The sequence below is a fragment of the Vibrio sp. 2-1-2a genome (assembly GCF_032648565.1).
Lineage (GTDB): Bacteria > Pseudomonadota > Gammaproteobacteria > Enterobacterales > Vibrionaceae > Vibrio > Vibrio diabolicus.
The window spans coordinates 1-57,671 of sequence record NZ_WBOH01000012.1 but is presented as its reverse complement, the minus strand read 5'-3'; the positions used below and the strand labels follow the sequence as shown (position 1 = coordinate 57,671).

The 57,671-nt window shown below is 45.3% G+C and carries 54 protein-coding genes and 1 tRNA gene (1 of these 55 running past the window's edge); 28 read left to right on the top strand and 27 right to left on the bottom strand.

Annotated features, from left to right (window positions below; all coding sequences use genetic code 11):
• The 3 genes in view from F7Y48_RS21170 to tldD are tightly spaced (at most 33 nt apart) and all read left to right on the top strand, a layout consistent with a single transcriptional unit that may run on beyond the window.
• Positions 1 to 2,245: the 3' portion of a YhdP family protein gene (locus F7Y48_RS21170; protein WP_316685362.1), read on the top strand. The gene continues 1,637 nt to the left of window position 1, outside the view; the window shows 2,245 of its 3,882 coding nt (coding positions 1,638-3,882); its start codon lies beyond the left edge, outside the window; the stop codon is at positions 2,243 to 2,245.
• 33 nt (positions 2,246 to 2,278) lie between these two features.
• Complete coding sequence (locus F7Y48_RS21165) at positions 2,279 to 3,100, top strand: carbon-nitrogen hydrolase family protein (RefSeq protein WP_104969835.1); 822 nt, start codon at positions 2,279 to 2,281, stop codon at positions 3,098 to 3,100.
• Positions 3,101 to 3,111: 11 nt separating this feature from the next.
• Entirely contained in the window at positions 3,112 to 4,557 is a 1,446-nt protein-coding gene (tldD, locus tag F7Y48_RS21160) for a metalloprotease TldD (protein ID WP_047009150.1), read from the top strand.
• 67 nt (positions 4,558 to 4,624) lie between these two features.
• Here the strand turns inward: tldD and F7Y48_RS21155 are convergent, their stop codons facing one another.
• Positions 4,625 to 6,001: a PhoH family protein gene (locus F7Y48_RS21155; protein WP_258508275.1), complete on the bottom strand. Its 1,377-nt coding sequence runs from the start codon at positions 5,999 to 6,001 to the stop codon at positions 4,625 to 4,627.
• Between the two features lie 560 nt (positions 6,002 to 6,561).
• Between F7Y48_RS21155 and rapA the strand changes: the two genes are divergently transcribed.
• Positions 6,562 to 9,471 carry an RNA polymerase-associated protein RapA gene (gene rapA / locus F7Y48_RS21150; RefSeq protein ID WP_301948682.1) on the top strand — a complete coding sequence of 970 codons (2,910 nt, stop codon included), beginning with the start codon at positions 6,562 to 6,564 and terminating at the stop codon, positions 9,469 to 9,471.
• Positions 9,472 to 9,579: 108 nt separating this feature from the next.
• Here rapA and F7Y48_RS21145 read toward each other — a convergent pair whose 3' ends face one another.
• Positions 9,580 to 10,845 carry a divalent metal cation transporter gene (locus F7Y48_RS21145; RefSeq protein ID WP_316685361.1) on the bottom strand — a complete coding sequence of 422 codons (1,266 nt, stop codon included), beginning with the start codon at positions 10,843 to 10,845 and terminating at the stop codon, positions 9,580 to 9,582.
• A 342-nt stretch (positions 10,846 to 11,187) separates the two neighbouring features.
• Between F7Y48_RS21145 and F7Y48_RS21140 the strand changes: the two genes are divergently transcribed.
• Complete coding sequence (locus F7Y48_RS21140) at positions 11,188 to 11,940, top strand: pseudouridine synthase (protein ID WP_104969831.1); 753 nt, start codon at positions 11,188 to 11,190, stop codon at positions 11,938 to 11,940.
• Positions 11,941 to 12,033: 93 nt separating this feature from the next.
• Positions 12,034 to 12,996 carry a D-2-hydroxyacid dehydrogenase gene (locus F7Y48_RS21135; RefSeq protein WP_134648105.1) on the top strand — a complete coding sequence of 321 codons (963 nt, stop codon included), beginning with the start codon at positions 12,034 to 12,036 and terminating at the stop codon, positions 12,994 to 12,996.
• Between the two features lie 87 nt (positions 12,997 to 13,083).
• On the opposite strand, the gene yjgA is transcribed toward F7Y48_RS21135, so the two are convergent.
• A complete protein-coding gene (gene yjgA, locus F7Y48_RS21130; protein ID WP_005396253.1) occupies positions 13,084 to 13,611 on the bottom strand; it encodes a ribosome biogenesis factor YjgA in 528 nt (175 codons plus the stop codon).
• Positions 13,612 to 13,721: 110 nt separating this feature from the next.
• On the opposite strand from yjgA, the gene pmbA reads away from it, so the two are divergent.
• Entirely contained in the window at positions 13,722 to 15,065 is a 1,344-nt protein-coding gene (gene pmbA / locus F7Y48_RS21125; RefSeq protein ID WP_316685359.1) for a metalloprotease PmbA, read from the top strand.
• A 61-nt stretch (positions 15,066 to 15,126) separates the two neighbouring features.
• Here the strand turns inward: pmbA and mgtE are convergent, their stop codons facing one another.
• The 11 genes from mgtE to F7Y48_RS21070 form a co-directional block, all read right to left on the bottom strand.
• Complete coding sequence (gene mgtE, locus F7Y48_RS21120; RefSeq protein ID WP_006742352.1) at positions 15,127 to 16,485, bottom strand: magnesium transporter; 1,359 nt, start codon at positions 16,483 to 16,485, stop codon at positions 15,127 to 15,129.
• A 148-nt stretch (positions 16,486 to 16,633) separates the two neighbouring features.
• Positions 16,634 to 16,909 (bottom strand): HPr family phosphocarrier protein, encoded by a 276-nt coding sequence (locus F7Y48_RS21115; protein WP_005396244.1) that lies wholly within the window; start codon positions 16,907 to 16,909, stop codon positions 16,634 to 16,636.
• Positions 16,910 to 16,911: 2 nt separating this feature from the next.
• A complete protein-coding gene (gene rapZ, locus F7Y48_RS21110) occupies positions 16,912 to 17,775 on the bottom strand; it encodes an RNase adapter RapZ (RefSeq protein ID WP_109170274.1) in 864 nt (287 codons plus the stop codon).
• Positions 17,776 to 17,789: 14 nt separating this feature from the next.
• Positions 17,790 to 18,236, bottom strand: coding sequence for a PTS IIA-like nitrogen regulatory protein PtsN (ptsN, locus tag F7Y48_RS21105; RefSeq protein ID WP_005381116.1), 447 nt, complete (start codon positions 18,234 to 18,236; stop codon positions 17,790 to 17,792).
• A gap of 2 nt (positions 18,237 to 18,238) precedes the next feature.
• Positions 18,239 to 18,526, bottom strand: a complete 288-nt coding sequence (hpf, locus tag F7Y48_RS21100) for a ribosome hibernation promoting factor (protein ID WP_316685358.1) — start codon at positions 18,524 to 18,526, stop codon at positions 18,239 to 18,241.
• 24 nt (positions 18,527 to 18,550) lie between these two features.
• On the bottom strand, positions 18,551 to 20,020 hold the full coding sequence (locus tag F7Y48_RS21095) for an RNA polymerase factor sigma-54 (RefSeq protein WP_316685357.1): 1,470 nt from the start codon (positions 20,018 to 20,020) through the stop codon (positions 18,551 to 18,553).
• A gap of 50 nt (positions 20,021 to 20,070) precedes the next feature.
• Entirely contained in the window at positions 20,071 to 20,796 is a 726-nt protein-coding gene (gene lptB, locus F7Y48_RS21090; protein WP_005396240.1) for an LPS export ABC transporter ATP-binding protein, read from the bottom strand.
• A 1-nt stretch (position 20,797) separates the two neighbouring features.
• Complete coding sequence (gene lptA / locus F7Y48_RS21085) at positions 20,798 to 21,292, bottom strand: lipopolysaccharide transport periplasmic protein LptA (protein ID WP_005396239.1); 495 nt, start codon at positions 21,290 to 21,292, stop codon at positions 20,798 to 20,800.
• Positions 21,273 to 21,836, bottom strand: a complete 564-nt coding sequence (lptC, locus tag F7Y48_RS21080; protein ID WP_005396238.1) for an LPS export ABC transporter periplasmic protein LptC — start codon at positions 21,834 to 21,836, stop codon at positions 21,273 to 21,275. Before lptC ends, lptA begins: the two co-directional genes overlap by 20 nt.
• A gap of 86 nt (positions 21,837 to 21,922) precedes the next feature.
• Complete coding sequence (gene kdsD, locus F7Y48_RS21075) at positions 21,923 to 22,894, bottom strand: arabinose-5-phosphate isomerase KdsD (protein WP_316685356.1); 972 nt, start codon at positions 22,892 to 22,894, stop codon at positions 21,923 to 21,925.
• 29 nt (positions 22,895 to 22,923) lie between these two features.
• Positions 22,924 to 23,889 carry a calcium/sodium antiporter gene (locus tag F7Y48_RS21070; protein WP_258586168.1) on the bottom strand — a complete coding sequence of 322 codons (966 nt, stop codon included), beginning with the start codon at positions 23,887 to 23,889 and terminating at the stop codon, positions 22,924 to 22,926.
• A gap of 374 nt (positions 23,890 to 24,263) precedes the next feature.
• Here F7Y48_RS21070 and mlaF point away from each other — a divergent pair, with 374 nt between their 5' ends.
• From mlaF to F7Y48_RS21030, 8 genes are all read left to right on the top strand, one after another.
• Positions 24,264 to 25,067 (top strand): phospholipid ABC transporter ATP-binding protein MlaF, encoded by an 804-nt coding sequence (gene mlaF / locus F7Y48_RS21065; RefSeq protein ID WP_005396235.1) that lies wholly within the window; start codon positions 24,264 to 24,266, stop codon positions 25,065 to 25,067.
• The gene (gene mlaE / locus F7Y48_RS21060) at positions 25,057 to 25,848 is read left to right on the top strand and encodes a lipid asymmetry maintenance ABC transporter permease subunit MlaE (RefSeq protein WP_005396234.1); all 792 of its coding nucleotides are present in this window, start codon (positions 25,057 to 25,059) and stop codon (positions 25,846 to 25,848) included. Before mlaF ends, mlaE begins: the two co-directional genes overlap by 11 nt.
• A 2-nt stretch (positions 25,849 to 25,850) precedes the next feature.
• A complete protein-coding gene (gene mlaD, locus F7Y48_RS21055; protein ID WP_316685355.1) occupies positions 25,851 to 26,339 on the top strand; it encodes an outer membrane lipid asymmetry maintenance protein MlaD in 489 nt (162 codons plus the stop codon).
• 2 nt (positions 26,340 to 26,341) lie between these two features.
• Complete coding sequence (mlaC, locus tag F7Y48_RS21050) at positions 26,342 to 26,980, top strand: phospholipid-binding protein MlaC (protein ID WP_046873609.1); 639 nt, start codon at positions 26,342 to 26,344, stop codon at positions 26,978 to 26,980.
• The gene (locus F7Y48_RS21045; protein ID WP_316685354.1) at positions 26,980 to 27,300 is read left to right on the top strand and encodes a lipid asymmetry maintenance protein MlaB; all 321 of its coding nucleotides are present in this window, start codon (positions 26,980 to 26,982) and stop codon (positions 27,298 to 27,300) included. The genes mlaC and F7Y48_RS21045 overlap by 1 nt, the downstream gene beginning before the upstream one ends.
• Before the next feature lie 3 nt (positions 27,301 to 27,303).
• Positions 27,304 to 27,558 (top strand): BolA family iron metabolism protein IbaG, encoded by a 255-nt coding sequence (ibaG, locus tag F7Y48_RS21040; protein WP_005396230.1) that lies wholly within the window; start codon positions 27,304 to 27,306, stop codon positions 27,556 to 27,558.
• Between the two features lie 9 nt (positions 27,559 to 27,567).
• Entirely contained in the window at positions 27,568 to 28,833 is a 1,266-nt protein-coding gene (gene murA, locus F7Y48_RS21035; RefSeq protein ID WP_316685353.1) for a UDP-N-acetylglucosamine 1-carboxyvinyltransferase, read from the top strand.
• A gap of 146 nt (positions 28,834 to 28,979) precedes the next feature.
• Entirely contained in the window at positions 28,980 to 29,705 is a 726-nt protein-coding gene (locus F7Y48_RS21030) for a 1-acylglycerol-3-phosphate O-acyltransferase (RefSeq protein ID WP_005381088.1), read from the top strand.
• Positions 29,706 to 29,790: 85 nt separating this feature from the next.
• On the opposite strand, the gene F7Y48_RS21025 is transcribed toward F7Y48_RS21030, so the two are convergent.
• From F7Y48_RS21025 to arcA, 5 genes are all read right to left on the bottom strand, one after another.
• On the bottom strand, positions 29,791 to 30,180 hold the full coding sequence (locus F7Y48_RS21025; protein ID WP_005381087.1) for a RidA family protein: 390 nt from the start codon (positions 30,178 to 30,180) through the stop codon (positions 29,791 to 29,793).
• 128 nt (positions 30,181 to 30,308) lie between these two features.
• Positions 30,309 to 30,770, bottom strand: coding sequence for an aspartate carbamoyltransferase regulatory subunit (pyrI, locus tag F7Y48_RS21020; RefSeq protein WP_005381086.1), 462 nt, complete (start codon positions 30,768 to 30,770; stop codon positions 30,309 to 30,311).
• 15 nt (positions 30,771 to 30,785) lie between these two features.
• The gene (gene pyrB / locus F7Y48_RS21015; RefSeq protein WP_316685367.1) at positions 30,786 to 31,715 is read right to left on the bottom strand and encodes an aspartate carbamoyltransferase; all 930 of its coding nucleotides are present in this window, start codon (positions 31,713 to 31,715) and stop codon (positions 30,786 to 30,788) included.
• A 281-nt stretch (positions 31,716 to 31,996) separates the two neighbouring features.
• Positions 31,997 to 33,001 (bottom strand): ornithine carbamoyltransferase, encoded by a 1,005-nt coding sequence (locus tag F7Y48_RS21010; protein ID WP_012841385.1) that lies wholly within the window; start codon positions 32,999 to 33,001, stop codon positions 31,997 to 31,999.
• 156 nt (positions 33,002 to 33,157) lie between these two features.
• Positions 33,158 to 34,378 (bottom strand): arginine deiminase, encoded by a 1,221-nt coding sequence (arcA, locus tag F7Y48_RS21005; protein ID WP_316685352.1) that lies wholly within the window; start codon positions 34,376 to 34,378, stop codon positions 33,158 to 33,160.
• Between the two features lie 583 nt (positions 34,379 to 34,961).
• Between arcA and rraB the strand changes: the two genes are divergently transcribed.
• Both rraB and F7Y48_RS20995 read left to right on the top strand, forming a co-directional pair.
• Entirely contained in the window at positions 34,962 to 35,375 is a 414-nt protein-coding gene (rraB, locus tag F7Y48_RS21000; RefSeq protein ID WP_005381081.1) for a ribonuclease E inhibitor RraB, read from the top strand.
• A gap of 166 nt (positions 35,376 to 35,541) precedes the next feature.
• The gene (locus F7Y48_RS20995; RefSeq protein WP_104974782.1) at positions 35,542 to 36,342 is read left to right on the top strand and encodes a glycosyl hydrolase 2 galactose-binding domain-containing protein; all 801 of its coding nucleotides are present in this window, start codon (positions 35,542 to 35,544) and stop codon (positions 36,340 to 36,342) included.
• A 19-nt stretch (positions 36,343 to 36,361) separates the two neighbouring features.
• On the opposite strand, the gene F7Y48_RS20990 is transcribed toward F7Y48_RS20995, so the two are convergent.
• The 5 genes from F7Y48_RS20990 to pepA all read right to left on the bottom strand — a co-directional run bounded on the left by F7Y48_RS20990 (position 36,362) and on the right by pepA (position 43,018).
• Positions 36,362 to 37,267, bottom strand: a complete 906-nt coding sequence (locus tag F7Y48_RS20990; RefSeq protein WP_316685351.1) for a bifunctional helix-turn-helix transcriptional regulator/GNAT family N-acetyltransferase — start codon at positions 37,265 to 37,267, stop codon at positions 36,362 to 36,364.
• Positions 37,268 to 37,382: 115 nt separating this feature from the next.
• Positions 37,383 to 37,787, bottom strand: coding sequence for a DUF2061 domain-containing protein (locus tag F7Y48_RS20985; RefSeq protein WP_005397464.1), 405 nt, complete (start codon positions 37,785 to 37,787; stop codon positions 37,383 to 37,385).
• A gap of 202 nt (positions 37,788 to 37,989) precedes the next feature.
• Positions 37,990 to 40,848: a valine--tRNA ligase gene (locus F7Y48_RS20980; RefSeq protein ID WP_109170275.1), complete on the bottom strand. Its 2,859-nt coding sequence runs from the start codon at positions 40,846 to 40,848 to the stop codon at positions 37,990 to 37,992.
• Positions 40,849 to 40,944: 96 nt separating this feature from the next.
• A complete protein-coding gene (locus tag F7Y48_RS20975; protein ID WP_258508299.1) occupies positions 40,945 to 41,394 on the bottom strand; it encodes a DNA polymerase III subunit chi in 450 nt (149 codons plus the stop codon).
• A gap of 115 nt (positions 41,395 to 41,509) precedes the next feature.
• Positions 41,510 to 43,018, bottom strand: a complete 1,509-nt coding sequence (pepA, locus tag F7Y48_RS20970) for a leucyl aminopeptidase (protein WP_005397459.1) — start codon at positions 43,016 to 43,018, stop codon at positions 41,510 to 41,512.
• Positions 43,019 to 43,218: 200 nt separating this feature from the next.
• On the opposite strand from pepA, the gene lptF reads away from it, so the two are divergent.
• Both lptF and lptG read left to right on the top strand, forming a co-directional pair.
• Positions 43,219 to 44,319, top strand: coding sequence for an LPS export ABC transporter permease LptF (lptF, locus tag F7Y48_RS20965; protein WP_006742363.1), 1,101 nt, complete (start codon positions 43,219 to 43,221; stop codon positions 44,317 to 44,319).
• A 3-nt stretch (positions 44,320 to 44,322) separates the two neighbouring features.
• Entirely contained in the window at positions 44,323 to 45,393 is a 1,071-nt protein-coding gene (gene lptG, locus F7Y48_RS20960; protein WP_046873614.1) for an LPS export ABC transporter permease LptG, read from the top strand.
• An 87-nt stretch (positions 45,394 to 45,480) separates the two neighbouring features.
• Here the strand turns inward: lptG and F7Y48_RS20955 are convergent, their stop codons facing one another.
• Entirely contained in the window at positions 45,481 to 45,960 is a 480-nt protein-coding gene (locus tag F7Y48_RS20955) for an RDD family protein (RefSeq protein WP_005397453.1), read from the bottom strand.
• 184 nt (positions 45,961 to 46,144) lie between these two features.
• Positions 46,145 to 47,413: a DUF2254 domain-containing protein gene (locus F7Y48_RS20950; protein ID WP_316685350.1), complete on the bottom strand. Its 1,269-nt coding sequence runs from the start codon at positions 47,411 to 47,413 to the stop codon at positions 46,145 to 46,147.
• A 227-nt stretch (positions 47,414 to 47,640) separates the two neighbouring features.
• On the opposite strand from F7Y48_RS20950, the gene F7Y48_RS20945 reads away from it, so the two are divergent.
• Complete coding sequence (locus F7Y48_RS20945; RefSeq protein ID WP_104969819.1) at positions 47,641 to 48,306, top strand: SDR family NAD(P)-dependent oxidoreductase; 666 nt, start codon at positions 47,641 to 47,643, stop codon at positions 48,304 to 48,306.
• 190 nt (positions 48,307 to 48,496) lie between these two features.
• Positions 48,497 to 48,581: transfer RNA gene (locus tag F7Y48_RS20940), tRNA-Leu, on the top strand.
• Between the two features lie 329 nt (positions 48,582 to 48,910).
• Here F7Y48_RS20940 and F7Y48_RS20935 read toward each other — a convergent pair.
• Positions 48,911 to 50,194, bottom strand: a complete 1,284-nt coding sequence (locus F7Y48_RS20935; RefSeq protein ID WP_046873617.1) for a carbohydrate-binding protein — start codon at positions 50,192 to 50,194, stop codon at positions 48,911 to 48,913.
• 247 nt (positions 50,195 to 50,441) lie between these two features.
• Between F7Y48_RS20935 and F7Y48_RS20930 the strand changes: the two genes are divergently transcribed.
• The 7 genes from F7Y48_RS20930 to F7Y48_RS20900 all read left to right on the top strand — a co-directional run bounded on the left by F7Y48_RS20930 (position 50,442) and on the right by F7Y48_RS20900 (position 57,126).
• On the top strand, positions 50,442 to 50,747 hold the full coding sequence (locus F7Y48_RS20930; protein ID WP_025767645.1) for a PTS sugar transporter subunit IIB: 306 nt from the start codon (positions 50,442 to 50,444) through the stop codon (positions 50,745 to 50,747).
• Between the two features lie 89 nt (positions 50,748 to 50,836).
• Positions 50,837 to 52,171, top strand: a complete 1,335-nt coding sequence (locus F7Y48_RS20925; RefSeq protein ID WP_005397441.1) for a PTS sugar transporter subunit IIC — start codon at positions 50,837 to 50,839, stop codon at positions 52,169 to 52,171.
• Between the two features lie 50 nt (positions 52,172 to 52,221).
• Positions 52,222 to 52,533: a PTS lactose/cellobiose transporter subunit IIA gene (locus F7Y48_RS20920; protein ID WP_031780628.1), complete on the top strand. Its 312-nt coding sequence runs from the start codon at positions 52,222 to 52,224 to the stop codon at positions 52,531 to 52,533.
• A gap of 10 nt (positions 52,534 to 52,543) precedes the next feature.
• On the top strand, positions 52,544 to 53,866 hold the full coding sequence (locus tag F7Y48_RS20915; protein ID WP_316685349.1) for a 6-phospho-beta-glucosidase: 1,323 nt from the start codon (positions 52,544 to 52,546) through the stop codon (positions 53,864 to 53,866).
• 18 nt (positions 53,867 to 53,884) lie between these two features.
• Positions 53,885 to 54,640 (top strand): chitin disaccharide deacetylase, encoded by a 756-nt coding sequence (gene chbG / locus F7Y48_RS20910; RefSeq protein ID WP_006742368.1) that lies wholly within the window; start codon positions 53,885 to 53,887, stop codon positions 54,638 to 54,640.
• Between the two features lie 105 nt (positions 54,641 to 54,745).
• Positions 54,746 to 55,744, top strand: coding sequence for a LacI family DNA-binding transcriptional regulator (locus F7Y48_RS20905; protein WP_006742369.1), 999 nt, complete (start codon positions 54,746 to 54,748; stop codon positions 55,742 to 55,744).
• Between the two features lie 128 nt (positions 55,745 to 55,872).
• Positions 55,873 to 57,126, top strand: coding sequence for an HD-GYP domain-containing protein (locus tag F7Y48_RS20900; protein ID WP_316685348.1), 1,254 nt, complete (start codon positions 55,873 to 55,875; stop codon positions 57,124 to 57,126).
• The last annotated feature ends 545 nt before the right edge of the window (positions 57,127 to 57,671 follow it).

Below are 57,671 nucleotides of genomic sequence, written 5' to 3'. Positions count from 1 at the left end.
CGAGTTAGGGGATTTTCCTTACAAAGATCATAATGGCATGTTTCAGGCGTGGGTCGGTTTAAAAGACGCGAAATTTAGCTTTGATACGGCGTGGCCAACCATCACGGATCTGCAGCTGGACTTGCTGTTTGAAAATGATGCCATGTATTTGGATTCAAAGTCCGCTACGCTAAATGGTGTTCATGCCAAGCGTATTACTGGGCGAATCCCTGAGTTGGCGGAAGGTGGACACATTGAGATTGAAGCCAAAGCGAGCGCGCCGGGCAATGAAGTTCGTGACTACATGATGGCGACGCCATTGGTGGACTCGGTCGGGGCAGCGTTGACGGCGCTGCAAGTGAGTGGTCCGGTTTACTCTGAGTTCCAGCTCAACATTCCGTTTGATTTTGAAAAAGAGTCCCGTGCTTGGGGTTATGCCGATTTAACAGAAAACCGTGTCGATATTGAAGCGCCGCCAATGACGCTGGAGAAAGCCACAGGGCGTATCCACTTCGATAATGATGTGGTCACCACATCGGGTTTGTCTGCAGAGTTGCTTACCCAGCCTATCTCCCTCGATTTTCGTGGTGAGATTGCGGAACAGGGCTACAATGTGACGATTAACACATTAGGGGATTGGGACGTTGAGCCTCTCAAACCTTATGTTGGTGAGCGTTGGTTAAAGCTTGTTTCTGGGCATGCGCCGTGGCAAATGGACATTGACTTACAACTTAATGATGTAGGCTTCACCTATCAACTTGATGTGTTGGCGCAGCTAAATCGTTTAGCGAGTCAATATCCCTATCCGCTAGCGAAACAAGTTGGCGAGTCCGGGCAAGCAAAACTACAGGCATCCGGCAACCAAGAAAGCATTTCAGCAAGACTACAGATCCCAAATGCTAAGTATCAAACCGAGATAGATATAACTGGCGATGTACCTGTTCTGACGGCGACTCATTTAATGGTCGGCAAAGGTGGTTTCAGGATCAGCCCTATTGTCGGACACGATGCATCAGTGCGTGTCGCTGAGCTTAATTTAGACCAGTGGGCAGAGCTGGTTCAGGGCTCAGAAAGTAAGCCGTCATCGTCTGTTCTGGCAAGCATGAAGACGCCGAGTATTCCATTGCCGACACGGATTGATGTTGAAACGCCAAACTTGCAGCTTGGTGGGATTGAGTTTCATGATGTGGACTTCTCCGCAAACAAAAAGAATTTGAGTTGGCAACTCGATGTGGACAGTCAAGAGGTTAAAGGTAAGGCTAACTATCTGAAACCTTATGACTTATCGGTCTCTTTAGAGCACTTGCACCTGTATATTCCAGGGTTTGAAGAGATGACCAAAGAGCGTAGCTCGCTCTTTGCCAGTGAAGATCAAAACGCACCTTTGATTACCAATTTTGACCGCCAGTTTCACGCTGAGATGCCAAACTTAACTTTGAACATCGATGATTTCTGGTTGCAAGGTTACAAAGTGGGGAAGGTGAGTGTTGATTTGCAGCGTCGCGAGAACCGTTTGGAGTGGAAAAATATCACCTTTAGCAGCGGCAAAAACCGCATTGATATGAGCGGTTGGTGGGATCTGACAAAAGAGAGTAGCCATTCCAACTTAACCATGAAAATGAAAGGTGATAACAACACTGATCTTATGGAGCGCTTTGGTATCACATCAGGTATTCAGCAGGCACCATTTGAGATCAACGCCAATATGGAATGGGACGGCGCGCCTTGGTCGATGAAGACACAAACCTTGCAAGGGAATGTCTCAACGGAATTTGGTAAAGGCGTGATCAGTGAAGTCAGTGGTGCGGCACGCTTGTTAGGCTTGTTCAGCTTGGATTCTATCATCCGTAAGATGCAGCTCGACTTTACCGACGTATTCGACAAAGGCATGGCGTTTAACTCGATCACAGGCACGGGCAAAATCCAAGATGGCGTGTTTATCACCAACGATATCGTGATGGATGCCTTAGCAGGAGAAATGCAGATCCGCGGCATCGCCAATATGAACAGCAGAATGGTCGATGCGGAAGTGAAGTTCACCCCAGACATCACATCAGGCCTACCAATGCTGACCGCGTTTGCAGTAGCGCCACAAACCGCGTTGTATGTTTTAGCCATCTCAACAGTGATTTCTCCGGTGGTTGAGGTCTTCACTCAAGTCAATTATGAAGTGAAAGGCCCACTAGACTCACCAACGGTAAAAGAAATTTCTCGAAGTAAAGGTGAATACAAACTACCAGAAAAGCTGCGTGAACAGGCCAAATAACTCACCGACTAAAATGGAATAGGCAGGAAACACATGGAACGTGTTGGCATTATTCAAATGACATCGGGTCCAGATATCACTGCGAATCTGGACTTTATTGAAAAACAGTGTGCTTTGGCGAGTAAGCAAGGTGCCAAGCTTGTCCTTACCCCTGAAAATACGGTGCTGTTTGCCAACCGCGAAGCGTACCATCAGCATGCAGAGCCACTTGGGAGTGGCATGATACAACAGCGGCTCTCTGAAATCGCAAGAAAGAACCAGTTAACACTGATTGTCGGAAGCATGCCCATTCAAACCGCAAAAGGTGTCACGACCACAACACTTGTATTGCCGCCGCACGGTAAATGCATTGCTCACTATGACAAACTGCATATGTTTGATGTCGACGTAGCCGATGGTTATGGTAGTTATCGTGAGTCGGATACGTTTATGGCGGGTAATCAAATTGTAGTGGCGGAAACCGATATCGGCAGCGTTGGATTGAGCATCTGTTACGATCTTCGTTTCCCTGAGCTTTATAAAGTATTACGCCAAGAAGGCGCGGATATCATTGTGGTGCCTGCTGCGTTTACCGCTGTGACGGGGCAAGCTCACTGGGAAGTATTATTGCGAGCTAGAGCGATTGAGACACAATGTTGGATTTTGGCAAGCGGACAAACTGGAACGCATCCATGTGGACGAAAAACATGGGGACACTCGATGGTCGTTGACCCTTGGGGACGTATCCATAAGCAGCTTCAGGATGAAGTAGGCTTGTTAGTGACAGAGATAGATTTGTCACAAAGCCAACAAGTAAGGCAGAATATGCCGCTGACTCAACACAGTCGCTTTCAAAATGAATTGAGACGGAAATAAAAGAGCTAACTATGAGCACAAACCAAATAGAACAGGCACTCCTTGCCCCAAATGGTCTGACAGAACAAGACATTGCTGACACGCTTGCCAGCATTGCGACGCGCCAGATCGATTATGCGGACATTTACTTTCAGTCCAGCTGGCATGAGTCTCTGGTTCTAGAAGACAGCATCATCAAAGATGGCTCTTTTAACATTGATTGTGGTGTTGGTGTCCGTGCGGTAACTGGTGAAAAAACCGGCTTTGCCTACTCTGATCAAATCCAGCCTGAAGGCCTGAAGCAGAGTGCAATGGCGGCGCGCGGTATTGCTCAGCAAGGGCAAAATGGCAAAGTTCATGCGTTTAAACGTACGGAGAACCAAGCGTACTACGCGGCTGTGAATCCACTAGCTGAATGGGAAAAGCAGCAAAAAACAGAATTACTTAAGTCTCTAGATGCTTACATCCGCACTAAAGAACCATTGATTAAAGAAGTCTCGATCAGCATCAGCGGTGTGCATGAGCAGATGCTTGTTGCGGCAACAGACGGTACTTATGCAGGCGATATTCGTCCTTTGGTGCGTTTGTCTATTAGTGTGCTTGCACAAAAAGGTGAACGACGTGAACGAGGTAGCGCTGGTGGCGGTGGCCGTTTTGGTTACGATTTCTTTTTAACGGAAAGCAATGGTGTGAAACAAGCTTTCCATTATGCAGACGAAGCGATTCGCATGGCGTTGGTTAACCTTGAAGCAGAAGCCGCGCCAGCAGGCATGATGCCAGTGGTATTGGGCTCAGGTTGGCCAGGCGTATTGCTACATGAGGCGGTAGGTCATGGCTTAGAAGGTGACTTTAACCGTAAGGAATCTTCGGTTTTCTCTGGCAAAATGGGTCAACAAGTGACGTCTTCACTGTGTACCATTGTTGATGACGGTACATTAAAAGACCTTCGTGGTTCACTGAATGTGGATGATGAAGGGGTGAATGGCCAGTACAACACGCTCATCGAAAATGGCGTGCTGAAAGGTTACATGCAAGACAAGCTAAACGCGCGGTTAATGGGTGTGAACCCAACAGGTAACGGTCGTCGTGAGTCGTATGCACATTTGCCGATGCCGCGTATGACCAACACCTACATGCTTCCAGGTGAACATACGCCAGAAGAAATCATCTCGACGGTAGAGAAAGGGTTGTATGCGCCAAACTTTGGTGGCGGTCAGGTGGACATTACTTCGGGTAAGTTTGTGTTCTCCGCATCGGAAGCGTACTTAATTGAAAACGGCAAAATTACGCGCCCTGTTAAAGGTGCGACGTTGATTGGCTCTGGTATTGAAGCTATGCAGCAAGTGTCGATGGTTGGTAACGACTTAAGTATCGACAAGGGCGTTGGCGTATGTGGTAAAGCTGGTCAAAGTGTGCCAGTTGGCGTTGGTCAGCCGACCTTGAAATTGGATTCACTGACGGTGGGTGGTACTGAGTAACCGCATCTAACCGACTTAAAAAGAGCGCTCATTAGAGCGCTCTTTTGTTTTTGTGAGTCGATGTCGACTACAGGTTCTCTTCGGCAAACTCTGCCAAGCGGCTACGAACCACGCCGTTAAGGTGAATATTCGCGCTGCCTTCAAAGTTCTTGAAGCGTTCAACCATGTAGGTCAAACCAGAGGTCACTGGGGTGAGGTAATGGGAGTCAATCTGCGCCAAGTTACCGGAGCAGACGATTTTGGTTCCTTCGCCGCAGCGGGTGATGATGGTTTTGATTTGTGAAGCGGTGAGGTTTTGACACTCATCAAGCAGCACAAACGCATTTTGAATCGAACGGCCACGCATAAAGTTGATCGATTTAAACTGAATATTAGCTTTATCGCAGATGTACTTCAGTGAGCCTTCAGTGCAGTGATCGTGTTTATGTAGCGCTTCCAAGGTATCGGTCACCGCCGCTAACCACGGCATCATCTTCTCCTCTTCTGAGCCGGGTAGGAAGCCGATGGATTCACCGATATCTGGCGTGTTACGCGTCACGATAATTTTATCGAACATGCCTTTTTCAATGGTTTGCTCCAGTGCTGCTGCCATGGCTAATAGCGTTTTACCACTACCTGCTGCACCAGTTAAAATCACTAGGTCAATATCCGGGTCAAGTAAGGCATCCAACGCCATTCCTTGGTAGATGTTTTTTGGTGTGATGTCCCAAGCCTTACGGTGCATCATGCGTTCTCGGCTCAGGTCGAGTAGCGTTAATTTGTCTTCATTGATGGTTTCCACGCGGCCAGCAAAGTCGCTGTCTTCATCAATCACATATTGGTTAATAAAGGTTGGTTCAAAAGGTTCACGACTGAGTTTGTGATAGGTTTTTCCGCCCAGTGCATAACTTTCTACTTCCTCAATATCACTCCAGAAGTTCCCCTCACGTAATTGAAAACCTTTGGTGAGGTATTGAATGTCGTCAATCAGTTGATCGGTTCGGTAGTCTTCAACAAAACGTACGCCAGCGCCTTTGGCGCGCAGACGCATGTTAATGTCTTTCGTGATCAGTACCACTTCACGTGGTGCTCGTTTGTTTTGCAGATAAAGCACCGCATTGAGTATGCGGTTGTCACCGGCTTTGTCGGCGAAGGCTTTGACGGTTTCCTGCAGTTCAAAATCCGCCAAAATGGAAATGGTGCCTTGGTCGGGGCTGTCTTTAGAAACAGGAATACCTTCAGAAATTTCATCGGGCGTTGCTTCTTTAAACAAATCTTCCAAAGCGCGAATAGCCACGCGAGCGTCTCTTGCGACATCGCGTTTGCTGTCTTTGATTCGGTCGAGTTCTTCCAACACGGTCATGGGGATAACGACATCGTGTTCTTGGAAAGAGAAGATGGCAAAGGGTTCATGAAGAAGAATGTTGGTATCAAGTACAAACAGTTTCCGATCGGTATCGCCCATAGCGTCTCCTTGCCGTAATACGGCTCTGCATGCGAGTGGTTAGGTCGTTCTCAAATAGGTGTGAAGCGGCCTAACTCTGATTGCTTGCAATAGAGGTTGTCGGGCTGATGTCGGTTAGTGTGCAACCGAGTAGCAAGACAACTTACTGCAAACCCGTGTTGATCCTAATCGTGTACTAACGCGCTTAAATCATATGCAATGGTTTTAAACGCCCCTCACTAGAAGTATACGTAATATTTACGTTCTACAACTTAATAATTGGCATGAGTATTTTACAATTTGATTGCATTTATAGTTTGGGAAAAAAAGTTTCCGCTTGATGCGGTTTCGGCGTGACCTAAATCACAGCTTCAAGTAAGATTAGCGACCTTTTTCTGCGTATAGGCTACGTCCGATTTATCATGTTGAGCTGGCTTAAAAATACTCAGTTCATACTGGAATGACGAATGCTATCGGCATAGCAGAAGCCAGAATCAGATCTAAACTATTATCCATGCCTACGGGCATGAGTAGACCAACAAGAAACACGAATCAAGAACTAATAACGAGGTAGTCAATTCATGACATTTGCTTTGGGGCAGCGCTGGATTAGCGATACGGAAAGCGATTTAGGTTTAGGTACCGTTGTAGCAATGGATGCTCGTACTGTGACATTGATGTTTGCAGCGTCAGAGGAAAACCGAGTTTACGCACGTAACGATGCACCTGTTACCCGAGTCACCTTTAACGTTGGTGATGTCATCGACTGCCAAGAAGGTTGGTCTCTAAAAGTTGAAGAAGTACTGGAAGATGAAGGTCTATACACCTATTTCGGTACTCGTGAAGACACGCAAGAAACTGCCGTTGTTCTGCGTGAGATTTTTCTGAGCAACCAAATTCGTTTTAATAAACCTCAAGATAAGTTGTACGCCGGTCAAATCGACCGCATGGACAACTTTGTTCTGCGTTACCGTGCGCTAACCAACCAGTTTGAGCAGCATAAGAGCCCAATGCGTGGCCTATGTGGTATGCGTGCAGGTTTGATCCCTCATCAGCTTTACATCGCGCACGAAGTTGGCCGTCGCCACGCGCCACGCGTATTACTGGCGGATGAAGTTGGTTTGGGTAAAACCATCGAAGCGGGCATGATCATCCACCAGCAAGTGCTGTCTGGCCGTGCAGAACGTATTTTGATTGTGGTACCTGAAACACTGCAACATCAATGGCTGGTTGAGATGATGCGTCGTTTCAACCTGCATTTCTCTATCTTTGACGAAGAGCGTTGTATCGAAGCATTCGCGGATGCAGAAAACCCATTTGATACCCAGCAATACGTGCTGTGTTCTTTGGACTTCCTACGCAAGAGCCGCAAGCGTTTTGAACAAGCACTGGAAGGCGAGTGGGACCTACTGGTTGTCGATGAAGCGCATCACCTTGAGTGGAGCCAAGATAAACCGAGCCGTGAATACCAAGTAGTGGAAGGCTTGGCTGAACGCACTCCGGGCGTACTGCTACTGACGGCAACGCCAGAACAGCTTGGTCGTGAAAGCCACTTTGCTCGTCTGCGTTTGCTGGATCCTGACCGTTTCTACGATTATGAAGCGTTTGTCGAGGAAGAAGAGCAATACGCACCTGTAGCGGATGCGATTACTTCACTTTTCTCTGGTGAAAAACTGCCTGATGAAGCGAAAAACCAGATTACTGAGTTGTTGTCTGAACAAGACGTAGAACCACTTTTCCGCATTATCGAAAGTGAAGCGGACGAAGAAGCGAAAGCGTCAGCGCGCCAAGAGTTGATCGACAACTTGATGGATCGTCACGGTACGGGACGAGTTCTGTTCCGTAACACACGTGCGGCTATCAAAGGGTTCCCTGCGCGTAACGTGCACCTGATGCCAATGGATATTCCACCGCAATACACCACGTCAATGCGTGTTGCTGGGATGATCGGCGGTAAGATGAGTTCGGAAGCACGTGCGATGAAGAACCTTTACCCGGAAGAAATTTTCCAAGAATTTGAAGGCGATGACGCAAGCTGGTGGCAGTTTGACTCGCGCGTGAATTGGTTACTTGAAAAGGTAAAGGAGAAGCGCAGCGAGAAAATTCTGGTGATTGCCTCTCGTGCAAGTACGGCTCTGCAATTGGAGCAAGCGCTGCGTGAGCGTGAAGGCATTCGTGCGACCGTCTTCCATGAAGGTATGTCGATCCTTGAGCGTGACAAAGCAGCCGCTTACTTTGCGCAAGAAGAAGGTGGTGCACAGGTTCTTATCTGTAGTGAAATCGGCTCTGAAGGCCGTAACTTCCAGTTTGCCAACCAATTAGTCATGTTTGACTTGCCGTTCAACCCTGACTTGCTTGAGCAACGTATTGGTCGTTTGGACCGTATCGGTCAAAATCGCGACATCGACATTCATGTTCCTTACCTGAAAGGTACCTCGCAAGCCATTCTTGCTCGCTGGTTTGATGAAGGTTTAAACGCTTTTGCAGAAACTTGCCCAACAGGCCGTGCCGTTTACGATAAGTACTCTGATGATCTGATTGAAATCCTTGCTTCTGGTGACACCAGCACGCTAGATGAGATCATTGAAGCGTCAGCAAAAATGAATAAAGAGCTGAAATCCCAATTGGAGCAAGGCCGTGATCGCCTATTAGAAATGCATTCAAATGGTGGAGAAAAAGCACAACAAATCGTTGAGAAAATTGAATCAACCGACGGTGATACCAATTTGGTCACCTTCGCACTTTCTCTTTTTGATACGATTGGCTTGAACCAAGACGACAAAGGTGAAAACGCACTGATTGTGACCCCATCTGAGCACATGATGGTACCAAGCTACCCAGGCCTGCCATACGAAGGGGCGACGATCACGTTTGATCGTGATACGGCTTTATCTCGTGAAGATATGCACTTTATCAGTTGGGAGCACCCAATGATCCAGGGTGGTATCGATCTTCTGATGAGTGAAGGGGTGGGGACGTCTGCGGTATCTCTACTGAAAAACAAAGCGTTACCAGTTGGGACCATTCTTCTTGAGTTGATTTACGCGGTAGATGCGCAAGCGCCAAAACGCAGTGGTATCGCGCGCTTCTTACCGAAAACGCCAATCCGTTTGATGATGGACTCGCGTGGTAATGATTTGTCTGCTCAAGTGGAATTTGAAAGCTTTAACCGCCAGCTCAGCCCTGTAAACCGTCACTTAGGTAGCAAGTTGGTCACGTCGGTACAGAAAGACGTACACCGCTTAATTGAAGCGGGGGATAGTCTTATCGAAGCGAAGGTTGAGGAAGTACGCAAGCAAGCTCATCAAGATATGCAGCATAGCTTGAATGCAGACCTTGAGCGTTTGCAAGCACTGAAAGCGGTAAACCCAAATATTCGTGATGAAGAAATTGAAGCCATTGATGCACAAATTAGGGAGCTCACTGGTTACATCAACCAAGCTCAAGTGCAGCTCGATTCGCTACGTTTGATTGTGGTGAGCCACAACTAAGTAAGCATTTATTGTTCATTAAAAAAGGTCTTCAGTTGAAGACCTTTTTCTTTATTTGCGGTTTAGTTTCTTTATGCAGAATGCATTACTCACTCATAGCTAACTCATTTACATCAACCATTTCCACCAGATAAATACAGCCAAGAAGCCAAACAAGTAAATCAGGCCTGCAATCGACAACCACTTCAATTTAGGTCCAACAGCCAAAGGTTCAGGTAACTCGGTTTTGCTCACTAATGTGTAATTTAGCAGAGCAAAGAATGGCGTGGTCATAAAGGCGAGGATCATCGCAAAGTTCAGCATAGGCAATAACGCAGAAGCCCAGAAAACCACAATACCTAATGCAAGTAAGGCGACCACCAGCATGATCGCTGACGTGGCTTTAGGGTTAGTGTCTGGTTGTGAGCGCAGTAGACGTTGAGAGTCAGAAATAACGCGTGAGTAGCCATCAATAACGGTAATCGTGCTGCCAAAGATACAGAAAAACGCAATTACCGCGATTAAGTAACGAGACCATTCGCCAATTGTTGCCGCATATAAGCCAACCAATTGGTGGGAGAAGCCAACGCCTGAGCTTTCAAGTGCAACGCCAGAGCCATAGAGCATCAAAGAACCTAACGATACAAAGATAATGGCAAGAAAAGCCGTGCCAATGTAACCGACATTAAAGTCAAATAGAGCAGAGCGATACGTTACTTCTTGCTGGCTTGATTGGCGTTTTAACCACGCAGAGGTCAAGCAGGAGATCTCTATCGGTGCTGGCATCCAGCCCATTGTTACGACGATAAAGCCAATTGCCGCAATCGACCAAGGTGACGGTTGCTCGAAGTTGGCCACTTGCTCAACAGGGTTACCAAAGGCGATAGAAACGGCAAGTAAAGTCGCGATGGTTAACACCGACATGATCACCTTAGATAGCGTATCGAGCGCTTTGTAATGGCCAGCAAATAATATGATCAGGCAGGTGACAATCACAATGATACTGAGTGATGCCATTGATAGTGAAAACGGAATGAAGTAGCCCAGCAAGCTAGCACTAAACATCAACAAAGCGGCGGTATTGATTACGGCTGAGACCACGCTCAGAAATAGAAATAGCCATAGATAAGGCCGACCTAATTTCGCGTAGCCCTCAACCAAGGTGAGCCCTGTCCCCATGGTGTACTGTACGCCCGCTCGGAAAAAAGGGTATTTAAACAGGTTTACGAGCAGAATCAGCGCCGCCAGTTGCCAGCCATAAATCGCACCAGCTTTGGTTGATGCGACGAGGTGAGAGCCACCGACCGCAGCAGATGCCATTAATATGCCGGGGCCTAGCGAACGAAAAAATAAGGAAAGTTTGGATTGGGGTTTATCTATAACGGCGGAGTCCATTGCTTATTGTCCTTTTTATCTTATGTATCTTTCTAAAGAGATACATACCGCAGTACATGACAAGCTGAGCGCTCGCCCTATACTGCGCAACGGTAATGTCTTTTAAATGCTGTGTTTTGATGTATTTATTTTAAGTATTCTTTGCGAATATCATGCTGTGTGCATCTAGCACTCTATTCAGTTATGCGTCTTGTTGTCAAACTAAATTTACAACGTGCTATTTTTAGTTTTTATGCTAAAGGATTGACTTTGTTTTATTGGTTTGAACTTTTCTTCATAACCCTGCATTTGGGTACTATTTAGTTATATAATCGCGGCGTTTTTATTTTGTAGAGATCTCCCATGGCAATGCTTGAATATACCCCTCCCACCGACCCTTGGGTCGATATCGTTTTTGAGGATGACGACATTCTGGCAGTGAATAAGCCATCTGGGTTACTCTCTGTTCCTGGTCGACTTGCAGAGCATTACGACAGCATGTGGAGCCGCCTCAAGGAAGTGCATCCAGAAATCCAAGTAGTGCATCGCTTGGATATGTCGACATCAGGGTTGATGCTGCTGGCGAAAAACAAACCTTCGGAGCGAGCATTAAAAAAGCAGTTCCAATATCGTCTCACCCACAAGGTGTATTACGCACGTGTTTGGGGGCATGTTGAACCGCAAGAAGGGAATATTGATCTTCCATTAATTTGTGATTGGCCAAATCGTCCGCGACAAAAAGTATGCTTCGACGACGGCAAGCCATCTCAAACTTTATTCCAAGTGGTGAAGCGTGAAGTGCACCCTGATGGCACCCATACGACCGTTGTGCGACTACTGCCCATTACTGGTCGATCGCATCAGTTACGCGTGCATTTGATGGCGATTGGTCATGCGATTGTGGGTGATGAGTTTTATGCAAGCGAAGAGGCGTATCAGTTTTCAGAACGTTTAGAGTTGCACGCTGCGGAGCTAAGTTTTTATCATCCAGCTACGGATCAGCTGAGCAGTATTTTTGTACCCTGTGACTTTTATCCTGAAGCCGAGGCGGCGATCTTTAACTATTTTTCGCCAGAACGTACATTGCCTGATTATAAAACGTTGCCACACCCTTAATGCCAACCGCAGTCAACAACGGTTCTTTCTAGTTCGCTATTTCGTTACTGTGGTTGATGTATCCTGTCTTTCAGCCGTGAACAAGGAGTTGTTATGTCTTTGCCGACCATCGTATTTTTGGACCGTGCGACCATCCCAGAACATATTGAGATCCCACGACCTAGCTTTCAGCACTACTGGCGTGAGTACGACTTAACCGCGCCAGAGCAGGTAATAGAAAGGTTAGCAGGTGCAGATATCGTGATTAGCAATAAAGTCCTGCTTGACCAAAATATATTAGAGCAACTACCACAATTGCGGATGATCGCGGTTGCCGCGACTGGTTTTAACAACGTCGATGTGGACTACTGTGCTAAGCATGATATTGCGGCTGCCAATGTACGTGGTTACGCGACGCGTTCGGTACCTGAGCACGTGATTGCGATGCTGTTTGCTTTACGCCGAAATTTATTTGGTTATCATCAAGATATTGCCGCTGGCGAATGGCAGCGTAATAAGCAGTTTTGCTTTTTTACGCACCCAATCGGGGATATAGGTGGTAGCACGCTAGGTGTTATTGGCAGCGGCGCTTTAGGGCAAGCGACAGCACAGTTAGCTGATGCGCTAGGCATGCAGGTGATCTTTGCTGAGCGTAAAGGTGCATCAGAATGCCGACCTGGTTATGTGCCGTTTGAGGAAGTATTGAAACGCTCTGATGCGTTGACTTTGCACTGTCCGCTCAACGAGCATACTCAGAATTTAATTGGTCAAGCAGAGTTGCAACAAATGAAGTCCAACGCCATTCTAATTAATACGGGGCGTGGAGGCTTGGTGAATGAGCAAGCGCTGGTGGATGCCCTAAAGCAGGGAGAAATCGCTGCGGCTGGCTTTGATGTCTTTACCCAAGAACCAGCTGATGAGAGCAATCCGCTGATTGCCAATATGGGTTTACCTAATTTGTTACTGACACCGCATGTTGCATGGGGCAGCGACTCATCGATTCAACGTTTAGTGGAAATCTTGATCGAGAACATTAACGCTTTCGAGCGCGGAGAGCGTATTAATCGCTTGGTGTAACACTGACATTTAAGTAAAAGATAAAAAAGCAGACATCATGTCTGCTTTTTTCGTTAATTGAATGCTCGTTGGCATCGAACCGTCGAATTAAAACTCTTCTTCGTTCAGACCTTTTAGGATCTGGAAGATTTCGCGGTACGCTTTTGCTGGTTTCCCAGCCTTTTTCTCTTTCGCTGCTTGGCGAGCCAATTGGCGTAGACGCTGACGATCCGCTTCTGGGTACATTTCCATTACGTCATCAATGGCTTTGTCGCCTTCTTCCACCACGCGATCACGCAGAGCTTCAAGCTTGTGGAATACCGCCGTTAATTGAGAGTGCTTGTTACGAATCTTATCCAACGCCGCTTGGATTGGCTCTGGATCTTCATAACGCATCAACTTACCAATACGTTGTAATTGGCGACGACGTGCTTCGTTTTTAAAGCGTTGTGCGTCTGCAATTGCTTCTCGCAGGTCTTCGCTCAATGGAAACTTTTCGAGAACTGCAGGTTTGAGGCCGACAAGCTCCTCACCTAGCTTTTGCAGTTCTTCCATGTCTCGCTTCATCTCGGATTTGCTTACCCAGATGATCTCTTCTTCTGGTTCCCATGGCGCTTTTTGATTCTTACGTGCCATTTCAGTTGCCTGTGTTTTGATTAATATTATGACTATTTTAACAAGAATCGTGGGGAGAAAGCGAAATTCTTGTTATCCTATTGTTCATCAAAGACAAGATGTGAAAGACAATGGATATTAAACAGCAGGTTGCTGAGCAACGTACCGAGCTAGAGCAAGCCGTCGCAAGAGCCTTAAAACTTGCATCGGCAAAATCTGACGCCGCCGAAGTCGCAATTACCAAAAGCACTGGTTTAAGTGTATCTACTCGCATGGGCGAGGTAGAAAATGTCGAGTTCAACAGCGATGGTGCGCTGGGCATTACCGTTTACCGAGGTCAACGTAAAGGCAGTGCTTCCACGTCTGATTTAAGTGAAGCTGCTATCGAGCAAACCGTTATTGCGGCGCTGGATATTGCGCATTACACATCTGAAGATCCATTTGCAGGGCCCGCAGCCAAAGAATACATGGTGCAAGAGATCCCCGAGCTTGATCTTCTCCACCCAGACGCCCCTGATCCCGATTATGCTGCCGATGTGGCGATCGCCGCTGAGAAAGAAGCGTTAAGTTATAACAGTGCAATCAAGCAAAGTGATGGCGCGAGTTATGATAGCCACTACGGTGTAAAAGTGTATGGTAACAGCCATGGATTATTAGCAAGCTATGCGTCTAGCCGCCACAGTACCAGCTGTTGTGTGATTGGCGTTGGTCAAAATGGCGAAATGGAGCGTGATTACAGCTACACAGTGGCACGTCATCGCGATGACTTATGGACACCAGAAACAGTGGGTCGTAAGGCGGCAGAGAATACGATTAACCGCTTAGATGCGCAGCGCCTAAAGACAGGTAAATACCCAATCATGTTTGCCGCTGATGTTGCAACTGGCTTGATTGGTCACCTAGTTATGGCGATCAGCGGTGGTAACCTGTACCGTAAATCTTCTTTTCTACTTGATCACCTTGGTAAGCAAGTGCTTCCTGAGTGGTTCAATATCTCGGAACGCCCACATGTATTACGTGGTTTGGCGTCAAGCCCATTCGATAGCGAAGGCGTATATACTCAAGACCGTGAGATCATTACTGACGGTGTGCTAGCAACTTATCTGTTAACCAGTTATGCCGCACGTAAAATGAAGATGGCGCCGACAGGTCACGCTGGTGGGATTCATAACTGGTACGTGAAGTCGACAGGCCAAAACTTCGAACAAATGCTTAAAGAGCTCGGTACTGGTTTGCTAGTGACAGAAGTGATGGGGCAAGGCGTGAACGTGGTAACAGGTGATTACTCTCGCGGTGCTGCAGGCTTTTGGGTTGAGAACGGCGAAATCCAATACCCAGTATCGGAAATTACCATAGCTGGTAATCTGAAGGACATGTTCAATAAGATTGTTGCCGTAGGTAGCGACGTTGAAACGCGCTCGCAAATTCAAACGGGTTCAATCTTACTGGATGCGATGAAAGTGGCGGGTGAGTAAGCTTTCCTAATTCAGAATTAAAAAAGCCTGATGTGTTCATCAGGCTTTTTAGTTTTTGCAGCTAGGTAATCAGTATTGTGGCAAGCCCTAAGAATACTGATAAACCAATTACATCCGTTACGGTCGTTAACGCCATACCACCAGCTAAAGCTGGGTCGATGTTCATTTTCTTTAAGAGGATTGGAATCGTTACTCCGGCAACCCCAGCGACCAATAAGTTGGTCAGCATCGCGGCGGAAATGATTCCCCCTAGCATCCAGTTACCTTTCCAAGCGACAACAATGCCGCCAATAATCAGCGCCCACATGATGCCGTTGAGTAAACCGATCGAGGCTTCTTTCATCAACAGTTCTCGTTTGTTCGAGTCACCGATATGACCAAGAGCAAGACCACGAATTACTAGTGCGACGGTTTGGTTACCAGCGACACCACCCATGGAAGGAACAATCGTCATCAATACGGCAATGGCCGCCATCTGGTCTAGCGTGGCTTCAAACATGTTAGAAACAGAAGCGGCAGCGAGTGCGGCCAACACGTTGGCCCCAAGCCAGATACTGCGTTTGCGAGCTGATTTTACAACGGGTGCGAAGGTATCTTCGTCATCGTCCATACCTGCCATACTCATCATCGAGTGCTCGGCATCTTCACGGATAACGTCAACTACGTCATCGATAGTGATACGGCCAACGAGATGCTGATTCTCGTCTACGACAGGAGCAGAGACCCAGTTACGACGTTCGAACAGACTAGCAACATCTGAATCACTGGTATCGACAGTGATCGCTTCGTCAGCATCTTCCATGATGTCGACAATTTTGACATCAGGCTGGGTCGTGATCAGCAGAGTAATTGGTAGTTCACCAATCAGTTTGCTTTCTTCATCAATGACATAAAGTGCATCCGTTGCTTCTGGTAGTTCACCTTTCATACGCAGATAACGTAAAACCACGTCCACATCTACGTCACCACGAATCGTGATAACGTCGGTGTTCATCAGTCCACCTGCAGTGTCTTCTGGGTAGGACAGGGCGGTTTCGACACGCAGACGGTCAGAGGAGTCCATTTGCGACAGGACTTCGCGTGACAGGTTGTCTGGCAAGCTACGCAGTACATAAGCCACGTCATCGGTATCCATGCCTTCTGTCGCTTCTGCAAGCGCTTCTGGTGCCATTTTGGATACGAGACTATCTTTGACGTCTTCGTTCAGTTCGTCGAGGATTTCACCGTAGTCTTCAGGGTCGGTGAGTTGCCAGAGAACTTCACGGCTTTTGCGTGGAGAGGCTTCTAAAAGGTGAGCGATATCCTCAGGTTCCATGTCCTGTAACTGACGACGAACATGGACGAAGCGGCCATTTTCTAGCGCTTCTGTGACTTCTTGGAGGGCTTGGTGAGCTTGGTCGAATTCAATTTGCTCTGCCATTCATTCCTCCCAATTCCTGATATTTACAATGCGTTGAATAATAGCTTAATTCTAAGCGCCTTTTAATAACAACTTATGATACTAAGCAAATTTATTTATTGGCGCAGTGAGGGGAAGGGGAGTGAGAGGTAATAAAAAAGCGAGTAAATTACTCGCCTTCATCAAATTTATCTTCGATTAAGTGGCAAACGGCATCCAGTGCTTCTTCTGCTTGCTCACCCGCAGCGTGGATTGTGACGTACTGTCCTTGAGCAGACTCAAGCATTAATAAACCCATTACGCTGTCTGCTGTGGCGGTTTTGTCTTCTTCATTGTCGATAGTGATGACCGCTTCAAAGCTCTGGGCCAGTTCGACCAGTTTGACGGCTGCGCGAGCATGTAAGCCAAGGCGATTTTGAATCAATACTTTACGACTTAACTCCACAGCTACTCCTTAGTGTTTTTCTCTAGTGAGGTATGGCGAATTTGCACTTGGTGTCCTTTATTGGCGAAGTACTCACCGATTTGCTGAGTTAAGTACACCGAACGGTGTTTACCACCGGTACAACCTATTGCAACGGTCAAATAGCTGCGGTTGTTTTTCTCGAGCAGAGGTAACCAATTCTCTATAAAGTTTTCAATTTGGTATTTCAAACTTAACACCGATTGGTGCTGCTCCAAAAATGCGGCGATAGAGGCATCCAAACCCGTAAGTGGGCGCAACGCTGGTTCCCAATGTGGGTTGGGCAAGAAGCGAACGTCGAATACGTAATCGGCATCGGAAGGCAGGCCATATTTGAAGCCAAAAGACTCAAATACCATAACAAGCCCTTTGCGATCTCTGCCTTCAACACGCATACGCACGGTTTCACTCAACTCATGCAAAGATTGTCCGCTGCTGTTCAGTACAAGATCGGCATGCGCTTTAAGTGGTGTTAAAATTTCTTTCTCACGCTCGATGGCTTGGTCAAGGGAGAGAGAGGTGCCACCTAAAGATAAAGGGTGGATTCGGCGTGTTTCGCTGTAGCGTTTGAGTAGCGTTTCCTTATTGGCGTCCAAGAAAAGCACGGTCACATCAAGCTCTGTTTTCAACTGCTCCAGTGTACCAGTCAGTTCTTTTAGCTTTTTAGGGATATTGCGAATATCAATGCTTACCGCAACATTCTGCTTGCTGTCAGCAACAGAGTGAACAAATGCGTCCAGCAAATTCACTGGGAGGTTATCAACACAGTAATAACCTAAGTCTTCCAGTACGCGCAGCGCAATACTCTTACCGGCACCTGAGTGCCCGCTAACCACGATTAGTCGCATGATGTCCGTCCTGCTTATTGGTGAATCATGATGTCGTAAAGTTCTTCATCACTCTGAGCATTGCGCAGTAGTTTCAATACTTGCTTATCGCTCAGACGTTCTGCCATAGAGGATAGAGTCTTGAGGTGCTCTTTGCACTGTTCTTCTGGTACAAGGAGCGCAAAAAGAAGGTCGACAGGTCGATTATCAATCGCATCGAATTCAATTGCTTCATCACATTGCAGCAAGACAGCAATAGCCTTGTCGCTCGATTGCATTCTAGCGTGTGGGATCGCAATACCGTTTCCGATACCAGTACTGCCCATTTTCTCTCTGTTGAGCATGCACTCGAACAGTTCGGTAGAATCTTGGCCCGTTTGATCAGCCACGATGCGGCTGATCATTTCAAGGGCGCGTTTTTTACTCGTGCAGTGGACCGCACTCTTGGTGCAGTCCAATGACAGTATTTCGCTCAGTTGCATGATTAATGACTGTTTAGTTTTTCTTTGTGCTTATTGAGTTGGCGAACCAATTTATCTACCAGCGAATCGATCGCGGCATACATATTTTCGTCATCAGATGATGCGTGGATTTCGCCTTGATTTATATGAAGCGTAGCTTCCGCGATTTGAGTGATTTTTTCAACTTTTAGTACAACATGTACTTGATTGATATGGTCGAAGAACCTTTCGAGCTTCTGAAACTTAGAATTTACATAGTCTTGCATTGAATCGGTAAGATCAACGTGATGGCCTTGAATATTGATTTGCATAGACTTTCCTTTTCAGTTAGTGCCTTATAATAGGCGTTTACGCTGACTTGAAGGGGCAATTCCCAAGGATTCTCGATATTTGGCTATCGTACGTCTCGCGACCTGAATCCCTTGGTCAGCCAGAAGAGCAGCAATCTTGCTATCACTCAATGGCTTAGCAGTATTCTCTGCTGCGACCAGTTTTTTAATGAGTGCGCGAATTGCTGTTGACGAACATTCTCCGCCGTTGTCAGTACTAACATGGCTAGAGAAGAAGTACTTCAATTCAAAAATGCCACGTGGTGTATGCATAAATTTTTGTGTTGTTACACGAGAAATCGTGGATTCATGCATGTCCACTGCCAAGGCTACATCATTTAGTACCATTGGCTTCATGGCTTCCTCACCATACTCGAAGAAATCTTGTTGATGTTCAACAATACATCTTGCAACTTTGAGTAGCGTCTCGTTTCTACTCTCTAAGCTCTTAATTAACCATTTTGCCTCTTGCAAATTGCTGCGGATGTACTGGCTATCCGCGCTATTTCCTTTGCCTAATTGAGCATATTGTTGATTAACTTTTAATTTTGGAACGCTATCTGGGTTGATAGAAACGGTCCATTTGCCGTTGTCTTTAAAAACGGACACATCTGGAATTACGTACTCGGTATCATCCGGTGTGATACGGCTACCGGGACGAGGATCTAACTGCTGGATAAGTTTGAGTACTTCACGGAGATCGGCTTCTTTCAGCTTAGTCTCTTTGATGACGAGCTTGTAATCACGGTTCCCCAGGTGATCAATATGATCCGCAAGAATCATTTTGGCTTCAGCAAGCCACGGTGTGTCTTCTGGGAAAGTCGCTAGCTGTAGCAGTAGGCACTCTTGTAAGTTGCGTGATGCCACACCGAGCGGATCGAACTGCTGAATACGTTTACGAACGGCTTCTACTTCGTCTAACTCAATCTCTTCGTTATCGAAGCTCTCATGAATTTCTTCAGGAGATAGGGTTAGGTAACCGTAGTCGTCAACAGCGTCAATAATCGCTAATGCAATCGTACGATCGGTTTCACTGAATGGTGTCAGGTCAAGCTGCCACATTAGGTAGTCATGCAATGATTCCGTGGTTTCGCCTTGGTAGACGGGCATATCATCGTCAAGAGCTAAGCCAGTGCTACCGGTATTCGCGCTGTAGACGTCATCCCAAGTGGTATCGATTTCAAGTTCAGAGCTGATCTCTGACTTCTCAATTACGTCTGAACTGTCTGGAACGTCAAAGTCTGCTGGTTCGTTAGCACTGTTGCTATCAGCAGCCTCGACCGCTGATTTATCTTCACCGTTTGCTAGAGGCTCATCTTGGCCTTCTTCAACTTCCAATAATGGGTTTGAATCCAAGGCTTCTTGGATTTCCTGTTGAAGATCGAGTGTCGACAGTTGCAGTAAGCGAATCGCTTGTTGCAACTGTGGCGTCATGGCTAACTGTTGACCTAGCTTGAGTTGTAATGAAGGTTTCATTCAGTGTTACTTACCTTGTAATGCTCAGAATCTTACCGTTCCTAATATAATCATAGACGGAATTGTTCGCCGAGATAAACTTGTTTCACCTGTTCATTATTGAGAACTTCTGCCGGAGTTCCCGATGCAATTAGGTGCCCTTGGCTTACGATATAGGCTTTTTCGCATACGTCCAGTGTTTCACGCACGTTATGGTCAGTGATTAACACTCCGAGGCCGCGATCGCGTAGATGCTCGATGATTTTCTTGATGTCATTAACCGAGATTGGGTCAACACCAGCGAAAGGTTCATCCAACAAAATGAATTGAGGGTTGGCTGCTAAAGCGCGAGCGATTTCCACTCTGCGTCGCTCACCCCCCGATAGTGCCATACCCGCACTGGTTCTGATGTGCTGAATGTGGAATTCTTCCAACAAATCTTCCAGCTTATCTTGGCGCTCTTCACGTGTCATTTCTTGACGAGTTTCGAGTACAGCCATGATGTTATCTTCTACCGACAGCTTACGGAAAATCGACGCTTCTTGCGGAAGGTAGCCAATCCCGAGACGCGAACGACTGTGCATCGGCAGAATACTGATATCTTTATCATCAATGGTGATGGTGCCTTCATCTCGTGGCACCAAGCCGACAATCATATAAAACGAGGTGGTTTTACCTGCGCCGTTTGGGCCTAGCAGCCCAACAATCTGACCAGATTCAACTTCCAAGCTAACATCGGTTACGACTTTGCGCTTTTTGTAGCTTTTCGCCAAGTTTTTCGCACTCAGTACTGCCATATTAGTTCTCTATCTGATTGGGTTGCAAAATGGTCGTAACGCGCTCTTCCTTAGAGCTATCAGCGACTAGCTTTTGTTTACCAATTTGGTAACGAATCGAAGAACCTTTGATGGTGTTGTTGTCTTGTGCCAGTTGCGCTTGACCTTTCATGGTCAGTTCGTCTGTAGAAATACGGTAATCCAGCTCCACAGCTTGACCACTCAGTGTCTTACCATCGTCCATCAGCTGAGAAAACTTCGCAGGTTTACCAAATGCTTGAATCTGTTTGATGGCTTCGGTTTTAGGATCGCGCGTTACCACGATTCTATCAGCATCGATATTGATGCTACCTTGCTTAAGAGATACATCGCCTTTAAAGATAACCTGGTTACTCTTCATATCCACTTGTTGGGTGTCAGAGTTAATGTAAACCGGTTGTTGAGTATCCGACTTAAGTGCCAGCGCTTGAGGCGCCGCCAATACCAGTGCCAGTAGGCTAAGGTGTAACGGTTTCATATCGACCTTGAACTTCGTCTGTCAGAGTTGCGGTATGCTGCTTTAAGTTGCCTTGCATTGCGCCTCCAGTAGTTTCAAATTGTGGCCCAACCAACATGACCTGTTGATCAGCTTTAAAATCACGATTGGTTAGATTAATGACTAACTTGTCTGTTGCCATGGTATCAAAACTCGCACCTGGCAGAAGATTTTGCATTAAGACTTTGTCATATAACGTTAAGACTTGGTCTTCATCTAACACGGCTCTTGTGGCCGTCACCTTCCATTCAATGACGCTACCTTCACGGTAAACCATCAAAGTCGGGTTATTAAAAATGGTATCTCCACTCTTAGCATAATGGTCTAAGTTCGTGGAGCGGATGATGTAACTGCGGACACCATCTTCACCATAGGTGATGTTTTCCAGTCCAGTACCACTGAACATGGGCAGTTCAGAATCTGGTGCTACTTGAATTGCGTCGTTGCCTTTTGGGGTCAGTAGGTAATAACCGCACCATGCGACAACGAAGATCAAGAGCAAATAAATAAGGCGAGTAAAACTCATATAATGAAGGCCTATCGTTTAGCTCAGTACTTCCCTGACCATTGCCTTTATTTGTGTAATAAATGATTTAAATGTTTGTGCTGATATTACATCACGCCAGCTTTTAGTAAATCGTGCATGTTCAGTGCACCCACAATTTTTTCGTCTTTACATAAAATCAGAGCGTTAATATTTTTATTCTGCATCAAGTTCAAACCTTCAACCGCTAGCATATCAGGGTGCGCTGTGGTTGGATTTGTCGTCATGACTTCGCCAATCGCGGTCGTATGAATATCAATGCGTTTGTCTAAGGTGCGACGTAAATCACCATCGGTGAATATACCAAGCATAGCATCGTACTCATCGACGATAGCGGTCATGCCTAGCCCTTTTTCTGAAATTTCAAGCAGGGCATCGCGAATCAATGCGTTTGGAGAAACTTTAGGTAACGCTTCTCCAAAGTGCATAATATCAGACAACTTAAGCAGCAGTTTTCTCCCTAACGCGCCACCTGGATGAGATAGGGCAAAATCTTCGGCAGAAAAACCACGCGCTTGAAGTAGGGCTACGGCTAATGCGTCTCCCATTACTAATGTGGCCGTGGTACTGCTGGTCGGTGCCAACCCTAGTGGGCAAGCTTCTTGAGGTACCGTAATTTGTAGGTGCAAGTCAGACAGTTTTGCCATATTGGATTCTGGCTTGCCTGTCATGCTAATTATCTTGATGTTCAGGCGTTTTAATACCGGAAATAGAGACAGAATTTCGTTTGACTCACCAGAGTTAGAAATTGCGAGCACAATATCTCCAGGGCTGATCATGCCCAAGTCGCCATGTGCAGCTTCGCCAGGGTGAACGAAAAACGCAGAAGTCCCCGTGCTTGCCAGAGTCGCAGCAATCTTGTTACCAATGTGGCCTGACTTGCCAATACCCATAACGGCTACTTTGCCGCTGTTGGAAAGGATCAGTTCGCACGCTTTCTCAAATTGATCATCAAAGTAGGTATCCAGCTCTTGCAGAGCAGCAACTTCGATATCAAGAACTTGTTTAGCAGCAGCGCGAAAATCAAATTGATTGGACATATCAGTTCTCTACTTATTTATCGTGGTAATTAAGCGGCCATGTTTGCGAATAAGTACACTTGATAACCTAGGAAGCATGCAAACAAGATTGCACCTTCAATACGGTTAATACTGCGTGATTTACCCAAACACATCGCGACAAGTAACAGTGAAACGCCTAACATGACCCAGAAGTCACGTCCCATCGCGTACTCACTCAGTACCGATGGATTAATGATGCCAGGAATGCCCATTACGGCCAGAATATTAAACACATTCGAGCCAATAATGTTACCGACGGCCATGTCGTCTTCACCTTTTAAAACACCAGCAAGCGATGCTGCGAGCTCAGGTAGACTAGTGCCGATGGCAATGATAGTCAGACCGATGACAAGATCGCTCATGCCAAAATACTTTGCAATAATCACCGCGTTATCCACTAGCATGCTTGCTGCCAAAGGAAGCAGTATCAGGCCAATAACCACCCACATGATCGCTTTAGGGTTGCTGACGCCTTCTGGGATTTCTGACTCTTGGTCATCAAGAAAAACATCACCTGCTTTTTGTTCTTTGCGGCTGATCTGCAACATAGCAAATAAAAATGCCCCAAAGAGTACAAACAATAAGACACCTTCATAAAAACCGAGATGACTATTCCAAAGCAGAATACCGGCGAGTACTGTTACTGCAATCATTAATGGCAGTTCCCGGCGGATGACCGCGGAGCTAATCGACAGAGGCTTGATGAGTGCTGTAATACCTAGGATTAACGCGATGTTCGCGATGTTTGAGCCTAAAACGTTACCCACGGCAGTATCGGTTTTTCCGTCCCAGGCTGCGGTTGCAGAAACCATCATCTCTGGCGCAGAAGAGCCCATCGCAAGGATTGTCATGCCGATGACAAGAGGTGAAATACCGACGTTGCGGGCTATCGCTGCAGAACCAAAAACAAGTTTATCTGCACTCCATACGAGCAAAACAAGACCGACTATAAGCAACGCTACGGCTTCGAGCATGAGAATTCCTAAGTATTAAATAAGTAAAATGAATAACCGCTAATTTTGACCTTTTGCGGCCTAAAATGGAAGATAAACGACGAATAAATTAAAGGTTAGTAACGAAAATGTATGCAAATGTCGTTCATTTAAATCAGCAATTCTTGTCTAGGATTTAAACACTTTGCGCTGATTTGATCGTAATCCACAAAAAATTGCAGGTATATACTCGACTTTATTTAATTGAACAGTGCTTTAAATTCAAAGCCAATGTGCTTATGATTGCAGCCTAATAAATGTACCGACGTTACTTTATTAAACGTGAAATTCAACTCCGTTGTGTGTCTGGTTGATGATGCCGTGAGTTGCAACGCTCCGACAGTAGAAGAGATGATATGTCGAACAACGATTTAGTCACCGTGAACAACCTCACTTTTTCACGGGGAGAGCGCAAGATCTTTGATGGTATTGATCTGCATGTTCCTGAGGGCAAAGTGACGGCCATTATGGGACCATCGGGAATAGGTAAAACTACACTGCTGCGTTTAATTGGTGGTCAGTTGTATCCCGAGCAAGGAGAGATCTGGTTTGATGGCGACAATATTCCCTCTCTCTCGCGTAAAAAACTCTACCATGCTCGAAAGAAAATGAGCATGTTGTTTCAATCAGGAGCTTTATTCACTGATTTGAATGTCTTTGATAACGTCGCCTTCCCATTGCGAGAGCATACGAATTTATCTGAAGAGCTGATTCGTACCATGGTATTGCTTAAGCTTGAAGCCGTCGGTCTACGCGGCGCGGCACAACTGATGCCGAGCGAGCTATCGGGTGGCATGGCAAGACGCGCTGCGTTGGCGCGTGCGATCGCCCTAGACCCAGATTTAATCATGTACGATGAACCATTTGTCGGACAAGACCCAATCACCATGGGTGTCTTGGTTGAGCTCATTAGTAATCTAAATCAAGCGTTAGGCTTAACTTCTATAGTCGTTTCTCACGACGTGCCTGAAGTGATGAGTATTGCCGATTGGGTTTATCTGATGGCCGATGGCAAAATTATCGCTTTTGGCACACCAGAAGAGCTTAATCAGAATCCTGACCCTCGCGTTCAGCAGTTCTTACAAGGTGATGCAGATGGTCCTGTACCGTTTCGCTTCCCTTCTCAAAGTATCGAAAAGGACTTATTTGATGGTCGATAATTTTATGCATTTTGTCGCCTCACTAGGTAGACGAACGCTCTCCATCTGCGGAGCATTTGGTCGTGCGACTTTCATGCTGATTGGGGCACTGTTTACTAAGCCACAACCGCTTAAAAGCTTTCCTTTGCTCGTTAAACAACTTTATTCCGTAGGCGTCCAGTCTCTGGCGATTATCGTCGTATCTGGGTTGTTCATTGGTATGGTTTTGAGCCTACAAGGTTATGTTGTGCTGGTGGATTACGGCGCAGAGGGCAGTTTGGGTCAAATGGTGGCGCTCTCATTGCTACGTGAATTAGGGCCCGTTGTCACTGCACTTCTGTTTGCTGGTCGTGCAGGCTCTGCGTTAACTGCAGAGATAGGTTTGATGAAAGCGACGGAGCAACTTTCTAGCCTTGAAATGATGGCGGTAGATCCTTTGAAAAGAGTGATTGCGCCACGTTTTTGGGCTGGCGCTATTTCAATGCCATTACTGGCTATGATTTTCATGGCGGTGGGTATTTGGGGCGCCCAGCTTGTTGGTGTTGACTGGAAAGGAGTTGACCATGGCAGTTTTTGGTCAGCGATGCAGTCCTCAGTTGAACTAGGACAGGATATTGGTAACAGTATGATCAAGTGCTTTGCGTTTGCAATTACGGTTACTTGGGTCGCTCTATTTAATGGTTATGATGCTATTCCAACTTCGGAAGGGATCAGCCGAGCAACTACGCGCACTGTTGTGCATTCTTCTTTAGCAGTACTAGGACTAGACTTTGTACTGACCGCATTGATGTTTGGGAATTAATCATGCAACAAACACGTAAAACTGAATTATGGGTTGGCAGCTTTGTATTAGCGGGAATTTGCGCGATTCTTGTGATGATTTTTCAAGTTGCTGACGTAAAAAGCATTGGCGCTGGTGATACTTACACCCTCAAGGCTGAGTTCGATAATATTGGTAGTTTAAAAGTTCGCTCGCCAGTAAAAGTGGGCGGGGTTGTGATTGGTCGGGTAAGCAATATTTCACTTAACCCAGATAACTTATTACCTGTTGTAACTCTATCGATCAATAGCAAATACAATCAATTCCCAGAAACGTCGAGCGTACAAATTTTGACGTCTGGCTTGATTGGTGAGCAATACATTGGTTTAGTACCAGGCTTTGTTTTTGACGATGAAGTCATGCTGGTCGATGGCGATACCATCGAAGACACCAAATCAGCGCTCGTGCTTGAAGACTTAATTGGTCAAGTGCTTTACAGCGTAGGTGGTTCAGACGATTCAAGTAAGGAATAACTATGTTAGCGAGATTATTACTTTCAGTTTGTGCTGTGTTTAGCGCGTTTGGTACAAGTGCAGCAGAAGTGGATAAAACTGAACCTTATAAGATGATGAAGCAAGTGGCTGAAGTCACGTTCGAAAGATTAAAAGCCGAGCAGCCGAAAATCAAACAAGACCCAGATTTACTCAAGGTGATTGTCGAAGAAGAGCTAATGCCTTACGTCAACTACCGCTATGCTGGGTTAAAGCTCCTAGGTCCAAACCTAAAAGGAGCGAAACGTGAAGACGTACTTGAGTTTATTGATGCATTTCGCGCGTACTTAATTGCTTCTTATGCCCAAGTGCTAACGCAATACAGTGACCAACAAATTGAATTTGGTCCTGAGCCTAGCATTGATGACTCTAAGCGTATCACCAGCATTAAAGTTGATATCATCGATACGCCGCGTCCAAACATCAAGCTAGAGTTCAAATTGCGTAAAGACAACAAATCTGGTGAGTGGGAAGCGTTCGATATGATTGCGGAAGGCATTAGTTTACTCTCTAGCAAACAGTCGGAATGGAATAGCAAAATTCGTCAAGAAGGCATTCTATCTGTCGCGAAAGATCTAGAAAAATTAGCTGCGGAACCGATTCGCTTTGAGGCGAAGAAATAATGGCCCAGACTCCCACTCAGTGGCAATTAGATCAAAACATTCTTAAGCTAACAGGGGCACTTGATAGAGATACAGTGCCCTCATTGTGGGCGTATGCTCAGCAATGGCAACCAGCTCAAGCTGAGCTGGAATGCTCGTTAAAAGAGATAGAGCGCGTCGACTCTGCAGGAATGGTGATGTTAATCCACTTATTAGAGCATGCAAAAAAGCAAAACTGTCATATAATGCTCAGTTTCGTGCCGGCGCAACTGCGCACTTTGTTTCAACTGAGCAATGTTGAATCTTTAGTGGCCAAACACATACAGAATTATCAGGGGTAAATTGTGGATAGCGCAAAAGTACAACAGTTATTAGAAGAAGCACTAAACCTTCAAGAAGTGCATGTAAAAGGTGAAGGTAGCCACTATGAGGTGGTTGCTGTTGATGCTTGTTTCGATGGAATGAGCCGCGTTAAGAAGCAGCAGTTAATTTATGGTCCTCTGATGGAATACATCCAGCGTAACGACATTCACGCATTATCAATTAAAGCGTTCACACCAGAAGAGTGGGCTCGTGATAAGAAACTGATGTCGCTTTAAGGTTTATTGATGGAAAAGTTTCGAGTTATTGGGTCAGATAAACCACTCGTTGGTGAAGTGACCATTTCCGGTGCAAAAAACGCAGCACTGCCGATTTTATTTGCGTCTATCTTGGCGGAAGAGCCTGTAGAAGTGGCAAACGTGCCACACCTTCGTGATATCGATACAACCATGGAACTGCTTAAGCGTTTAGGCGCGAAAGTAAGCCGTAATGGTTCTGTTCACGTCGATCCAAGTAGCATTACTGAATACTGCGCACCGTATGATTTGGTGAAAACCATGCGTGCTTCTATTTGGGCTTTGGGTCCGCTCGTAGCGCGATTTGGTCAAGGTCAGGTTTCTCTACCTGGCGGTTGTGCTATCGGTGCTCGTCCTGTTGATCTGCATATTTCTGGCCTAGAGCAGCTTGGCGCAACGATTACGCTTGAAGATGGTTACGTTAAAGCAGAGGTTGATGGTCGTCTAAAAGGTGCGCACATCGTGATGGATAAAGTCAGCGTAGGCGCGACGATCACCATCATGTGTGCTGCAGCACTTGCTGAAGGTACTACAACGCTAGACAACGCGGCGCGTGAACCTGAAATTGTAGACACCGCGGATTTCCTAAATAAGCTTGGTGCAAAAATTTCTGGTGCAGGCACAGATACGATCACGATTGAAGGTGTTGAGCGCCTAGGTGGTTGTAAACACAACGTGGTTGCCGACCGTATTGAGACGGGAACATTCCTTGTCGCTGCCGCGGTATCTGGCGGTAAAGTAGTATGTCGTAACACTAACGCTCATTTGCTTGAAGCGGTTTTAGCCAAGCTAGAAGAAGCTGGCGCGCTTGTCGAAACGGGTGACGATTGGATTTCAGTTGATATGACTGCTCGCGAGCTGAAAGCAGTGAGTGTACGTACAGCGCCGCATCCAGGCTTCCCGACCGATATGCAAGCGCAATTTACGCTACTAAACATGATGGCGAAAGGCGGCGGCGTGATCACTGAGACTATCTTTGAAAACCGCTTTATGCACGTACCAGAATTGATGCGTATGGGCGCGAAAGCCGAGATTGAAGGCAACACCGTTATCTGTGGTGATGTTGAGTCATTAAGTGGTGCGCAAGTGATGGCAACCGACCTACGAGCTTCGGCTAGCTTGGTAATTGCGGGCTGTATTGCTAAAGGCGAAACCATCGTTGATCGTATTTACCATATCGACCGCGGTTACGACAAAATCGAAAATAAACTGGCTGCACTTGGCGCAAATATTGAGCGAGTGAGCGAGGCAAGTTAAACTGCACCGCAGGTAACTTGGATATCAAGAGAGCCGAAACCTGAGTTTCGGCTTTTTTATATCACTCTCATGACCATAGTTATCCTTTATGGAAAGAGAGAAATTAATAGCTGTATCTGGCAAAAGCCGGTTCCTGGAGAACAAGAATGATTGCACTGTTACGTGTATTTGCTGTCGCTATCTTTGCGATTGTTATGTTTATTGGTGGTTGTGGTTACTGCCTATTAAGCCCCCGAAACCCTAAGCACGTTTTCACTTTTGGCCGCTTGTTTGCCAAGATGTCTCGTGTATTTGGGATTAAGTTAGAGCTGCGTATTCCTGAAGATGCGTATTCACGCGGCCAACATGTTTACATTGCTAACCACCAGAACAACTGGGACATGTTTACTGTTTCTGCTGCTGTGACTCCGAAAGTTGTGACAGTAGGTAAAAAGAGCTTAGCTTGGATGCCACTGTTTGGTCAGCTTTACTGGCTTACGGGTAACATTCTGATTGACCGAGCGAATCGCTCTAAAGCAAAAGGTACTATCGATCAGGTCGTGAGCAGCATGAAAGAAAGTGATGTTTCGGTGTGGATGTTCCCTGAAGGCACGCGTTCTCGTGGACGTGGTTTGCTGCCATTCAAAACAGGTGCTTTTCATGCAGCAATTGGAGCAGGCGTGCCAATCATTCCTATCGTATGTAGCTCGACGAATAAAATTAAGCTGAACCGTTGGAACAATGGTCATGTGATTGTTGAAATGCTACCTCCAATCAGTACTGAAGGCTATGGTAAAGAGGGCATTCGCGAGCTAGCAAATATCTGTCGTGAACAGATGAAAGAGAAACTTGAATCGTTAGATGAAGAAGTCAAACAGCGCAACGCTGCTTAAGTTTTACTGCGATATCATCACGAAAAGACAATAAAAAACGGGTAGCCTGAGCTACCCGTTTTTTTATGTTTGTCAGCAAGTGCAATTATTTGCGAACCGCGATTGCTTCAATCTCGATACCAACATCTTTCGGTAGGCGAGCGACTTCTACACAAGAACGTGCAGGGTAGTTTGCTACGCCGTGCTCATCAAAGAACTTGCCGTAAACTTCGTTCACCGTGCCAAAGTCGTTTAGGTCTTTAACAAAAACCGTTAGCTTCACGATATCTGACACTTTAAGGCCTGAAGATTCAACCACAGCCTTTACGTTTTCTAGAGACTGACGAGCTTGCTCTGCGATATCAGCAGACACTTCACCTGTCGCTGGGTTTACTGGGATTTGGCCTGAAGTAAGAACCATGTTACCTAGATCTACGCCTTGAACGTAAGGACCGATTGCTGCTGGTGCAGATTCAGTGTGAAGTACTTTCGTCATTTGATTTTTCCATCAGTTGTAGGGAATAAAGATTCTCAGTTTGCCTCTAAACCCGTGGTAGGTAAAGAGTAAAATACCCCGGCATTGCGGGGTATTTTAAACGTATCACGCCTAGTCGTACGGTGTGTTTATCGTTCGGTTACGATCTCACGTGAGAACACTTTCTCGCAGTACTTACACTTTAGGCGGATTTCTTGTTTCTTTTCGAATACGCTAAAGCTGCTTTCTACTGGCTCATTGTGAGAAATACAGTTTGAATTCGGGCATTCAAATACATCATTGATGCGCTCAGGAAGCTCTAACGCGAGCTTTTTCACCACTTCATAGTTTTCGATTTGATTCACGGTCGCGTGAGGAGCATACAGCGCCAACTTGCTCGCTTGCTCTTCATTAATAAACACATTTTCTATTTTGAGTAGATCTTTATGACCGAGTGCCGATGATGGCAAATTCAGACCAATCGTAACGCGCTGTGATGAGTTGTGCATATCGAACAGTCTTAATACTTTAATGCCGATTTGCGCAGGGATGTGGTCGATGACCGTGCCATTTTTGATTGCTTCTACCTGCAATTGAGTTTCTTTAGCCATGGGTTTTCTCCTCGATTACAGTGTTTCGTTTAGAACAAGCGCCAACAGTGCTTGGCGAGCGTATACGCCATTTTGAGCTTGCTGGAAGAAGTAAGCATGAGGCGTTTTATCAACATCGGTTGTGATTTCATCCACGCGAGGGAGGGGGTGGAGTACTTTTAGATTCTCGCGCGCCCCTTCGAGTAATGCTGCTGTCAAAATATACGCCGATTTAATGTGCGCGTACTCCGATTCGTCAAAACGTTCTTTCTGTACTCGTGTCATGTACAGAATATCCAGTTCAGGAATCACGCTCTCCATGTCCGTGTGTAGGCTATATTGAATGCCAGCTTCGTCTAGCTCTTCGCAGATGTAATCTGGCATTGCCAATGCTTCTGGTGCAACAAAGAAGAAGCGGATGTTATTAAACTTCGCTAATGCTTGAGTCAGTGAGTGCACCGTGCGGCCATATTTTAGGTCACCGACGAACGCGACGTTCAAGTCGTCTAGACGACCTTGTGTTTCCGCGATGGTGTATAGGTCGAGTAGAGTTTGAGTTGGGTGTTGGTTTGCACCGTCACCAGCGTTGATCACTGGCACGCCATTTGAGAATTCAGAGGCCAAGCGAGCGGCGCCTTCTTGTGGGTGACGCATCACAAAGGCATCGACGTAAGAAGAGATGACTTGTACTGAATCTGCGAGTGTTTCGCCTTTTTTCGCCAGAGAGGTATTACCATCATTATCAAAGCCAATCACATCACCACCAATGCGCTGAATCGCTGTTTCAAACGATAAACGTGTACGTGTTGATGGTTCAAAGAAACAACTTGCAACGACTTTGTTTTTAATCAGTTCTGGTCGAGGTGCTTTTTTAAGGCTACCTGCTGTTTCTACGATAAGTTCCAGTTCTTCGCGTGAAAGCTCTGGAATAGAGATGATGTGCTTCTGGTAAAGCGAGTTCGCCATGATCTTCTTCCCTATAACATTGATGACTACATCCAAATAACCGAAAGGAATTTTGGACATAAAAAAACCTCCCCAATGGGGAGGTTTTAAAATTCAATAGAATTAAAGAAAATAACACCACGTAAGCGTAGTCGCTTAGCGAGAGCAAATCGCGTTTTTATGTCAGCAATCAGCGTGGTCATTTCTTAATCCTCAGACAAATTGCCGTGCATTATACGCTTAACTTTCGTGAGCGCAAGCGATTACATCATGGTTTTTAGCGGCTGTTTTTGCTTGCTAGTTTAGCTTCCTAATGTTGCTACCATCACGGCTTTGATAGTGTGCATACGGTTTTCAGCTTCGTCGAATACGATGGAGTATTCTGACTCAAATACCTCTTCTGTTACTTCAAGGCCTTTCATGCCGTATTTTTCAGCGACTTCTTTGCCGACGGTGGTCTCATCATTGTGGAAAGCCGGAAGACAGTGCATGAATTTCACATGTGGATTACCCGTTTGTTTAATCACGTCCATATTGATTTGATATGGTGTCATTAAAGCCACACGTTCATCCCATGCCTCAGCGGATTCACCCATAGATACCCAAACATCGGTGTAAAGGAAGTCACAACCCTTCACGCCTTCCTCCACGCTTTCAGTTAATGTGATTTTTGCACCAGTTTGCTGCGCGATAGTTTGGCAAGTTGCCACCAGATCTTCTTCAGGCCAGAACGCTTTTGGCGCGACAAGGCGAATATCCATGCCCATTTTAGCGGCACCCACCATGAGTGAGTTGCCCATATTGTTGCGTGCATCGCCTAGGTAAGCGAAGGTCATTTCATGCAGCTGTTTACCACGGCCATGCTCTTGCATGGTCAGGAAGTCAGCAAGGATTTGGGTTGGGTGGAACTCATCAGTCAAACCATTCCACACTGGAACACCAGCATAAGTGCCAAGCTCTTCAACAATGGATTGGCCAAAACCGCGGTATTCGATGCCATCATACATGCGGCCAAGTACGCGCGCGGTGTCTTTCATTGATTCTTTATGGCCAATCTGAGAACCAGAAGGGCCGATGTAAGAGACTTGAGCACCTTGGTCAAAGGCAGCGACTTCAAACGCACATCGGGTACGAGTCGAAGATTTCTCAAAGATGAGTGCAATGTTTTTACCTTGAAGTGTCTTCTGCTCTGTTCCTGCATATTTTGCTTTTTTTAGCTCTGCAGACAGTTCGAGCAAGAACTGGATTTCTTTGGTTGAGAAATCCAATAGCTTCAAAAAGTTGCGGTTACGTAAATTGAAAGCCATAGCTCGTCCCTTAGTACGTGTGATTGAATTAATAGAATGCATTAAAACATATAAATGCTTTATTTGTGAATAATTATTTTTACGTAGAACTAAAAAAGGTTGATGCATTCACATCAACCTTAGTTTTTATTCATTTAATGTAAAAGGACGAATTGGTTATATATCGTCTCGTTCTATCGGACAACTCATGCAGCGGGCGCCACCACGGCCACGGCCAAGCTCGTTACCTGGGACTGTCAGTACTTTGATACCAGCTTTGTCGTATTTTTCGTTGGTGTATACATTGCGTTCGTAACCAATCACAACGCCCGGTTTTACGGTAAGAACGTTATTGGCGTCATTCCATTGTTCGCGCTCAGCTTCATAACTGTCACCACCAGTGGTGATGATTTTCAGCTGATCTAAGCCAAGAGCAGATTCAATCGCATGCAGGTAGTTATGAGATGCTTCAACATGCATTTCACCATTGCCTTTTGGTGTTAAGCGCCATGTGTCGAGATCTTTGCGCATGATCTCTGGGTAAACAGAGAACGTGTCCACATCCATATGGGTCATAACGGTGTCTAAATGCATGCATGAACGGTGTTTAGGCAGATCAATCGCAATCACTTCGGTTGCTTGTCCTGCCTTAAACAGGCTCGCTGCAAGGTTTTCTACACCTTGCGCGGTCGTGCGCTCAGACATACCGATCAGAACTGCACCTTTACCAATAACCAACACATCACCGCCTTCGACATTCGCATTATCATAATGCAGATCATCATCACCGAAGTATTTGATAAAGTCTTGGCCAACAAAAATTGGGTGCCAACGATAAATCGCACGTAAGTGGTTTGTCTCACGTTGGCGTGCAGGCATCATCATTGGGTTGAGCGATACACCACCATAAACCCAGCATGAGGTATCACGCGTAAATAGGTGGTTAGGTAGTGGCTCAATAACAAAATCCAGCGGACGCTTCATTTTTGGCAGCATAGAAGATGAGGTGATCGGCAGCTCTGAGTAAGCTAAGCCACCTAAAAAGATGCTGGCAAGGTGTTCATCATCCATTTCTGAAAAATATTGGCGTAGGTCTCGCGCAAAGGTTGGCCCGTAACGAAAGTCAGAAATCTGAGTATCTAGCAGCCACTGTTTTGCTTCTGGAACGGCGAGGGTTTCGACCAGTAAATCGTGGAGGAGAAGCACTTCTACATCTTGATCGCGCAGCGTGCGTGCGAACGCATCGTGCTCTTCACCTGCCGCTTCTACAGCAAGAACATCATCAAACAGTAATTCATGACAGTTTGATGGAGTTAAGTGGGTTAGGGCGCGCTCTGGGCGATTTAATAGAACTCGTCGAAGTTGACCAACTTCTGATCCAACGTACAGCTTGCTCATTTTGTATCCTTACAAATTTTCCAGCCGTTAGTTATGACAAGCTTCCTAGAAAGATGCAAATCACTACGCTTTGCCTATATTCTGAATTTTTATTGTTTTTTAGATTTTGGTTTTGCCTGCTTTGCTAATGAAGTTTTGGTTTGGGTTTTAATTCTATTTTGTGAAACGTGGAGAGCGTGCGTTTTTATTCTAATTTTCCCATTGAGAAAGAATACATGCATAGTGCATAAAACGTGCATTTTTATTCTCAATTATGCATTATTGAAGTGAATTTATTCGTTATGCTTCTTCGTTTTACACGTGAGTGTATTCAAGAAAGCGCCATAAACACGCACAGAAAGAGAAAATAACCGCATTAAGTGTCAGTTAGGATGTTCTGAATATTAAAAAATGCCATTTTTTGTTAATTTTTTGTTTCTTTGCATGGTCGGTTTAATATTTATATTCAAATAACCGATAAGAATCGCGGTGGTATGATGTTTGTTTGTGGCTTTTCATCGCAATCCATGCCATATTTCACCGGATCAGCATACTCAGTATCGGGTATAGTGTTTCTATCAAGTAACTAATCTGGAGCCAAAACATGTCTCACGAAGATGAATATCTATCAGTAGAAGAATTAATTGAGATTCAAAAGGAAGAGACTCGCGATATCATTGCAGCATTGCTAGAAGATGGCAGCGATCCAGATTCGCTATACGAAATCGAGCACCACCTGTTTGCAGAAGATTTTGACACGCTAGAAAAAGCGGTAGTTGAAGCATTCAAGATGGGCTTTGAAGTGCTTGAAGCGGAAGAAACTGAAGATGAAGATGGCAACAAGTTGCTTTGCTGTGACGCAACCATGGAATCAGCATTAGACGCAGAAGCCATTGATGCGCAAGTTGAAAAACTGATTCACTTGGCAGAAAAATACGACATCATCTATGACGGTTGGGGTACGTACTACGAAGGCGAAGATGCGCTTTACCCTGAAGAAGATGAAGACGACGAGTAATCAAAGCTCACCTCTTTTAGAGAAACCAGCGTTTAACGCTGGTTTTTTTATACCTTGAAAATGGCATCCAACAACAGATGAATGTGGAGGTGATAAATAATTCACATTGAGTTTATAGGGGATTTCTCCCTATAATGCGTGAAAATTGATCTAGCGCAAGGTGTATATGCAACTCTCACTCGCCGGTTTATGGCAAGTCTCTCCACTGACGGACCTCTCGATTCCACAGGATGACATCACTTTTCCCGCCCCTTTAAGTCTGGTCCTGCCTGATGAATTGACGGAGGAAGCGATCCGTCAACAAGAATGGCACCTGATGCATGACATTGAAGTGGATGAGGCGATGATGGCATTTCCTGCAGTGGAAATGGTAATGGGTGGTGTTGATTACCATGCGGAGGTACGTTTGAACGGCGTGGCTGTGTTTGATTGTGATGGCTCGCAAAGTGTGTATAAGAAAGACATTCGCCCATACATGCAAATGGGGCGTAATCGCTTTGAGATATTGTTCCTAGAGGAAGAAGAAGATCTTTTATTCGATGAGGATAAGCCAGAGCTGTGCCCGCTTTCTGAACATCAATATAAGAAAAGTGATGAGCGACTGGGCGTGTGGCAAGAACCTTACTTGCAGTTTATTCGCAACGTGCGTTTAGAGCGCGTGGCAACCGAGCAGATTTGGCACCATGGTGGCGGGTGTGAATTTAAGGTCGATTTGTATTACCAGACATTTGCACCAGGGCTAGTGTCAGCAGCGGTAAAGTTTAATGGCATGACTTACCATATCCCAATTGACGTTCGTGCAGATCACGCCAGCGCACTCTTTCAGATTGAAGCGCCAAAGTATGCTGATCTTAATGACCCTGATCCAAATGATCTCTATCAGTTGTCTGTTGAATTGGATGGACAACGCCAAAACTTCACTGTTGCATTGAGCCAGGAGCTTTGCGTTACCCATGTTGTGCTTTAACGTCTGATAATATTTTTTATTACAGTACCTTAAACATTACGACTTCACATGCATCATGCCCTGTTTGCCCAAGCGGGGCATCGAGATGCTCAAAGCCTAGCTTTTCATACAAGCCTACCGCCTCTCTTAGACATTCTGTTGTCTCTAAATAGCACTGCTGATACCCAAGCTGTTTCGCCAGTTGTAAGCTCAATGCGACGATGCGTTTGGCTAAACCGTGTCCTCGTGTTTGAGGTAAGAAGTACATCTTTTGCAGCTCACACACATTTGGCTCACCAGCTAAAGGGGCAAAGCCACCGCCACCAACGATCTCTCCGCGATGTTCAATGACCCAATAGGCGGCCCCGTTTTGATTATACACCGAATACATATCATCAAGCGTTGGATCGGCCACACCATAACCTCTGTCTGCGGTTAAGCCGTATTCAGCAGAGACTTTACGAATTACGTCTGCCACTTGCGGATTGTCTGCTTTGGTAAGAGGTCGAAGGGTGTATTCCTCTGCCTGACACACTTTTGTTAGCCCTTTTAGGTAAGTCTCTAGACCAAGTTTGAGTTGTTCTTGCTCACAGTCATCAAGTTGTGTAAGCAACTGCTCAAAAAAGCTGTTTTGCTGTTGGTCTAGTTGCGATAACGCCTGCTGTCCTTGAATTGTGAGCACTACGAGTTGGCTTCGTTTATCTTTCGGGTTTTCGATGCTCTCAACCAAACCTAATTTAATCAAACCAGTAATGGTGCGGCTTGCATTGGACTTGTCGACACTAAGCTGCTGCGCCAGTTGGTTTATGGTCAATGGCTGCAATTGGATTTCACCTAATGCGTGCGCTTGTACCGGGGTAAGAGCGACATCGCCGCATTGTTTATCGAGCATACCAAGCAATCGGACGGCTTGACGGGAGTAGTGTCGGAGTTGACGAGCGTTCATTATCACTTACCTCTAAAAATAAAGTTGCGTACCGCAATTAAATTAATTGCGGTGCGCAACTTTGTCAATGATAAATGTCATTTGGCTCGTTAGGAGACGTAGTTAGCCTCCATGTTTAAGCGTGGTGATGTAAACAAAACTGCGGTGCTGGAGTTTTTGCTGATGATTTACGCATCCATACTTTCTCGTGGAAGTAGTAAGCCACCGTATTCAAACTCGGCTCTAGCATCGCCATTACGCCGCCGACAAATGCATCACCTGTTAGTAAGTAAACCACGGTAAAAGCGACGCTGAAGTGCACGGTCGCAAAGCTTGCGGTTTTTAATTTGGTCATCCACTGACGAGCTTTAAGTGCTGGGACTTTTGCCCATGCCTTTTCATGAAAGTAGAAGGCTACGGTGTTCACTGAAGGCTCAATCATGGCAATTAAACTACCAATTAAAATGTCGCCTGTGAGTACGTAAGCGACACTAAATGCGATAGTAAAATGCAGTGCTGCGAAAGTTAGTGTCTTTTTCATGATAATTACTCAATCGTGTTTGTTTCGATGAGTTTATTATCGATAATAATTCTCATTAATGATAATGGATGATGAGTATTGTTGCGATAGGGGAAAGCTATTGATGATGGTTTTTGGTGAAAGATATACAAAAAAGGTTGACCATGATGGCCAACCTTTGGATTCAAAGTGAGAAGTGTTAGTTCTTCTCTTTCACTGAGGCTTAAAGTGCAGCGATCGTTGTCTTCTGCTCTTCTAGCTTAGCTAGTGTCTCTTTGTAGCCTTCAAGCTTCTCACGCTCTTTAGCAACAACCGCTTCAGGTGCTTTCGCTACAAAGCCTTCGTTGCCCAGTTTGCCTTCGATACGCTTGATTTCGCCGTGCGTCTTCTTGATTTCGCCATCTAGACGAGCAAGCTCTGCATCTTTGTCGATCAAACCCGCCATTGGGATCATCAGCTCAGACTTGCCAACCAGTGCCGTTGCACACGCAGGGGTCTCTTCGCCGGCTTCAAGCACGCGTACTGCTTCTAGCTTCGCTAGAGACATCAATACTTGTTTGCTTGCTTCTAGACGAGAGGCGTCTTTCTCATTCGCTGCTTTCAGCATAACGTCTAGAGGCTTGCCTGGGTTGATGTCGTATTCAGCACGTAGGTTGCGGATGCTAGTGATGAACGCTTTCACCCATTCGATGTCGTCTAGCGCTTCTTGGTGGAAGTTCGCTTCATCAAACTGAGGCAGAGTTTGTAGCATGATTGTCTCGCCCTCGACACCGTCAACTAATGGCTTGATGCTTTGCCAGATAGTTTCAGTGATGTAAGGAATCACTGGGTGAGCTAGACGTAGCGTCTTCTCAAGAACCGTGATTAGCGTACGGCGAGTACCACGCTGTTGCGCTTCAGTACCTTTCCATAGAACGGGTTTAGTTAGCTCTAGGTACCAGTCACAGAATTGGTTCCAGATGAATTCGTAAAGTGTGTTTGCAGCCATATCTAGACGGAAGTTGTCGATATGGTTGTTGAACGCTTTCGCTGCGAGTTCAAACTGAGACTCGATCCACTTGTCTGCTAGTGAGTACTCGATCTCACCTTCACCAAAACCACAATCTTGCTCTTCTGTGTTCATCATTACGTAACGGCTTGCGTTCCATAGTTTGTTACAGAAGTTACGGTAACCTTCAAGACGCTTCATATCCCAGTTGATATCGCGACCTGTTGATGCCATTGCTGCAAGGGTGAAACGCAGTGCGTCTGTACCGTATGCTTCGATACCGTTTTCAAACGTCTTACGCGTGTTCTTCTCGATCTTCTTCGCTAGCTGAGGCTGCATCATGTTGCCACAACGCTTCTCTACTAGAGACTCTAGGTCGATACCATCGATCATGTCGATTGGGTCAAGTACGTTACCTTTCGACTTCGACATCTTGTCGCCGTTTTCGTCACGGATTAGGCCGGTAACGTAAACTGTCTTAAATGGTACTTGTGGTTTGCCATTTTCGTCTTTCACGAAGTGCATGGTCATCATGATCATGCGCGCAACCCAGAAGAAGATGATGTCGAAACCAGTTACTAGAACGTCTGAAGGGTGGAATACTTTCAGATCGTCAGTTTGCTCTGGCCAACCTTGAGTACCGAACGTCCATAGTGCAGAAGAGAACCATGTATCCAGTACGTCTTCGTCTTGGTGCAGTTCAATGACTGACTCTAGGTTGTTGTTCTTACGAACTTCTTCTTCAGTACGACCTACGTAAACATTACCTTGGTTGTCGTACCAAGCTGGGATGCGGTGACCCCACCATAGCTGACGAGAGATACACCAGTCTTGAACGTCACGCATCCAAGAGAAGTACATGTTTTCGTATTGCTTAGGAACGAATTGGATGTCGCCGTTTTCTACTGCTTCAACCGCTGTTTTTGCTAGAGGCGCAGTACGTACGTACCATTGGTCAGTTAGCATTGGTTCGATAACCACGCCACCACGGTCGCCGTAAGGAACTTGTAGATCGTGATCTTTCACTTCTTCAAGTAGACCTAGCTCGTCGAATTCAGCAACGATAGCTTTACGCGCGGCAAAACGCTCCATACCGTGGTATTTAGCTGGTAGCTCAGTGCTGTAAGCGTCGCTTGCTTCGCCGTTAGTGTTGAATACTTCTGCTGCGTCGCGGATGTTCGCGTCGAAAGTCAGAATGTTGATCATTGGTAGCTGGTGGCGCTTACCAACTTCGTAGTCGTTGAAGTCGTGCGCAGGTGTGATTTTCACACAGCCAGTACCTTTTTCCATATCTGCGTGCTCATCGCCCACGATTGGGATGCGACGATCAACGATAGGAAGGATGATTTCTTTACCGATAAGATCTTTGTAACGTGGATCTTCTGGGTTAACTGCAACACCCGTATCGCCTAGCATGGTCTCTGGACGAGTCGTTGCAACAACGATGTAGTCTTTGCCATCCGCTGTTTTAGCGCCATCTGCTAGTGGGTAGCGGAAGTGCCACATGTTGCCTTTAGTGTCTTTGTTCTCTACTTCTAGATCTGAAATCGCTGTGTGTAGCTTTGGATCCCAGTTAACCAGACGCTTACCGCGGTAGATTAGATCGTCTTCGTATAGACGTACGAATACTTCTTGAACGGCGTTAGATAGACCATCGTCCATCGTAAAGCGCTCACGGTCCCAGTCTACTGATGCGCCAAGACGACGAAGCTGTTTAGTGATAGTGCCACCAGATTCGCCTTTCCATTCCCAGATTTTGTCGATGAAAGCTTCACGACCGTAATCGTGTTTTGTTTTTCCTTCTTCTGCAGCGATCTTACGCTCAACAACCATCTGAGTTGCGATACCAGCGTGGTCAGTACCTACTTGCCAAAGGGTGTTTTTACCCTTCATACGTTCACAACGGATAAGCGTATCCATGATCGTATCTTGGAACGCGTGGCCCATGTGTAGGCTACCAGTGACGTTCGGTGGCGGGATCATGATGCTGTATGATTCTTTAGTAGTGTCACCGTGTGGCTTAAAGTAGCCTTTCTCTTCCCAAGTCTGATACAGAGCTTGTTCGATTGAAGTTGGGTTGTATGTCTTTTCCATAGCGCTCTTTTAATGGATACGTTGATGGTTGAATCTTAGTCAATCTTTATAAGTGAGGGATCTTAACAAGATCGCCTTAACTATAAGGATTGACCGTTAAGGATATTGAATTTCGATCGTTTGCAGCTGGTAACCTGCTTGACGGTAAATTTTATATCTTTCTCTTGCGAGTTGTTTAGCTTTTTCTTCGCTGGGCACGAAGTCTACCACTTGAGCAAACTTGTTCGCAAAGGTTGTCTCATTTTCCGCCAAATTAATTACCAATTGACGATTCCAAGACGGCTTTACACCGTTATGGCCGATCTCAATATTGGTGGCGTATTTCGGTCCTTCGCCTACGAGGTTATGTGCCATGAACTTGTCTGCATCAACTTGCCAAAAGGCTTCAGCGAGCTGCTCGGCGTGTGGTTTGTCTTGGCAGTTTAAATACACTTTAGCGCCTTGGCGGGCAAAGTGCTGCGCCAAAAACACAATGTACTCTTCAAAGCCAGCCACCGTTGCTTGCGGGCTCTCTTCGTTAATGATGTAGAAGGTTGCAGTTTGCATCATTCTCTCACTTGCCTTGGGTCTCTTCCTAAGACCATCTTAAATCCCATTTTCATTTTAGAAAATTAGGATAATAAAAAAGGGCCTTGCGGCCCTTTTAGATGTTGTTCAGAAATTACTCTTCTGTCTCTTGGCCGCTGCGGTTCAAAAGGAATTGGACAAGCATTGAGACAGGACGGCCCGTTGAGCCTTTCGCTGCGCCTGATTTCCACGCGGTACCTGCGATATCGACGTGAGCCCAGTTGTACTTTTTAGCAAACTTAGATAAGAAGCAACCCGCAGTGATAGTACCAGCAGGACGGCCACCAATGTTTGCCATATCCGCAAACGGGCTCTTCAACTGCTCGTGGTACTCATCTGCCATTGGTAGACGCCATGCACGGTCACTTGCTTGCTCAGAAGCATTCACTAGTTCGTGAGACAGTGGGTTATGGTTAGAGATAACGCCACTGATGTGGTGACCTAGTGCGATAACACAAGCGCCGGTTAGCGTTGCAACGTCAACCACGCAGTCTGGTTCGAAACGCTCTACGTAAGTCAGTGCGTCACAAAGAACAAGACGACCTTCCGCATCCGTGTTCAGAACTTCTACAGTTTGACCAGACATTGTCGTTAGGATATCACCTGGACGGTAAGCGTTGCTGCCTGGCATGTTTTCACAGCCTGCTAGAACACCAATAACGTTAATTGGTAGGTTTAGCTTCGCTAGCGCTTTCATTGTACCGAATACCGATGCCGCACCACACATGTCGTACTTCATCTCATCCATACCTTCGCCCGGTTTTAGAGAGATACCGCCTGAATCGAAGGTTAGACCTTTACCTACTAGCACAATCGGTTTTGCATCTGAGTCAGGGTTACCTTTGTACTCGATGATAGACATCATAGATTCGTTTTTAGAACCACGGCCTACTGCTAGGTAAGAGGTCATACCCAGTTTTTCCATCTCTTGCTCACCAATGATTTTGGTGGTTACGGTTTCGTAATCGTCCGCTAGACGACGAGCTTGAGAAGCAAGGTAAGCTGGATTAGCTACGTTTGGCGGCATGTTGCCAAGGTCTTTTGAAGCTTTGACACCTGATGCGATAGCTAGACCATGAGTGATTGCTTTTTCACCCAAGTTTAATTCACGACGCGTTGGTACGTTGAAAACAAGCTTGCGCAGTGGGCGGCGAGTTTCAGGTTTAACGCTCTTGAATTGATTAAATGTGTATAGACCATCTTTAGTCGCTTCTACAGCCTGGCGTACTTTCCAGTATGTATCGCGACCCTTAACATGCAGTTCAGTTAGGAAACATACCGCTTCCATTGAGCCTGTCTCGTTAAGTGTGCTGATCGTCTTTTGAATGATTTCCTTGTACTGGCGCTCGCCAAGTTCACGCTCTTTGCCGCAACCGACAAGTAAAACGCGCTCTGACAAAACACCTGGTACTTGATGCAGTAGCAGCATCTGACCAGGTTTACCCTCTAGATCACCACGGCGAAGTAGTGAACTGATGTAACCGTCACTGATTTTATCAAGTTGTTCGGCTACTGGAGAAAGGCGACGTGGTTCAAACACACCAACAACGATACATGCGCTACGTTGTTTCTCTGGACTGCCACTTTTTACACTGAACTCCATGCGTACTCCTACATCCTGAAGACAAATTGCTCTAAATGTTAGATAATGATCGCTTACTTGTTGAATTTTAGCTCCAGGCTTACATGCAGAGCTGATTAAGCGACTAACATCTAGTTTATAATTTTTAAAAAAATAAATGGTTCAACGGGAAACTATAGTGATTCGACCAAAAAAACAAGTTTTGTATAGGTAATTTCAGCGTGATTATTGTTAGATATTTGATCCGCGAAACACTCAAGAGCCAATTTGCGATTTTTTTCGTACTTTTTTTGGTGTTTGTAAGCCAGAAATTCATAAGTGTTCTTGCTGATGCTTCTGATGGGGATATTCCTGCTGGATTGATTTTCTCGATTGTTGGTTTGAACATGCCAGCAATGGGTCTGTTAATGCTGCCTTTGAGTCTGTATATCGGCATATTGATCACCTTTGGTCGCCTGTATGCAGAGAGCGAAATTGTCGTGATGAACGCGACAGGTATTGGTAACAAATTCTTGGTACAAGCGGCCTTGTACTTAGCGCTGATTACCTCTGCTGTGGCGGCTTTCAATGCATTGTGGTTATCGCCGTGGTCTCAAGACCGTGTAGAGCAACTTTATGAGCAAGTGGCAGCAGAAAACAGCGTTGACTTGCTAAAGAAAGGGCAATTCCAAGGCACGCCAGATGGTTCATCGGTTGTCTTCATCGATGACATTAAAGACAATACATTGAGCAACGTTTTTGTCGCGCAGATGCGCCCGAGAGATTCAGTATTGCCGAGTGTGATGTTCTCGTCCTCTGGTGAAGTAAAAGAACTGTCGGACGGCCGTCAGGTCATCACCATGAAAGAAGGCACGCGTTATGAAGGTGTGCCGACTCGCGTTGAATATATGATCACAAAATTCGATGAATACGAAGGCGTTATCGGCCAGCGTGAGGTCAAAAAGAAAGGGCGAGATTGGGAAGCGTACCCAACGGTTGATTTGATTGGACACCCAGACCCAGAAGCGCAAGCAGAGCTGCAATGGCGCATTTCGTTATTTGTGTGTATTCCACTCTTAACGATGCTGGTTATTCCTTTGTCAGCGGTGAATCCGCGTCAGGGACGATTTGCCAAAATGGGGCCCGCGATTCTTATTTATCTAGCGTATTTCCTGGCGATCAGTGCAACCAAATCTGCATTAGAAGATGGTGATATTCCGGCGGCAATCGGCATGTGGCCAATTAATGCGATGTTACTGATTGTCGCAATCATGGCCAATATGATGGACAGCGTTGCTGCTCGACGAATAAAAGACAAATTCCGTAAGAAGAGGCTCGCGTAAGCTGTGTTTAAAATCTTAGACCTTTACATCGGTAGAACCATCATCTCTACCACTGCCTTGGTTTTAGCGACGTTTGTTGGCTTATCGGGCATCATCAAATACGTAGAACAGTTACGTAAAGTAGGGCGAGGCGTGTATGACCTCACTCACGCATTGTATTTTGTGTTGCTCAGTGTGCCTCGTGATATCGAAATGTTCTTCCCAATGGCGGCATTACTCGGTGCCCTGATTGGTTTGGGTATGTTGGCGTCAAGCTCTGAGCTGGTGGTGATGCAAGCTGCTGGTTTCTCAAAGTTGGATATCGGGTTATCCGTGCTCAAAACGGCGGTGCCACTTATGCTTATCGTTATGACGTTAGGGCAATGGGGCGCTCCAGAAGCACAAAAGATGGCGCGTGACTTACGTGCGTTTGCGATATCGGGAGGTAGTATTGTCTCAGTTCGTTCTGGAGTTTGGGCTCGTGACGCAAACGACTTTATCTTTATAGGTAAAGTCGAAGACGACAAGCTTTATGCTTTAAATATGTGGCGTTTTGATGATGATAAGAATCTACAAAAAGTTATTTTCGCCGAAGAAGTCGACTATCAACAAGATAACAACTGGTTGATGCGCGACGTACAAATCACGGATATGAAAAATGAAAACGTGATTTCGAAGCAAGACATCGAACAGATGGAATGGCATACGTCATTGGCTCCAGATAAGCTAGCTGTGGTGACGGTAAAGCCTGAAGAGTTATCACTGAGCGGTTTGTATGATTACGTGACCTATCTGAAAGCTTCAGAGCAAGATGCGTCTCGCTATGAATTGGCGTTTTGGCGTAAGTTGACACAGCCGCTTTCAATTGCCGTGATGATGTTGATGGCGCTATCGTTTGTTTTCGGTCCACTCAGAAGTGTGACCATGGGGGCAAGGGTATTATCGGGCGTGGTTGCTGGGTTTACTTTTTATATATCCAGTGAGTTCTTTGGCCCATTAAGCTTGGTATATGGCATATCCCCAGTGTTTGGTGCATTGGCTCCGAGTCTGGTGTTCTTAGCCATTGCGATTGCGCTGCTGAGAAGAAAGCTGTAGCTGAAGTATCACTGAATAAACCATGTTTCATCGGACTAAATGTAAAAGGAAGGCATTATGCCTTCCTTTTTTGTATTCCCGGATAAGTTAGTTTGCCTTAGGCAACACAACAACCTCTGTTTTTGCCCAAATGTCGTGGAAACCACGTTTCTTGGGATCAATCGGCACAGTCAGGTTTGCCAAACCAAAGCCAGATGTTGCAATGCGGATCAGGGCTTGAGTGACTGTAATCGGCGCACCGTCTTTGGCATTGCGAACTCGAAGTTTCCAAGCGCGCATCCCAAGTGTTTGCCCTGCTCGCGTCCAGAAGAAGACAAAGAAGTATATCCACACAACCGCAAGATACAGTGTAAATAGAGGGCTTAATACAGGGTGCTTTCCGAGCATATCAGCGGCATCTGCGTACTCGCCGTAGCTCAACAGCCCTGCTGCATTTAGTGCAAATACAACGGCCATAACAATACCTGCGGCCATCATTTCAATTGCGATAATAATCAATGTGTCGTAAATCAACGCTGCAAGTCGACGAAAGAGACCAGCAGGTGGAAGAGTTGTAGACGTTGTCATTATTCCATCACTTACCTTAAAAATTGTGCGTCAGAATATAGATTCCCTCACCAAGAGAAAAGAGACCTAACGCACAGAGTCTTTAATTATGCATAAACGAAGTGACTTTTCTGCTGTGTGTTATGAATATATACCATGATGTACAAGGCCTTTCGGTAACCTATTTCAACTGAATTTTACTTGCCTAACCATTAGCTTTTTGGTCTGTAACTAGATTAGACAGATGAGAGAGTTGGTGTTTCTCATCTTCGGTATAATGCTGGCTCAAGGAGAGCGCTAAAGCTTTTTCTGATAGCTTGGTTGCAGGTGATAAAAACAACTTGGGGTGCATACTAGAAAGAGCCAGCAAGGCTTTTTGTAGGCGAATCTGTATTTGGAGTTGCGCTGCACCATCGTGCGCGATTGGCAAAAAGACATCATCAAACAAATCCTGGCAGCTCAATGCGGGCACAAATAGCCTAGGGTATCGAGTTTTGGTAGGCGGCTCGCTGAGTAACTCTCCCCATAATGAAAGCGCTCGTACAGAACGCCCAAGAACATCAATCGCGGTACCGTTATCATTCACGGCGGGGGAGAGAGCTCGTGAGGCGATCTCCGCCATGACGACTAATCCAAAACGAGGATCTTGATCATAGGAACGCTCCGTTCGAATCGTGAAGGCCGCAGTTATTTCGTTTTCGTCTGGCAATGCTCCACAAACCCAAGCCAATGGTTGACTCACATACACAAAACTTCCTGGTTGTCGTTCAAGATAGATGGTGCATTGGTTTGCTTCAGCAATACTATCGAGATGATGCATATCAACATGCTGTAAGTAGCCAATTTCTTGGCTGAAAATAGGCTTGCTTCCTCTGGGTTTATGTTCTGGATGGCTCCATGGGTGAGCGCCTAGCCAGCGTTCCCGACCACGTTTTCTTATCGCATCTAACAAAGCTTGTTCCACGTAGGAGGTAGTTTCACTGACTCTCCCTAGTACGGAAAGGTGCTGAATCCAACGTAGCAAGGTGAGTATGATCATCACGATCACGGCGATGGTAACGATGAATAGGTAAATTTGTGCTTGTTGATGATAGGCGCCAATGCCTAGCGCGATAATGCCTACCAAACTAAATAGAAAAGAGCCAAGAAAGGTCGCCAAAGCATTTTGTGTTGTGCTGTCTTCCATCAACAGTTTTGTCGCTCGCGGCGTTACCCCTGCACTAGCGGCACTGTACGCTGAGACCATTATATTGAGCGAGAATGTGGTCACCGCAAGCATGGAAGTCGCGAGGATATTTAATATGTTGTTAAGCAAATCCTTACTGACGTTGATTGCAGGAGGCAGAGTAATGAACTGGTTTAAAACAATGGATATTAGGGCGGTGGCGACAGCAAGTAAGGCATAAAGTGATGTGCGAACCCACAATTTGCGCGTCATTTGCTTCAGTAACCATTGCCATTTTGACCCAGTCATTCGCATGCTCCTATTCAGTTCTTACTCGAAAGTCGATAGAAAATTCAGAAAGTTATTCTTGCTTAAGCATAGGTTAAATCTTCCTCGTTCTACTTGGAATTTCATGCATCATGAGAGTAAGAAAGCCGCTTGCTTCAAAGAACGGTGTTCTTGAGGTGTGAATTACCAAGATTCTGTTACCTTAATTGATAGATACATTAAAAGTATGTGATAGAAAAAAGGTAGCCATGATTGTAATTACAGGTGCAAGTAGCGGTTTAGGGGCAGAGCTGGCAAAGCGTTATGATGCGGAAGACAAAGAGACGTATATCATAGGAAGAAACACAGAAAAACTATCCGCATTAGCTAAACAACTCTCTCATAACGTCGGATATCAAGCTTGCAACCTCTCACTGCATCAAGATGTGAAACACCTATTTGATGGGATGAAACAGCCGCCTGAAATGGTCATTCATAGTGCAGGAAGTGGTTATTTTGGCGAACTGGAAGAGCAGGAGCCGGAAGAGATTCAAAAACTGATTGATAATAACCTGAATTCTGCGATTCATGTGTTAAGAGAGTTAGTAAAGCGTTACAAAGATCAACCGATAAAAGTGGTCATGATCATGTCCACAGCCGCTCAACAACCAAAAGCGCAAGAGTCTACGTATTGTGCTGTGAAGTGGGCTGTCAAAGGATTAATCGAGTCGGTTCGTTTGGAGTTAAAAGGAAAGCCGATGAAAATTATCGCGGTTTATCCTGGTGGTATGGATACGGAATTCTGGAAGACAAGCGGCAACACGATGGACACGAGTCACTTCATGCAAGCGGAAGATGCTGCCGAGATGCTCCATACGGCTTTGTCGAGCATTGGGAATGGTTATGTTTCTGATATTACAGTGAATAGAATTTAAAAAGAGTTGCGTATACTCATTTTCACCTGGATCAGTAGTAGGAAATGGAGCGTACGTTTCTTATCAGTACAGCTTTGTCACACTTTGTGGCGAAATTATCAGCAAACGATAGTTATTTAAGGTATTTCTGCTTGCGCAGGTCAAAAGCTTCCGTATAATGCCAACCATCAAAGGGCAATAGCCCAAAGATGCCGGTGTGGTGAAATTGGTATACACGACGGATTCAAAATCCGTTGCCTTCGGGCGTGGCGGTTCAAGTCCGCCCACCGGTACCATATATAGAAAGGTCGCTCTTATAGCGGCCTTTCGTCGTTTTAGGTGCTTGTAAATATCAAAAGAAAGTTAGCGTTGCCTTTGCGGTGGCGGTAGGAGTGCTTGTCCAATCAACTCTGCCCACGGGTACCATAATTCATATGATAAAGCCTCGACGAAAGTCGGGGCTTTGTTGTGTCTAGGGTTTGTGAATTCAAATCCAGCGTGGCGTCAGGAATGCCAGGCCCAGTCACTCCACTCTTTACTGCTTTCCATTTTTACTTTTCTAAAAATAAAAAAGCGCGAGGGATTACCTCGCGCAAGCTACTACATGATAATAGTAGGGAACAGCTTATAGAGCTGTGAACAAGGTGTTCTGTGAGTCAGGTGTCCAATCGGCTTGAGATACGTGTGGCACGTTGACGAGATAACGTTTGCCAGAGTACGTCACAACATCTCCCTCTTTATATGAAACATTCACTTCCCAATTTGTTGCCGGATCAGCATTGGTCCAAAGGCTAGAGGTTGGGGAAGGTGCCCAGTCCTGCTGTGCGTTATGGCTGGTCACTGCTTGGTAAACGGTGCCTAAATGTAGGACGTAGTCGCCAGCGTTGTAGCTATGACCAACTTGCCAGTTTGGTGTGTAGTTATCCATCGTATCGAATACATAGCCAGCTTGTTTTGCTAGTCGGATAAATTCCGCTAATTTAGGTAAATTCTTGGTTGCGCCCATTCCTCGCTTACCGTCTTCAAACAAAAACTCATGCGTTAGAATAATGACCTTGTCTGCGTGGAGTGGTGTACCACATGGAAACTCTTGTGCTTTTGAATTGATAGGGTTGATGGTGGTAGGAGCACAGTTGTTCAATGCTGCATCTACGTAACCTAGGAAAGGTTCTGCCTCTGTTAGACTGTTGGCTGGCATTGCTATCCCCCAGTTTTCAGGTGCCCAATCCACATCCCAACCATGTGTTTGATAGCCTTTATTAGCCAGAATGTTTTGTACCGCAATTGAGGCTTTCACACTGTTTGATGGGTCGTTGATATTACAAACGTAGCCTGGCTCCCAAGGTTTAAAGTCATCAGACGTTGCACACAACCCATCGGCTTTGAAGTCTTTAGTCACGCGCCAGCCGTTGGTGTAGGGCAGTCTTGCAAACTCTGTCGCCTTATAATTTGGGTAGCTTGTAATGTTAGGCAGATACTTTTCTAAAACAGATAAGTTTTCTGTAAACATTGAGGCATCGTAAACAGGATCTTGGTACGAGTTAAGCTGGTGGTCGCCGGTAGCATTACATTCTGCTGCGCTATTAGGTCCAAACTCATCAACGCAGTTATGAACCATATGATCGTAACTATGGTTCGCGACAATATGACCAGTGTCTAATGCGAGCTTTAAGGCTTCTAGCGAACGGTCTTCATTCTCATCACCAATTCCGTCTAAGTGCCAAGCATTAAAGTAAAACGTCGCTTTGATATCTTCTTGGTTAAGTACTTGAATAACGTCAATAGAAGCATTGATTGGTCCATCATCAAACGTTAGATAAATGGTGCCTTTAGAGTCGGTTTGAGCAAATGAGTATTGTGATAGTGCAGCACTTACAAGCGTTGCAATAGCCAATTTATTAAATTTCATTCTCTATTCCTTTTTAGAAATTAATAACGACGTTGTCAGTAGTAATATATTGATAATTTGAAACCTAATGTGGTGTCTTAATTCATTTCCTGACTTTTATCCTAGACCTAAATAATTACTAAAAAACAGGTCATATTTTCTAAATTGGGATTGTGTTCACGAATAATGCAACCGGTTGCGCTTTTTTGTCTTGGTTATTTTTGCTACAGTTTTTGCAGGTTGAAATTTACACAACGGGAGTAAGGCTATGAAAAAGATCCTTTTATGCTGTAGCGCAGGGATGTCAACCAGTATGCTTGTTAAAAAAATGGAGCAAGCTGCTGAAAATAAAGGAATTGAGTGCAAAATTGATGCGATGTCAGTGAATGCATTTGAAGATGCAATTAAAGAGTACGATGTTTGTCTTCTCGGGCCTCAAGTACGTTTTCAGCTAGAAGAGCTAAGAAAAACGGCGCAAGAGCATGGTAAAAACATTGATGCGATTTCTCCTCAGCATTATGGAATGATGAAGGGAGAAGAAGTACTAGAGCAAGCATTAGAATTAATTAACTAAACCATAGTTTTAAATTTAAAAAAGATAACTGTACATCAAATATAAATATTTGATGCGGGATTCTTTTGCCTAAAATAAGGATGGATTCTATGAAGCTTTATGACGCAATTATAGGCGCAGTCGAAAAGCATATAGCCCCTATAGCAGCAAAAGTGGGGAATCAGCCCCATGTTCGAGCAATGAGAGACGGTTTTATAGTTGCAATGCCGTTTATTATTGTCGGTAGTTTCATTTTGATTTTTGCATTCCCACCATTTGCCGAAGACACGACCTTTACTTTTGGTCGAATTTGGCTCGATTTCGCCACCACACATTTTGATACCATAATGATGCCCTACAACATGTCGATGGGGATCATGACCATTTTTGTTTCGCTCGGCGTTGCTTATAGCTTAGCTAAGGCTTACAAGATGGATGGGATCACGAGTGCTGTATTGTCGCTGATGTCTTTTTTACTCATCGCGGCCCCTGCTAAAGATGGCGCGTTGTCTATGTCACACATGGGAGGAACCGGGATCTTCACCGCAGTGATGTGTGCATTCTTCTCGGTAGAGCTCTACCGTTTTATGAAAAAGCACAACATTACGATTCGCATGCCAGAGCAAGTTCCACCGGCGATTGCACGATCATTTGAAGTGCTGTTACCAGTCTTAGCGATATTCATTACCTTATACCCACTTAGCCTTTTCGTGCAAACCCAGTACGACATGCTGATTCCAGATGCGGTCATGGCAGTCTTTAAGCCTTTAATTAGTGCGTCTAACTCATTGCCTGCCATTATTGGCGCTCTATTGCTTTGCCAACTACTTTGGTTTGCGGGTATCCATGGTGCTGCAATTGTTGTGGGGCTGCTTTCTCCAATTTTCTTGACCAACATTGGTGCCAACATCGAAGCCTTTGTTGCAGGTGAACCGATTCCAAACGTATTTACTCAGCCTTTCTGGGATTTTTACATCTTTATCGGTGGCTCTGGTGCAACACTTGCTCTTGTTATGCTGATGTCATTTAGCCGTTCTGTTCACCTTAAGAGTATTGGTCGAATGAGTGCGGTGCCTGGCTTCTTCCAAATCAATGAACCTGTGATCTTCGGTAGCCCAGTTGTGATGAACCCGACTTTGTTTATCCCGTTCGTCTTCGCTCCAGTCATCAACGCTACGATTGCGTACTTTGCTGTGCATGTTGGCTTTGTGGGTATGGGTGTCGCTACAACGCCTTGGACAACACCAGCACTGATAGGTGCTTCGTGGGGTAGCGGTTGGACCTTTGCTCCAGTATTGCTCGTCATTGGTTTATTGATTCTTGATCTAATTATCTACTTCCCATTCTTCAAAATGTTTGAGAAGCAAATGTTGGAGCAAGAACTACCAACGACGAAAGAAACTAAAGATGAGGCGCAACCTTCAGGCGAAGGTGTTACTGCTTAACGGTGCTTAATGGGCCGTAATTGCCGCGGCCCGATTTTCGGAGAGAAATGATGGAACAAGAATTGGTTGTGATGGAGATCATCTGTAATGCTGGCGAAGCCAGAAGTTTGAGCTACGAGGCGTTGCGTTTATCTAGAGAACAAGATTTTGATGCGGCTGAGGAGAAGCTCTCTCAAGCAAGAGAGTGCATTAACAAAGCCCACTTAATTCAGACTCAGTTGATTGAGGAAGATCAGGGGGAAGGGAAAGTCCCGATGACGTTAGTGATGGTACATGCTCAAGATCACTTAATGACCACGATTTTGGCTCAAGAAATGGCTGTAGAAATCGTTGCACTGAACAAAAAAATCTCGAACAAATAAGGGGAGAAAAATGTCTAGAGAGGCGATCAAACTTGCCATTATTGGCGGTGGTAGTAGCTATACCCCTGAACTGGTTGAAGGGGTTATTAAGCGCTTAGAATATTTACCCGTTAAGAAGATTCATTTTGTGGACATTGAGTCAGGAGCTGAGAAGCTTGAGATTATCAAAGGTCTAGCGCAGCGAATGGTTGATAAAGCAGGTGCAAAGATTGAGATAAAAGCAGACTTTGATCGTCGTGCTGCGATAAAAGATGCGGACTTTGTGATGACGCAGTTCCGTGTGGGTGGCCTTGCTGCTCGTGCTAATGACGAGCGAATTCCAATTAAATACGACGTCATTGGCCAAGAAACAACAGGCCCTGGTGGGTTTGCTAAAGCACTGCGAACCATCCCGGTTATTCTTGATATATGTAAAGATATTGAAGAGTTGGCACCCAATGCATGGATGCTCAATTTCACCAACCCTGCGGGCTTGGTCTCTGAAGCCGTCAGTAAGTACACCAAAGTAAAGAGTATTGGTTTATGTAATGTGCCGGTTTCGATGGAAATGATGATCGCAGAAATGATGGAGTGCGAGCCAAAAGAACTACAACTGGAGTTTGCCGGATTAAACCATCTCGTTTGGGTGCACAAAGCATGGCTCAATGGAGAAGATATTACTCAAACGGTATTAGAGAAAGTCGGTGATGGTGCTAACTTCAGCATGAAGAACATCTGGGAAGAACCGTGGGATCCAGCATTTCTAAAAGCGCTGGGGGCTATACCATGTCCTTACCATCGTTATTTCTATCAAACCGATGCTATGCTCGCTGAAGAGAAACAAAGCGCGGGTGAAAAGGGCACTCGTGCTGAGCAGGTAATGGAAACAGAAAATGCGCTATTCAAGCTCTATCAAGATCCTAATCTCGATCATAAGCCGAAAGAGTTAGAAGAGCGGGGTGGGGCTTATTATTCAGATGCATCACTAAACTTGGTTGATTCAATTTATAACAATCGTAATAGTATTCATGTTGTTAACGTCTTAAATAACGGAGCGATTAACGGCCTCCCTGACGATGTTGTGATTGAGTGTAGCGCGGTGATTGGTAGTTGGGGCGCGAAACCTCTTGCGGTTGGTGAGCTGTCAAACAATATCAAAGGGTTACTCTATCAAGTCAAAGCATATGAACAGTTGACAATAGACGCTGCTGTTGAAGGTAATTATGACAAAGCGCTCATGGCATTAACCAACAACCCATTGGTGCCAGACATTGGTCGTGCCAAGTCAATTCTGGATGATATTCTGGCGGTGAACGCTCCATATTTACCTCAATTTAAACTAACGACGTTGTAGTACTAAGGAAGGACGCCAATGAAAGTCATTTTTAACGCTGATGATTTTGGTTTAACGAGAGGTGTAAATAACGGCATCGTAAAAGCTCATCAGCAAGGTGTTGTTCATTCAACCACCATGATGGTCGGTATGGATGCTGAGAAACATGCTTTAGAGTTGGCTCGCCATAATCCAGACTTGAGAATTGGCGTTCATCTTAGGTTTACAGCGGGAGTACCTCTAACTGGGCACCCTAATTTGACCAACGGTAGAGCGCATTTTATCAAATACGACGAGCTGTGGGGTAAGCAGGACTTCGAAACTCAGGTCATTTATGACGAAGCAAAAGCTCAGGTGGAACATTTTTTATCGCTTGGGTTAGAGCTAAGCCACTTAGATAGCCATCATCACGCGCATACTCACCCTCAAATTTTGCCCGTTATTAAAGAGGTAGCGAGTGAATACCGAGTGCCACTGCGGGGCACTGGCTTGTGTCAAGAATCGATGACAACAAGGTATGTCTTTACTGACGAGTTTTACGATCAAAAAGTAAGTTTAGATGGTTTGATGGCGCATTTATTGAGTCTAAAGACAAACTATGATTTGGTTGAGGTTATGTGCCACCCGGCAGAGGCCGATCAAGCGCTGATTTTAAAGAGTGGTTATGCGCTTCAGCGAGAGCTAGAGTTACAAGTTCTAACCTCTCCCATTTTAAAAGAACAGTTAGCTCAACATGGTATAGCTGTCACGGATTACTCTGAGCTCGTTTCTACCAATCAAATGGTCGGTGTATGATTAAAGGCTGCCAGCTTCGCCCCCTATAAGCACCTTACGAATTGCTGGCAGCCGTTCTACACAAACGGATATTTAATAACAATTGCAGTTGGACCCAATAGCATTATGGCAAGGATTAAAGATGTCGCCGAACTCGCCGGTGTAAATCGCTCTACCGTTTCTCGAATCATTAATGGGGAGGGGAAGTTTCGCGAAGAAACTCGAAAAAAAGTAGAGCAAGCTATGGCGCAACTGAATTATCGCCCGAGTGCGATTGCTCGTTCACTCGCAACCTCATCCAGTAATATGGTTGGCTTATTGGTGACTTACTATACGGGGGGCTTCTTTGGCGAGATGATGGAGCAGGTTCAGACTGAGCTGGATATTCATAAAAAGTTTCTGATTACCGCTCAAGGACATCATTCTGCAGAAGGTGAAAAGGAAGCCATTCAGCGTTTTAATGATCTGCGTTGTGATGGCTATGTCCTCCATAGTCGTTATTTGTCAGATGATGATTTACGTGAATTAGCAAAACAGCCTACGCCTTTCGTTCTTCTGGATCGCTATGTTGAAGGAATAGAAGAGCGTTGCGTTACTTTTAATCATCATCATGCAAGCCGTATTGCCGTCGAGCATCTTTTAGCTGGTGGTCATAGAAAAATCGCCTGTATTACCGGTCCATCCCAACGTCATAATAGTTTATTAAGAAAGCTTGGGTACGTTGACGCGATGAAGGACGCAGGTATCGATATTGACGAAAGCTGGTGTGAAGAAGGGAATTATGGTCGGCAAAGTGGTTATGATGCAATGGCTGCAATTTTACAACGACACCCTGAAGTTACTGCAGTCTTTTCTTGCAGTGAGGAAATGACGGTCGGTGCAATGCAGTACTTACACGAGCACAATATTTCAGTACCGGAGCAAATCTCTTTAACTAGCTTTGACAGTGTCGACCTTTGTGAAAGCCTTTATCCTACAGTGTCGGCAGTGCACTTTCCTATCAGTGATATGGCCCGTGTAGCGGTACAAACATTAATGGGATTAGTCAAAGGTCAAGAAATAATAGATAAGCCAACGTTCGAGGCTCAGCTTAAAATACGCAAAGCAGATCGAACCTTAAAGTAGCTTGCTTTTGCTCATTAAATGAGTCATTAGAAATGACCATCTGATGTTTTGATACTTACTGATGAATTTATTCACAAAATTTACTAGTATTCTAACTCTCTTAGGCAACGTAAATCAGTAGTGAATAAGTGGCAGCCATTAAACTTACGGTCGATCGTATTCAACCCGGATTACATATCCGTCTTCCGCTAAAGTGGAACGATCACCCTTTTCTACTCAATAGTTTTAAGATTAAAGATCAAGAACAAGTCGAGATGATCCGTCACCTCGGTGTAAAGTTCGTTTACTTTAATCCAGAGCAAAGTGATGCCGCACCACTTCCAGTCGACCAGATACAAGCTGATAGAGTAACGAATGAAGCGTCGCTAGATCATGAAACTCAAAAACTTTGGCAAGAAAAACAAAACCGCATAGAAAAGTTAAGTGCGTATCGTCGACGCGTTATTCAGTGCGAAAAAGAGTTTGAGCGCTCTCTTGCGCGTATGCGCTCAGTCATGACGAAAATTCGCAATCGTCCAACAGCTGCCGTTGATGAAGCAAAGCTTCTTATTGAAGATATCGTCGAGAAGTTAATGTGTGATGATAATGTCACTCTACATCTGATGAACGGTAAAAATGAGTTTGAAGATATTTATTTCCATTCGTTGAACGTTGCTGTTATCGCCATGATCATTGGCCGTGCTAACGGGTACTCAGCTGCGCAGTTGAAAGAGCTTTCATTTTCAGCGCTATTCCACGATATCGGTAAAATAAAAATTCCTACCGCAATATTAAGAAAGCAAGCACCGCTGACGGAACCAGAAATTAACTACTTAAAGTTGCACACCAAATATGGAGTAGACCTTGCGAGTCAAATAGAAGGTTTTCCCGAGGTTGCGAGAGTTGTGATTGCACAGCACCATGAACTAAGAGATGGGTCTGGCTATCCCAAAGGTCTGAAAGGAGATGAGATCAACGAGTTTGCTCAAATTATTGCTGTAGCTAACGCATTTGATAACTTGTGTCATACACCTATAGTCTCAGAGCAAAAAATTCCTTATACCGCACTCTCTCATTTATATAAGAACTGTAAACACCTATATAAAGAAGAAAACCTGAATATCCTGATTAAGTTTATGGGCGTGTTTCCTCCAGGCACTGTGGTTCAGCTTTCCAATAATATGGTGGGCTTGGTTATCTCAGTGAATGCATCGCATCTATTATTCCCAAATGTATTGGTTTACGACCCATCAGTGCCAAGGACGCAGGCGCCAATCATTGATCTTGCATCAAAGGATATAAAGATAGTTAACGCGGTTCATCCGTCTAAATTGCCGGAGAAAATCAAAGAGTATCTTAATCCGCGTTCACGCATTTCTTACTTCTTCGATAGTGATGAGTAGTTATCCACATATTTTTGTGGGTAAGCTGTAGAAATCTTGAGTGTTATTTCGGGGTAATTTTGAGGTTGGATGGAAAGTATCCACTTGGCATGTTTTTTTAGAAAAAATGTATTTTTAGTATTGCCAAAGAAAATCTTATCCCTATAATGCGCATCCATCGACACGGCAGACGCCACAAGGCTTCAGCAGGGTCGAAGAGGTAAAAAGGTTCTACGAAAAATTAGTTGAAAAAAGTGTTTGACACTAACAACCAAATCGCTAGAATGCACCTCCGCTTTGAGAGAAAAGCTTCTCGAAAAGCAAGCTCTTTAACAATATAGACCTATCAATCTGTGTGGGCACTCGTTGATGATAATCCAAATAGTTTCTTCGGAAATAATTTAGGTTTCAATGAAACGAAGTGACCATTGAATCGAAAGATTCAGCACAGTCAATTCAAACATTACTTTATGTAATGTTCAGTATTCATTGAGCCGAACAAAATCTTAAATTGAAGAGTTTGATCATGGCTCAGATTGAACGCTGGCGGCAGGCCTAACACATGC

Bases quoted from the DNA above. Each gene is read 5' to 3' on its own strand.
- F7Y48_RS21045 (WP_316685354.1), top strand. From the start codon at position 26,980: ATGGCCCAGACTCCCACTCAGTGGCAATTAGATCAAAACATTCTTAAG.
- hpf (WP_316685358.1), bottom strand. From the start codon at position 18,526: ATGCAAATCAATATTCAAGGCCATCACGTTGATCTTACCGATTCAATG.
- F7Y48_RS20935 (WP_046873617.1), bottom strand. From the start codon at position 50,194: ATGAAATTTAATAAATTGGCTATTGCAACGCTTGTAAGTGCTGCACTA.
- rapA (WP_301948682.1), top strand. From the start codon at position 6,562: ATGACATTTGCTTTGGGGCAGCGCTGGATTAGCGATACGGAAAGCGAT.
- F7Y48_RS21145 (WP_316685361.1), bottom strand. From the start codon at position 10,845: ATGGACTCCGCCGTTATAGATAAACCCCAATCCAAACTTTCCTTATTT.
- F7Y48_RS20980 (WP_109170275.1), bottom strand. From the start codon at position 40,848: ATGGAAAAGACATACAACCCAACTTCAATCGAACAAGCTCTGTATCAG.
- rraB (WP_005381081.1), top strand. From the start codon at position 34,962: ATGTCTCACGAAGATGAATATCTATCAGTAGAAGAATTAATTGAGATT.
- F7Y48_RS20930 (WP_025767645.1), top strand. From the start codon at position 50,442: ATGAAAAAGATCCTTTTATGCTGTAGCGCAGGGATGTCAACCAGTATG.
- F7Y48_RS21165 (WP_104969835.1), top strand. From the start codon at position 2,279: ATGGAACGTGTTGGCATTATTCAAATGACATCGGGTCCAGATATCACT.
- F7Y48_RS21155 (WP_258508275.1), bottom strand. From the start codon at position 6,001: ATGGGCGATACCGATCGGAAACTGTTTGTACTTGATACCAACATTCTT.
- rapZ (WP_109170274.1), bottom strand. From the start codon at position 17,775: ATGCGACTAATCGTGGTTAGCGGGCACTCAGGTGCCGGTAAGAGTATT.
- F7Y48_RS20985 (WP_005397464.1), bottom strand. From the start codon at position 37,787: ATGAAAAAGACACTAACTTTCGCAGCACTGCATTTTACTATCGCATTT.
- pmbA (WP_316685359.1), top strand. From the start codon at position 13,722: ATGGATATTAAACAGCAGGTTGCTGAGCAACGTACCGAGCTAGAGCAA.
- pyrI (WP_005381086.1), bottom strand. From the start codon at position 30,770: ATGGCTAAAGAAACTCAATTGCAGGTAGAAGCAATCAAAAATGGCACG.
- pepA (WP_005397459.1), bottom strand. From the start codon at position 43,018: ATGGAGTTCAGTGTAAAAAGTGGCAGTCCAGAGAAACAACGTAGCGCA.
- F7Y48_RS21025 (WP_005381087.1), bottom strand. From the start codon at position 30,180: ATGACGAAAGTACTTCACACTGAATCTGCACCAGCAGCAATCGGTCCT.
- F7Y48_RS20995 (WP_104974782.1), top strand. From the start codon at position 35,542: ATGCAACTCTCACTCGCCGGTTTATGGCAAGTCTCTCCACTGACGGAC.
- F7Y48_RS20915 (WP_316685349.1), top strand. From the start codon at position 52,544: ATGTCTAGAGAGGCGATCAAACTTGCCATTATTGGCGGTGGTAGTAGC.
- F7Y48_RS21095 (WP_316685357.1), bottom strand. From the start codon at position 20,020: ATGAAACCTTCATTACAACTCAAGCTAGGTCAACAGTTAGCCATGACG.
- lptC (WP_005396238.1), bottom strand. From the start codon at position 21,836: ATGAGTTTTACTCGCCTTATTTATTTGCTCTTGATCTTCGTTGTCGCA.
- pyrB (WP_316685367.1), bottom strand. From the start codon at position 31,715: ATGGCGAACTCGCTTTACCAGAAGCACATCATCTCTATTCCAGAGCTT.
- lptA (WP_005396239.1), bottom strand. From the start codon at position 21,292: ATGAAACCGTTACACCTTAGCCTACTGGCACTGGTATTGGCGGCGCCT.
- F7Y48_RS20925 (WP_005397441.1), top strand. From the start codon at position 50,837: ATGAAGCTTTATGACGCAATTATAGGCGCAGTCGAAAAGCATATAGCC.
- yjgA (WP_005396253.1), bottom strand. From the start codon at position 13,611: ATGGCACGTAAGAATCAAAAAGCGCCATGGGAACCAGAAGAAGAGATC.
- tldD (WP_047009150.1), top strand. From the start codon at position 3,112: ATGAGCACAAACCAAATAGAACAGGCACTCCTTGCCCCAAATGGTCTG.
- chbG (WP_006742368.1), top strand. From the start codon at position 53,885: ATGAAAGTCATTTTTAACGCTGATGATTTTGGTTTAACGAGAGGTGTA.
- F7Y48_RS20945 (WP_104969819.1), top strand. From the start codon at position 47,641: ATGATTGTAATTACAGGTGCAAGTAGCGGTTTAGGGGCAGAGCTGGCA.
- arcA (WP_316685352.1), bottom strand. From the start codon at position 34,378: ATGAGCAAGCTGTACGTTGGATCAGAAGTTGGTCAACTTCGACGAGTT.
- kdsD (WP_316685356.1), bottom strand. From the start codon at position 22,894: ATGTCCAATCAATTTGATTTTCGCGCTGCTGCTAAACAAGTTCTTGAT.
- F7Y48_RS21070 (WP_258586168.1), bottom strand. From the start codon at position 23,889: ATGCTCGAAGCCGTAGCGTTGCTTATAGTCGGTCTTGTTTTGCTCGTA.
- F7Y48_RS20920 (WP_031780628.1), top strand. From the start codon at position 52,222: ATGGAACAAGAATTGGTTGTGATGGAGATCATCTGTAATGCTGGCGAA.
- F7Y48_RS20975 (WP_258508299.1), bottom strand. From the start codon at position 41,394: ATGCAAACTGCAACCTTCTACATCATTAACGAAGAGAGCCCGCAAGCA.
- F7Y48_RS20950 (WP_316685350.1), bottom strand. From the start codon at position 47,413: ATGACTGGGTCAAAATGGCAATGGTTACTGAAGCAAATGACGCGCAAA.
- F7Y48_RS21010 (WP_012841385.1), bottom strand. From the start codon at position 33,001: ATGGCTTTCAATTTACGTAACCGCAACTTTTTGAAGCTATTGGATTTC.
- F7Y48_RS20955 (WP_005397453.1), bottom strand. From the start codon at position 45,960: ATGACAACGTCTACAACTCTTCCACCTGCTGGTCTCTTTCGTCGACTT.
- mlaC (WP_046873609.1), top strand. From the start codon at position 26,342: ATGTTAGCGAGATTATTACTTTCAGTTTGTGCTGTGTTTAGCGCGTTT.
- lptB (WP_005396240.1), bottom strand. From the start codon at position 20,796: ATGGCAGTACTGAGTGCGAAAAACTTGGCGAAAAGCTACAAAAAGCGC.
- mlaD (WP_316685355.1), top strand. From the start codon at position 25,851: ATGCAACAAACACGTAAAACTGAATTATGGGTTGGCAGCTTTGTATTA.
- murA (WP_316685353.1), top strand. From the start codon at position 27,568: ATGGAAAAGTTTCGAGTTATTGGGTCAGATAAACCACTCGTTGGTGAA.
- ptsN (WP_005381116.1), bottom strand. From the start codon at position 18,236: ATGCAACTGAGCGAAATACTGTCATTGGACTGCACCAAGAGTGCGGTC.
- F7Y48_RS20990 (WP_316685351.1), bottom strand. From the start codon at position 37,267: ATGAACGCTCGTCAACTCCGACACTACTCCCGTCAAGCCGTCCGATTG.
- F7Y48_RS20905 (WP_006742369.1), top strand. From the start codon at position 54,746: ATGGCAAGGATTAAAGATGTCGCCGAACTCGCCGGTGTAAATCGCTCT.
- mlaF (WP_005396235.1), top strand. From the start codon at position 24,264: ATGTCGAACAACGATTTAGTCACCGTGAACAACCTCACTTTTTCACGG.
- F7Y48_RS21140 (WP_104969831.1), top strand. From the start codon at position 11,188: ATGGCAATGCTTGAATATACCCCTCCCACCGACCCTTGGGTCGATATC.
- mlaE (WP_005396234.1), top strand. From the start codon at position 25,057: ATGGTCGATAATTTTATGCATTTTGTCGCCTCACTAGGTAGACGAACG.
- mgtE (WP_006742352.1), bottom strand. From the start codon at position 16,485: ATGGCAGAGCAAATTGAATTCGACCAAGCTCACCAAGCCCTCCAAGAA.
- F7Y48_RS21135 (WP_134648105.1), top strand. From the start codon at position 12,034: ATGTCTTTGCCGACCATCGTATTTTTGGACCGTGCGACCATCCCAGAA.
- F7Y48_RS21030 (WP_005381088.1), top strand. From the start codon at position 28,980: ATGATTGCACTGTTACGTGTATTTGCTGTCGCTATCTTTGCGATTGTT.